This is a genomic window from Bradyrhizobium sp. RD5-C2 (genome assembly GCF_019972155.1).
Taxonomy (GTDB): Bacteria; Pseudomonadota; Alphaproteobacteria; order Rhizobiales; family Xanthobacteraceae; genus Bradyrhizobium.
In genome coordinates, this window is record NZ_BOVL01000019.1 from 649176 (window position 1) to 706846 (window position 57671).

The window sequence follows — 57671 nt, forward strand, 5'->3', positions numbered from 1 at the left end:
CGCGATGATCGCCGACAAGGCCGACGCGGTCGTCGTCCCGGTCCGCATCGAGGGCGCGCAGCGCTCGCATCTCAGTTATCTCAAGAATGGCGAGATCAAGCGGTCCTGGTTCCCCAAGGTGACGATCTCGATCCTGCCGCCGGTGAAGCTGCCGATCAACCAGTCGCTCAGGGGCAAGGCGCGTCGCAATGCCGCCGGCGCCGCGCTCCAGGACGTCATGATCGACGCCATGGTGCAGAACGCGATGCTCGACCAGACGCTGTTCGAGGGCCTCGGCCATGCCTATCGCGACCGCGACACCGGCAAGCCGATCATCGAGGACGCGCTCGGCACGAAGCTGACCTATCGCAAGCTGATCCTCGGTGCGCAGGTGCTGAGCCGCAAGCTCGAGCAGGGCACCGCCGTCGGCGAGAATGTCGGCGTGCTGCTGCCGAACTCGGCGGGCGTCGCTGTCGTGTTCATGGCGCTGCAGACCATCGGCCGCGTGCCGGCGATGCTCAACTTCTCGGCAGGTCCAGTCAACGTGCTGGCCGCGATGAAGGCGGCGCAGGTAAAGACCGTGCTGACTTCGCAGGCTTTCATCGAGAAGGGCAAGCTCGACAAGCTGATCACGGCGATGGCGGGCCAGGCGCGCGTCATCTATCTCGAGGATGTCAGGGCCGGCATCGGCCTCGGCGACAAGATCGCAGGCTTCCGCGCCGGCATCGCGCCGCGCGTCGCCCGTGAGGCCAACGATCCCGCGGTCATCCTGTTCACCTCGGGTTCGGAAGGCACTCCGAAGGGTGTCGTGCTGTCCCACCGCAACATCCTCGCCAACGCGGCGCAGGCGCTGGCGCGGGTCGATGCCAATGCCAACGACAAGGTGTTCAACGTCCTGCCGGTGTTCCATTCGTTCGGTTTGACCGGCGGCATGATGATGCCGCTGCTCGGCGGCATCCCGATCTTCATGTATCCGTCGCCGCTGCACTACCGGATCGTGCCCGAGCTGATCTACCAGACCGGCGCGACCATCCTGTTCGGCACCGACACCTTCCTCACCGGTTACGCCCGCTCGGCGCATGCCTATGATTTCCGCACGCTGCGGCTCGTCATCGCCGGTGCGGAAGCAGTGAAGGAGCGCACGCGGCAGATCTATATGGAGCGCTACGGCATCCGCATTCTCGAGGGCTACGGCGTCACCGAGACCGCGCCGGTGCTGGCGATGAACACGCCGATGGCAAACCGCCAGGGCACCGTCGGCCGCATCTCGCCGCTGATGCAGTACCGCCTCGATCCGGTCCCCGGCATCGAGGAAGGCGGCCGCCTGTCGGTGAAAGGTCCGAACGTGATGCTCGGCTACCTGCGCGCCGAAAACCCCGGAGTGCTCGAGCCGCTGCCCGAGGGCTGGCACGACACCGGCGATATCGTCACGGTCGACGCGCAGGGCTTCATCGCGATCAAGGGCCGCGCCAAGCGCTTTGCCAAGATCGCGGGCGAGATGGTCTCGCTCTCCGCGGTGGAGACGATGGCATCGGCGCTGTGGCCGCAGGCGATGTCGGTTGCGGTCTCGATCCCCGATGCGCGCAAGGGCGAACGCATCGTGCTGCTCACCACCGAGAGGAACGCCGACCGCGCCGCGATGCAGCGCCAGGCCAAGAGCGTCGGCGCGTCCGAGCTCGCGGTGCCTGCCGACATCCGCGTCGTCGACAAGGTGCCGCTGCTCGGCACCGGCAAGACCGACTATGTCGGCGCCACGGCGCTTGCGAAGGAACTCGCCGCAGCGCCTGCGGTGCAGGCCGAGCCCGCTGCCGAGGAGGGCGGGCCGGAGCAGCTCGAGCAACACGTCGCATGATGGTTGTGCTTTTCGGGAGCATGTTGTCAGATAGTCGGCAACTGCTCCCGAGAAAGCACGATCATGCTGGACAAACTGAACCCGGCTACCGAGGACGCGCCTGAACTGATAGCCGAGCGCTGGATCGGTGCGCTGGATGCGGCGCTCGCGAACCGCTCCGCGAATGCTCTTTCCGCGCTGTTCGCGCCTGAGAGCCACTGGCGCAACATCTTCGGCATCTCCTGGCATTTTGCGACGTTCAGCGGGCGGCAGCGCGTCGTTGCCGAGCTGCTCGCGCGTGCTGCCGCGGCGAACGCGCGTGAATTTCGTCTCGATGACCGTGCCTTGATACCGCGGCGCGCCGTAATGGCCGGATGCGAGGTGATCGAGGCGGTCTTCACCTTCGACACATCGAACGGCCCCGGCATCGGCGCTGTCCGCCTGCTGAGCGGTGCGGATGGAAATTCCGCGGCGTGGACGTTCTCCACGATGCCTGACTTCGATCGCATCTGCGACATCAGCGCCAAACACGCCATGGAGGAATCCCACGCGCGCGATTTCGCCGCCCCCGACTGGCTGGAGCAGAGGCAGGCCTCGCGCGCCTATGCCGACCGCGAGCCTGATGTGCTTGTTGTCGGCGGCGGCCACGCCGGCATCGCGGCTGCCGTCGAGTGCAAGCGGATCGGGCTCGATGCCCTGATCGTCGATCGCGAGCGGCGTGTCGGTGACAATTGGCGGCTGCGCTATCGCGGCCTCAAGCTGCACAACAAGACGCCGGTCAATCTGTTTCGTTACCTGCCGTTCCCACTGAGCTTTCCGGACTACATCCCGAAGGACAAGATCGCGAACTGGCTGGAAAGCTATGTCGACATCATGGAGCTCGACTTCTGGACCGAAACCTCGTTCGAAGGCGCGCGCTATGACGATGCGACGCAACGCTGGACGGTGACGCTGCGACGAGCCGATGGTCCGCGCACGCTGCACCCGAAGCACATCGTGCTCGCGACCAGCGTCAGCGGCACGCCGAACATCCCCGTCATCCCGGGCATCGAGCGGTTCGCTGGCCGTGTGCTACATTCCAGCGCGTTCGCGGCAGGACGCGAATGGGCCGGGCGCTCGGTGATCGTGTTCGGTACCGGCACCAGCGCGCATGACATCTGCCAAGAGCTGCACGCCGCGGGCGCCAATGTCACGATGGTTCAGCGCAGCCCGACCATGGTGGTCAATGTCGAGCCGGCGCAACTCTACGACAAGACCTATCTCGGCGACGGTCCGACGATCGAGGTGCGCGACATCCTCAATTCCGGCGTGCCGCTGCCGGTCATGAAGATCGCGCACAAGATCATCACCGACGAGGTGAAGCGGCTCGATGCACCGTTGCTGTCGCGGCTTGAGCGCGCCGGCTTCCGGCTCGAATTTGGTGAAGACGGCACCGGCTGGCCGCTGAAATTCCGCTCCCGCGGCGGCGGCTACTACTTCAACGTCGGCTGTTCCGAATTGATCGCCGACGGCAAGATCCGCCTGATTCAGGCCGCCGACATCACAGGCTTCACCGCCGATGGCCTCGCGCTGAACGACGGCACGTTGCTCGCCGCCGAGCTGTTCGTGCTCGCCACCGGCTACAAGGGCCACGATCATCTGCTCGCAAAACTGTTCGGCGAGGACGTCGCAGCGCGCGTCGGCCGCGTCTGGGGCTTTGACGACGCGACGCAGGAGCTGCGCAACATGTGGACGCGCACGCCGCAGCCCGGCCTCTGGTTCACCGGCGGCGCCTTCTCGCAGGCCCGCATCTACAGCCGCTTCATCGCGCTGCAGATCGCCGCGATCGAGGCCGGCGGCCTTTCCAAGCATCTGACCTGAACTTGAACTAAAGGATTCCCATGCCGCTTCCGCTCGACCCCGTCATTGAGAATATCATCCCGCTGCTGCCGCTGCGCGATCCCACAACCATGACGCCGCAGAGCTGCCGCGATTCGCTCCGTGCGCTGGCCGAGGCGCGCAAGGCGGTGCCGCCGCCGCCGGTCGATGTGGCGCGTGATATCGAGATCGCTGGCGCGGCGGGAAAGCTCGGCGCGCGGCTCTATCGCAACGGCAGCGGCACGGCGCCGACCGTGATCTTCTTCCACGGCGGCGGCTGGGTCGCCGGCGATCTCGAGACCCATGACCGACAGGCCCGCAACCTCGTGATCGAGACCGGTGCGGTGGTGATCTCGGTCGACTACCGCCGCCCGCCGGAGACGCGCTTCCCCGGCGCGTTCGAGGATGCCTTCGCCGCGATCCGCGACGTGATCGCGCGGCTCGGTGAATTCGGCGGCGATCTCTCCCGCGTCGGTGTCGCCGGCGATTCCGCGGGCGGCAATCTCGCTGCCACCACCGCGCTCGCCTGCCGCGACGCCGGCATCAGGCTCGCCGGGCAATTGCTGGTCTATCCCGTCACCGACGTGGTCGGTAGTTTTTCTGATCCTGCCGAGAACGCGAATTTTCCATCGCGTGCCGAGAATGCCGAGGGCTACTTCCTGACGCGGGCGACGATGCAGTGGTTCGCCGGGCATTATCTCGCGAATCCCGCGCAGGGTTCTGACTGGCGCGTCTCGCCGCTGCGCGCGAAGTCTCTCGCCGGTGTCGCGCCGGCTGTCGTCACGACAGCCTGGTTCGACCCGCTGCGCGACGAGGGCCATGCCTACGCCAAAGCGTTGCAGGCGGCCGGCGTGCCGGTGACGTATCACTCCGGCGAGGGCCTGATTCACGGCTACTTTGGCCTCGGCGATGCGTCCGAGGCCGCGCGCGCCGAGGCGCAGCGTGCGCGGGCGGATTTTCGGGTGTTGTTGGAGAGGGGTGTGTAACCTCCGCGTTGTTGGAGGAGGAAGTCCAACCTCCTCGTCGTCCCGGCGAAGGCCGGGACCCATAACCACCGCAGCCTGTTGTTGCAGCGGGCTGCGGCCCCGGCTTCGCCCGACACGAGCATTCGGGGTAATGGGTCCCGGCCTTCGCCGGGACGACGCTGGGGATATTTTCAGCCTTGAATCACATCCCTCAATCATTCCCGATCGTGTCGCCGAACAGCTGCCAGGTCTCGCCGTTGAACTTTTGCAGCCGCATCGCCTCGACCGGGAAATAGTCGGTCGGTGAGGTCTTCACCTTGATGCCGGGCAGGAACATCGGCAACGCGATGTCGAGGTTGGCGGCCTGCTTCATGATGTTCTCGTGGGTGAGGTCGTCGCCGCATTGCTTGAGCACCTGCACCGTCGCCTCCGCCACCACGTAGCCGTAGACGATCAGCTGGTCCTGCAGATTGCCGTCCGGGAAGTACTTCTTCATGAAGTCCTGCCAGGCGATCACGTCCGGATCCGTCTTCCATTGCGGGTCGTTCGGATCCTTCAGCGAGTAGGACGAGATGATGTCCTTCGAGTATTCGAAGCCGGCGGGCTTCAGCACCGAGGATACCGAGGTCGAGGTCGCCGCGAGGAAGAACATGTCGGGCTTCCAGCCGATCTCACCGATCTTCTTGATCGCCTGCGCCGCCTGCTTGGGGATCGCGTGCATGAACAGCACGTTGGCGCCGGAGGCTTTCAGCTTCACGATCTGGCTGTCGACCGTGGGGTCCGTCGATTCATAGGTCGTCTCTGCCACCACCATCTTGGCGGTGTTCTCCGGCCCCAACCCCTTCTTGAAGCCGTTGCCGTAATCCTTGCCGGCGTCGTCGTTCTGGTAGAACAGCGCGATCTTCGCGTCCGGCTTGTTGGTCAGCACATATTTGGCGTAGACCGCGGTCTCGGCCTGGTACGACGGCTGGAAGCCGATCGACCACGGATAATGCGCATAGTCGCCCCACAGCGTGGCGCCGGCTCCGACGAACAGCTGCGGCACCTTCTTGTCATTGAGATATTTGCGCACGGCAAGGCCGGTCGGCGTGCCCAGCGGATTGAGGATCGCGGCGACTTCCTCCTGCTCGACCAGCTTACGGGTCTGCTCCACCGTCTTCGGTGGCGAGTAGCCATCGTCGAGCGTGATCAGGTTGATCTTGCGCCCGTTCACGCCGCCCTGGTCGTTGATCATCTTGAAGTATGCGGCCTGCACCTTCGCAATCACGCTGTAGGCCGACGCCGCGCCCGAGAATGGCGAGGTCTGTCCGAGCTTGATCTCGGTGTCGCTGGTACCCGCGCCATATTTCTTCTCGGCGGCGTGCGCCTGTGTCGCGAGCGCAAGCGCGAGTGCTGCCGTGATGGCCTTCCAGATCATCGTGAGCCTCCCTGTGGCTTTTTTGTTTTGTTCGCGAGGGAGAGCTTACGCAGGTCGAGGGAGGCAGGCTTGCGATGAGACGCCGGGGCAGGGATGCGAAAATGCGGCGGGGCTGACTATTATTGCCGTCGTCCCGGCGAAGGCCGGGACCCATTACCCCAACTGCTTATGTGGTGCGACGCTGGGGCGACATTCGGCGGGTAACGGCAAAGACTAGTGGTAATGGGCCCCGGCTTTCGCCGGGACGACGATGATGAGAGAGCGACGCCCCTCAGCGATACCGCACGCTGCCGGTGGTGACCGGATCGGTCGGCAGCACGGTGGCGCCGGCTCTACTGGCGGCGGCGGAGGTGATCATGCCGGGCTCGGCCGCGGCCTGCACATCGCGGGGCGGGGTGAATTCGAGGATGACGAGGACTGCCGTGGCCAGCACCGCCACGGCGGCGGTTGCGAGCGCAGGCACCAGTCTTCCGCGCGTTTCGGCTGCGCGAACTTGCATTGACCAATTCCTTTATTGGGGTCGTTCTTTGGACGTGATGTAAGAACGGCCAGGCTTCTTCCCAAGAGTGCGGCGCACATGCCTCACAATCAGTTGTGCCGGCCGTGATGTCCCTCACGGTGTTCGAGACGATGCGGGCTTGGCCTGCGTCGAATCGCATTCGTGTCGGACGGCTTGTTTGCACACCATGAGTTGGAAGAGATCGTGGCGTTTTGCATGCGCCTCATGCGCTCGTGATCGATCGCGTGAGGTTGTGATTAATGGCGCAGCGACACGCCGTTTTTGCCGTGATTTAGAGGCTTTCTTCGTTGTGCGAGGCGCGCGCGTTAAGGCTTTCTTCACGCGCTCTCGCCGCATCAAGCAGAGATTCGTGTGATGTGCGCGTGGTGGAAGCAATGACACCGCTGTCATTGGCAACAGCTGTCAGCGGGCCTGTCGCAAGCATCGCGGCGCCGTCATTGCGAGAAGCGAAGCGACGAAGCAATCCATCTCTCCCCGCGCGATGCGATGGACGATTTTACTTCACGCGTCATTGCGCAAAGAAGAATCCACTCACGTGCCGCACATGCACGTCGTGGTCGGATCGATTCACCTATCAGACAGCGGGAGAGAGCGTGCGCGCGTCATCTCGCGGCGCGATCGGCCCAGGCCTTGCGGCAGCTTGACCCTCGCTGATGGAGCAGGGAGCGCTAGATGCCAGCACGCACCCGTGGGTCCCGAGCAACAATTGGGGTGTCGGGAAAGAGGAATATTTTCTCTGCAAGGACTGGGTAGGCTGTGTCGCGTGGAAATTGTTGGTGAGATTCGCTTTCTGGCGCGTCGCGCGGCACCCTGGAACAAGCGCTGCGGCTCCGACTTGATGCAGCGGGCTGGTTACCGGCCTGCACGGCCCTGCAATTTCCTGCCCCCAAAGCCAGGGCCGTGCACTCCGGGGCGGGCAAATCCCTTCAGTCGATTTCCTTCGCTGTGTTCACTAGTGCACCGTCCGGCCACGCCCCGCAGGCGTACTGTGGGTGATCACCGCGCGCATATCCGGCACTGCCGGTGACCGAGAACGCCAGTCGCGCTCCCGCCTTCGGATGGAATGGAGCAGCGTGATGCAGAACAGCCTTCCCAACCCGCGCCGATCCCCGGAGCAACGCCAAGCGGATGAATCGATCCGCCTCCGCGGCGAAGCCCGCGTCATGCCCCCCGGCGTCGCACGCGACCGCCTGATCCGCATGGCCCGTCAGGCCGAGACCGCCTCGCACATCAACGCGTGGGTGATGTCGCCGGGGCTGCGGTCGCCGAAGTGAGACGGGCGATGGCGCGATCCGGCCTGTCCTCGCGACGCGTTACAATCTGGAGCGCGTGATCCGGCGGCGGCTGCGCGATCGGTGAATTCGACGGGGCTGGTCGTGATCGCGCAAGCACTCCGTCGCTCGATGCAGATTTAGGATTGCGAGACGACCGCGTGCATTTGCGCGGCGCGACCGGCCGAGGTGGTGCGGCAGCTTGATCCTCGCTCGTGATGCAGAGCGCGCAGGGAGCGCCGGCGAGGCCGGACATGCTTGTCGCCGCGCGCGCAACAACTTTCATGTTTTGCAAAGTGGACACCAGCCGCAAGGGCGTTTCAATGCTCAAGCGCTATCGCCAAGGGGATCGGGTAAGATCACTTTGAGGTCTTGTCGGCCGATTATCACACCCACTGCTTTTGGGTGGTTCCGACTGACGAGACTATCGATCGATTTTCATTACAGAGCGTGCATCGGTCCTTACAGCAAGGACTAGAGCTTTTCTCGCCGCTGTACCCGGTGCATGCCAAAACAAAAACGGCCGGGTCATCGACCCGGCCGTTCAAAACTCTCTCCGCGTATTCCGCTTTCGCGGCTTCGCTCAGCTCGCCTTCTTCACGAACACCGGCTTGCCGACCTTCTTCTCGATCGCGCGCTTGAGATCCAGCGCACGGGGCGACAGCACTTCAGCCTTGGCCTTGATCAGGTAGGCGTCGAGGCCGCCATTGTGGTCGACGCTCTTCAGCGCGTTGGTCGAGACGCGCAGGCGCACGTTGCGGCCGAGCGCATCCGAGATGAAGGTCACGTTGGCCAGGTTCGGCAGGAAGCGCCGCTTGGTCTTGATGTTGGAGTGGCTCACCTTGTGGCCCGTCTGGGGGCCCTTGGCCGTCAGTTCGCAGCGCCGGGACATCTTACAAAATCCTTATTGCATCCCCGCTTCCGGCGGCACGTGCGATCACGCGGCCCGCGCGGGGGTTTTGAATTCGCGTCCATTTTCCAGGAACCGCGGGTGTATAGGGGGAGAATACCCAAGCGTCAAGATTATATCGCCGCATAACCGTACCGGGAAATGGCGGTTCATAAGCGCTACCAGCCACTTAACGGCGGATATGGCAACCATATAAAGGGCGTATTCGGCTGCAAGTCTTGGTTCCATAACAGATGCGCGTGTTGTCCGGCCGAATTGAAGGACCAAATGGACAACGAACAGAGCGCCGATAGCAGGACCGTCAGGTAGGTTAAGTGACGACCGCCATTGCCCTTTTGCCCCCGCTCGGCCGGCTCATCGGCCTGTGCGCCGGTGCCCTCTTGCTGTTTTGCGCCGAGCGCGCGAGCGCGCAGGGGCGGCTCGACGCCCAGTATGAGGCGACGCTGGCCGGTATCCCGGTCGGCAAGGGCAGCTGGACCATTGAAATCGGCGACGACAGCTTCTCGGCCTCGGCCCAGGGCGGCACCGCGGGCCTCTTGAAGGCGTTCTCCGGCGGCAGCGGCGGGGGCGCCTCGCAGGGCCGCGTCGTCAACGGCGCGCTGGTTGCCTCCTCCTACACTGCGACCACCACCACATCGAAGAAATCCGAGACGATCCGGATGGTGCTGGCCAATGGCGGCATCAAGGAATCCACGATCGAACCGGAGCCGCCGGTTGATGCCGACCGGCTTCCCGTGAGCGACGCGCAAAAGAAGAACGTGTTCGATCCGATGACCGGCTCGTTCCTGCGCGCGCCCGGCAATGCCGAATTGATGAGCCCGGATGTCTGCCGCACCGGCGCCGGCGTGTTCGACGGCCGCATGCGCTACGACCTCAAGCTGGATTTCAAGCGGGTCGAGATCGTGAAGGCCGAGCGCGGCTATCACGGTCCGGCGCTGGTCTGCGCGCTCTATTTCGTGCCGATCGCGGGCTATATCCCGGATCGTCCTGTCATCAAATATCTCGCCGCCCAGCGCAACATCGAGATCGCCTTCGTGCCGATCGCGGGCACCCGCCTGCTGGTGCCGTTCCGCATGACGATCCCGACCCCGCTCGGCCAGGCCATGCTGGAAGCCACCTCGTTCGTCACCACAGCCGCGCCGCCGCGCGTGGCGAAGACGCAGTAGGGATTTCGTTCGCTGGTATGCTGCCCGACCGTCACCCTGAGGAGCGCGTAGCGCGTCTCGAAGGGTCGACGGCCACCGGCCGGGCCGTGCATCCTTCGAGACGCCGCTTCGCGGCTCCTCAGGATGACGGGTCTGAAGGGGTGATAGCCGGCGGAATGCAACAAACGTCACCGGAATCCAGTTGACTCTTGCCGGCTTCTGATTCGACTCGTCCGCCTCTGGAATTTAAGGAATTCAGTCCGCATATCCTGTGCTTGTGGAGGCCTTTCAAACTTGATCTAGTGCCGCCGCCGTCAGCCTGCCCGAGATGTTGCGGTGAACGTTTCAGGTCTGGAATGGAGTCACCGATTCGGCCGCGATTCGTTCTAGACTCGTTCCGAAGCTTAAGGGCGGCGCAGAAAGCGTCGCATTGTGAGACAGATTCGCCTCAGATGATGCCCATGATCGATCAGTTTCCGGATTTCCGCGTCATTGCGAGGAGCGCAGCGACGAAGCAATCCATCGTGCCGATGCGCACGCGAAATGGATTGCTTCGCTTCGCTCGCAATGACGGCTGACAGCCGCCGGACAATAAAAGAAACACCTGCAAAATATGGCTTTCTCAACTTCGTTCGGAAATGACCGCGTGCCCGGCGCAGGCGTCACTGCGGTGCTGGGGCCGACCAACACCGGCAAGACGCATCTCGCCATCGAGCGCATGCTGGCGCATTCGTCGGGCCTGATCGGGCTGCCGCTGCGGCTGCTCGCGCGCGAGGTCTACAACAAGGTCGCGGCTCGCGCCGGCGTCGACAATGTCGCGCTGATCACCGGCGAGGAGAAGATCAAGCCGAAGGCGCCGCGCTTCTGGGTCTCGACTGTCGAGGCGATGCCGCGCGATCTCGATGTCTCGTTCCTCGCCGTTGACGAGATCCAGATCGCGGCCGATCTCGAACGTGGTCACGTCTTCACCGATCGCATGCTCAACCGCCGCGGCCGCGACGAGACGCTGCTGCTGGGTGCAGCCACAATGCGGCCGATCATCGAGCGGCTGTTGCCGGGCGCTTCGATCGTCACGCGGCCACGGCTGTCGCAGCTCGAATTCGCAGGCGATCGCAAGATCACGCGGCAGCCACGTAGAACAGCAATCGTCGCGTTCTCCGCCGATGAGGTCTATGCGATCGCCGAACTGATCCGCCGCCAGCATGGCGGCGCGGCCGTGGTGCTGGGCTCGCTCTCGCCCCGCACGCGCAATGCGCAGGTCGAGATGTTCCAGAATGGCGACGTCGATTATCTCGTCGCCACCGACGCGGTCGGCATGGGGCTCAATCTCGACGTCGATCACGTCGCCTTCGCCTCCGACCGTAAATATGACGGCTATCAGTTCCGCCGGCTGACGCCGGCCGAATTCGCGCAGATCGCGGGCCGCGCCGGCCGCGCCACGCGCAACGGCACCTTCGGCACGACGGGCCGCTGCGCGCCGTTCGAGCCGGAGCTGGTCAATGCGCTGCAGAACCACACCTTCGACAGCGTCAAGATGCTGCAATGGCGCAACGCCAAGTTGGACTTCTCCTCGCTCGGCGCCTTGCAGGTGTCGCTGGCGCTGTCGCCCAATCATGAGGCACTGACGCGGGCCCCGGTGGCCGAGGACCTGCGGGTGCTCGAACATGTCGCACGCGACGCCGAGGTGCGCGAATTCGCGCATGGGGCGGCCGCGGTGGAGCGGCTGTGGGAGGCCTGCCAGGTTCCGGACTACCGAAAGCTGGCGCCGGCCGCCCATGCCGAACTCGTGACCACGCTGTATGGCTTCCTGATGCAAAAGGGTCGTATCCCTGACGCATGGTTTGCCGCCCAGGTCGACCAGGCCAACCGGACCGACGGCGATATCGACACGCTATCGGGCCGGATCGCGCAAATCCGGACCTGGACCTTCGTTGCCAACCGGCCCGACTGGCTCTACGACCCGGACCACTGGCAGGGGATCACGCGCGATCTCGAAAATAAATTATCCGATGCGCTGCATGAACGGCTCACGGAGCGTTTCGTTGACAGGCGGACCAGTGTATTGATGCGCCGCCTGCGGGAGAACTCAGTTTTGAATACGGAAATTGGCAAGACCGGTGAAGTGATCGTGGAAGGCCACGTGATCGGCCGGCTCGATGGTTTCACCTTCGCACCTGATGCGGCCGAGGCCGGCAGCGACGCCAAGGCGCTGCAAGCCGCTGCCCAGCAGGTGCTGGCGCGCGAGATCGATACGCGTGCCGAGAAACTGGGCGCCGCCCCCGACGAGCAGTTCGTGCTGACCTCCGACGGCACCATCCGCTGGACCGGCGATGCGGTGGCCAAGCTGGTGGCCGCCGATGACGCGCTGCATCCGCGGCTGCGCATCATTTCCGACGAGCGGCTGACCGGCGCCTCGCGCGAAGCCGTGCAGACCCGGCTCGATCTCTGGCTCAAGACGCATATCGAAAAGCTGCTTGGGCCGTTGTTCGAACTATCCAAGGCCGAGGATATCCAGGGCATCGCCCGCGGCATCGCCTTCCAGCTTGTCGAGGCGCTCGGCGTGCTCGAGCGCAGCAAGATCGCGGCCGAGATGAAGGATCTCGACCAGCCCTCGCGCGCCGCGCTGCGCAAATACGGCGTGCGCTTCGGCGCCTATCACATCTATTTCCCGCAGCTCCTGAAGCCTGCGGCACGCTCGCTGGCGTCGCTGCTATGGGCCGAGAAGCAGAGCAATGTCGACATGGGCGCGCTGTCGAATGTGCAGCATCTCGCCTCCAGCGGCCGCACCTCGTTCCCGGTCGACAAGGCCCTGCCGCGCGACGGCTATCGCGTGCTCGGCTATCGCCAGTGCGGCGAGCGCGCGGTGCGCGTCGATATCCTTGAGCGGCTCGCTGATCTGATCCGTCCGGCGCTGGCCTGGCGCGAGACCTCGCCGGGCGAGAAGCCCGCTGGTGCGTTCGATGGCCGCGGCTTTGTCGTCACCCAGGCGATGACCTCGCTGACCGGCTCCGCTGGCGAGGACTTTGCCTCGATCCTGCGCGCGCTGGGCTACCGCATGGACCGCCGTCCGCCGCTGCCGCCGAAGGCTGTCGAGGTTGCGCCGGCTGAGAGTGCCGAGACCATCGCCGCCGAGACGCCGCCGGTCGAGACGACGTCCGACGCCGCCGCAGACGCGCCGGTCGATGCCGCCGCCGAGGTGGTGGCCGATGCGCCGGAGGCCGCCGCTGCGCCCGAGGCCGAAGCCGCCGTCGACCAGCCGGTGTCCGGCGATCCCGCGCCGTCCGCTGCGCTGCTGCCCGACGTCGGCTTTGCCGAGGTGGCCGCCAGCGAGGCGACGCCGGTTGTCATCGAGGCCCAGCCCGAGCCCGTGGCAGAGGTTGCCGCAGAGCCCGCTGTCGCCGAAGAACCCGCGCCTGAAGCGCCCGCTGCCGAAGTTGCAGCCCAGCCCGCGCCTGCCGTGGAAGCCACCGCGGAGACGCCGCCCGAGGCTGCTGAGGCACCGTCAGAGCCCGCCGCCGACGCGCCTGCGGAGGCCGCGAGCGCTGACGCAGCAAGCGCCGAGGCCGCGCCTGCTGCTGCAGAGACGCCGGCCGAGCCGCAAATGGTCGAAGTCTGGCGTCCCGGCGGCCGCTCCGACGAGCGCCGTCCGCATCATCGCGGCCACGATCGCAATCGCGGCCGTCATCAGAACAAGCCCGCCGAGGGCGCACAGGCCACGGAAGGCGGTGGCGAGGGCGAGAAGCGCGAGCATCATCGCCGGCCGCGCCGCCACCAGGATTTCCGCGTGCCGCGTCCAGCCGCGCCCGCTGACGGCGCTGCGCCGGTTGCTGCCGCGCCGGCCGATGGCGCGCCGCGCGAGGACAAGGGCCAGCGCCGCGAGCGCTTCGAGGGCAAGGGGCGCGATCGCGACAATGAGCGTCGCCGCGACAACAAGTTCGGCGGTGGTGGTGATCGCAAGGGCGGTGATCGTGATCGCGGCGGCCGTGATTTCGGCAAGGGCGGCCGCGACAAGCGCGAGGGCGGCCCGTCGCATCGGCCCTACGCGTCGAGCGCGCCGCGCGAGCGCGACCGTCCGATCGATCCGAACTCGCCATTCGCCAAGCTCGCTGCCCTGAAAGAGCAGCTCGCCGGCCGGAAGGAATAATCCAACCCCTTGGTCTGACGCTTGGACAGACAGCGGCTCGACAAATGGCTGTGGCACGCGCGGGTGGTGAAGGCCCGCACCAGCGCGGCTGAACTCGTTGCATCAGGTCATGTCCGCATCAACGGCACGCGCGAGAAATCGCCGGGCCATGCGGTGAAGGCGGGCGACGTCGTCACCATAGCGCTCGACAACAGCGTCCGCGTGCTGAAGGTGACGGGCTTTGCCGAGCGGCGCGGCGATGCCAGTGCGGCACGCGTGCTGTATGAGGATTTGCAGGCCGGCAATTTGCAGGCCGGCAAGGAGTAGTTATCTAGCGCTTGCTATCTCAATTGAGCATGATCCGGAAAAGTGGGGTCCGGTTTTCCGATCAGGATCATGCTCCCGATAAAATTGGTGGCAGGGGCGTGAGAATACTGGCGTTTTTCGGAGGCGGCTTCCCTTGCGGCCCCGGTATTCCTGCGCTACGCAACCCCAGAAAAATCGATCGTTCCGGAGTTTTGGATGACCTACGTCGTCACTGAAGCCTGCATCAAGTGCAAATATACCGACTGCGTCGAGGTCTGCCCCGTCGATTGCTTCTACGAGGGCGAGAACATGCTGGTCATCCATCCTGACGAATGCATCGATTGCGGCGTGTGCGAGCCGGAATGCCCGGCTGACGCCATCAAGCCGGACACCGAGCCGGGGCTGGAGAAGTGGCTCGAGGTGAACACCGAGTATGCCAAGAGCTGGCCGAACATCACCCAGAAGAAGGACTCGCCTGAGGACGCCAAGGAGTGGGAAGGCAAGGAAGGCAAGTTCGAAAAATATTTTTCTCCGAATCCGGGCAGCGGCGACTGATTCGCTGACGTTTCCCTACAGCCGTCGGGACTACCCCGATAAGGGCGGGCCTGGACTGCGGCGGCCCACCGTTCGGCCGCCGATTTAACCCTAATGACGGACATATGACCTGAGGATGCCCTGTTATGCCCGGAATCGGGCGTAAACCATTGATTTTTGCGGAAAATGTGCTATATCTGCACCATTACAGGCCAAGAACCCCTTGCCATGCGTACCTTGTGGCTTCGAGGTTCCCGCAAACATCGAACAGGGGCGTGGCAGTTTCCGCGCGCAGGCTGTGTCACAGAAAACGCGTAAAAAGAGTGCTTCAAAGACGACGAAGAAAGCCGCTGTCGTTGCTCGCAGCGCAACCAAGGGCCGTGCCAAGGCGCCCGTGAAGGGGGCCAAGAAGGCGGCGGCTGCAAAGTCCTCAAAGAACAAAAGAAGCGTGATGCCAGAAAAGACTGCCAAGACTGCCGCGAAAGCGGCAGCTGCGAAGCCCGCTGCTGCGAAGGTCGCCCCCAAGACTGCTGCTGTTGCGCCGAAGCCGGCCGCCCCGAAGGCTGCCGTCCCCGCCGCTGCTCCGAAGGTTGCTGCCAAGCCGGCCGCCGCGCCGCGCGTCGAGGAGCCGAAGAAGGTCGTGACCCAGCGCCAGGGCTTCAAGGCCAATGAATTCGTCGTCTATCCCGCTCACGGCGTCGGCCAGATCCTGGCGATCGAGGAGCAGGAGATCGCGGGCGCCAAGCTCGAGCTGTTCGTGATCAATTTCATGAAGGACAAGATGACGCTGCGCGTCCCGACGGCGAAGGTCGCCAATGTCGGCATGCGCAAGCTGTCGGAGCCGGCGCTGGTCAAGAAGGCGCTGGAGACGCTGAAGGGCCGCGCCCGCGTCAAGCGCACCATGTGGTCGCGCCGCGCCCAGGAATACGAAGCGAAGATCAATTCGGGCGACATCGTCGCGATCGCCGAGGTGGTCCGCGACCTCTATCGTTCGGAATCGCAGCCCGAGCAGTCCTACTCCGAACGCCAGCTCTATGAAGCGGCGCTTGACCGTCTGTCGCGCGAAATTGCCGTCGTCCAGCACTCGACCGAGACCGAGGCGATCAAGGAGATCGAAGGCCAGCTCGCCAAGAGCCCGCGCCGCGGCGCCAAGGCGGAAGCCGAGGGTGAAGGCGAGGGCGATGCCGACGGTGAGGATGCCGACACCGATGGCGACGATACCGCCGTCGAAGACGAAGCCGCCTAAGCAGCGTTGCAGGATTTCGAAAAGCCCGGTCGAGAGACCGGGCTTTTTTGTCTCCGCACTTCTGTCAGCGTCTGCGCTGGCCGCGCCGAATAGCGCCTTGCGAGGAATTTCGATGAGCGCCTATGTGATCGAACTCGTGACGTTGATGACGATCTTTTCCCTTGTGATCGTCTCGCCTGGCGCCGATCTCGCCATGGTCCTGCGTCAGTCGATGGTTCACGGCCGCAGGGCGGCCATCGTCACATCATTCGGCCTGGGCGTTTCTCTGCTGTTTCACATCAGCTATACGATCCTTGGTCTTGGGGCGATCATCTCGAAATCGGTCGCGCTGTTCAACATCGTCAAATGGTGCGGTGTTGCCTATCTCGTCTACATCGGGATCAAGGCGTTGCGTGCCGGCGCGCTCACGGTGGAGAACACCTCGCCGCCGGACCGCACGCTTGCTCTCTCGCAAAAGCCCGTTGCCGAACAGGGGTTGATCAAGGCCTTTGTCCTTGGCTTCGCCACCAACGCCCTCAATCCCAAGCCGGTGTTCTTTTTCCTTTCAATCTTCGCGACCGTCGTCAGCGTCCACACGCCGGCCATGGTCCGGTTTGGCTACGGCCTGGTGATGGCGAGTTGCCTGATCCTCTGGTTTGTCGGCGTCAGCTACTTCATGACGACGCCCCGGATGCGGGCGGCGTTTTCCCGCGTCAGCAAATGGATCGACCGCGTCAGCGGCGTCGTCTTCATTGGCCTGGGGCTGAAGCTCGTTACCGAAAAAGCGAGCTAGCGCGCGACCAGTTCGAGCCCGGCATGCACAAATCGCCCCTTGGCTGATCGCCGCGACTCATGACCTGCTGCGCCGCGCTGGCGGCGAGATATTAGGACCAGCGAGGGGCGCGGCATGCTTGCAGGACGGTCGCTGGGGCGCGGTTACGACTGGCTGTGGACCGCGTTTGCGGTCTCGACCTTCGGGACCTGGGTCGCCTTCGACGCGTTCGCGCTGCTTGCCATCCTCGTGCTGCATGCAAGGCCGGAGGAGGTCTCGGCGCTCGCAGCGGTCGGCCTGCTGGCAGGGGCGGCGGTCGCGGTGCCGCTCGGGCCCTGGATCGAGTTCCGTCGCAAGCGACCGGTGATGATCGCGATGGACCTGCTTCGTTTCGCCGCCACGATCAGCGTTCCCTTCGCGTTCGTGCTGGGGCGGCTGACCTTCGTCCAGCTCGTTGTCGTCGCCGTCATCATGGCGGCCTCGGACATCGCGTTCCGTGCCGCGAGCGGCGTCTGCCTGAAGGCGCTGGTCAGGCCGGACGATTTGGTGATCGCGAACGGGCGGCTCGAAGCCACGACCTGGACCGCGACCGCGATCGGCCCGCCGCTCGGCGGCGCTGCGATCGGCGTGCTCGGCCCGGTGGTGACCGTGATCGCCAACGCGATCGGCTTCCTGCTCTCGGCGCTGGCGATCCGGCGGATCGGCGGGAGCGAGCCCGCGCCCGCCCAACGCCAGGCGCAGGGATTTCGCGCGGCCGAACTGATCGAGGGATGGCGGGCCATCCTCGCGCATCCGGTGCTCCGCCTGCTGTTCTTCAACACCGTGCTGGTCAATGGCCTGATCATGGCGACGGCGCCGCTGCTTGCGGTCTTGATGCTGCGCGATCTCGGCTTTGCCCCCTGGCAGTACGGGCTCGCATTCGGGGCGCCTTGTATCGGTGGCCTGATCGGCGCACGGCTCGCGCCTTCGCTCGCTGCGCGCTTCGGGCAGCACAATGTGTTGCTCGCGGCCGGTACGCTGCGCGCCTGCTGGTCGCTCGGCCTCGCCTTCATGCCGAACGGTACTGTGGGCATCGCCGTCGTCTTTGCGCTCCAGTTCGGTCTCGTCACCTGCGCCGGCATCTTCAACCCGGTGTTTGCTGCGTATCGTCTGGCCCAGATCGAGATGGAGCGGACCGCACGCGTGCTCTCGGCCTGGACGATCACCAGCAGCGCAACCATCGCGGTGCTGACGGCGCTCTGGGGCGTGCTGGCGGGCTTCGCCGGTGTCCGGACAGCGATCGCGCTGAGCGGGCTGGTTCTGCTGGCGACGCCGCTGCTGCTGCCGCGGCGCGCCCTCAGTACGAGCGCTGCTTGATGCCCCAGCGGCCGTTCTCCGACGTCACAATCCACAGATTGCGGTGACGGCTGGCAATCGATCCGTCGGCGCGGTCGCGACTGTATTCGACCACCAAATGCACCTTGCGCGGACTGACCAGCACCGGCTCCTTGCGCTGATAGGTGCTCTTCGCCCATCCCGTGGTGCGCGCCAGATCGTCGAAGAACGACGCTGGCAATTGGCCCGGCCGTTCCCAGATCACGAGCTGCTCGCCGGACAGGATCACGTGCGGGAAGTGCAGAAGTGCGTCCACGCCGGCGAGGTCGCGGGCGTTGAACCTATCGGTGAAATCGTCGATGCAGCGGATCGCGGCCGCGATCATGCTGGCGTCGTCGAGGCCATCTGCGTGCGGCCGGAACAGATTGTCGGCGTTGCTCATGCTGTCGCTATACACCGGCACTGGAGTGAGCGGCAACGGCGTGTGCACGCGGCTCTCCAATCGTAGCCCGCATGAAGCGAAACCTCCTGATCGAGGTGAGGCGTGGCTCCGGGTACCGAACGGCCTGAAGGCCACGTAAGCAATCCTGACCAGAATCGTCTTCACGGATGACGACGGCAATCGGAGCGCGGCATGTTATGCTGGCCGCCCAGCCGCCATTTGATCGACATTGAAGTGACCCATCAATTTGCAGCGAGGAGAAATCCGATGACATCCAATGTTGAGGCAACCAGGAAGGGTTATGAGGCCTTTCAACGTGGTGACATTCCAGCGCTCATGAGAGATCTGATCGATGACGACTGTACGTGGATAACGCCAGGTCCCCAGGATAAATTGCCTTGGGCTGGGACCTTCAAGGGAAAGCAGCAGATTGCAAACTTCTTCGTCCAGGTCGGCGAGAATCTCGAATTCAGCGAGTTTGCACCGCGTGAGATGATTGAGCAGGGCGACACCGTCGTGGTCTTGGGTACGCTCACGGCACGGGCAAAGAAGACAGGCAAGACCGTCAAGAACGAATGGGCCCACGTTTTCAAGTACCGCGAAGGAAAAGCGGTCCGCTTTCAGGAATACATCGACACTGCGGCGGATGTCGCCGCGATGACGTGACGGAGCGGGAGGCGGCCGGCTGAATCAGCCGCGCATTCGCGTGTGTCGCCGGCGTCATCCGCCTCTTCCTGCTACTTCACCCGCTGCTTCTCGAGCTTGCGCGCCAGCGTCCGGCGGTGCATGCCGAGGCGGCGGGCGGCCTCGGAGATGTTGAAATCGGTCTCCATCAGGGTCTGGTGGATGCGCTCCCATTCTAGCGTCTTGATCGAGGTCGGCCGCGCGCCGACCTCGATGGCGGCGTTGCCTTGCGCCTTCAGGAACGCGGCCTCGATGTCGTCGGTGTTCGACGGCTTGGCCAGATAATGACAGGCGCCGAGCTTGATCGCCTCGACCGCGGTCGCGATGCTGGCAAACCCGGTCAGCACCACGATCAGCATGTCAGGATCATGCGCGTGCAGCGCTTCGACGCAGGCAAGGCCCGATGCGCCGCCGGCGAGCTTCAGGTCGACGACGGCATAGCCGGGCGATTGCTGCTCGAGCAATTCGCGGACCTCGTCGAGCGAGGCCGACACCGCGACGCCGTAACCGCGGCGCTCGAACGAGCGCTTCAGCGTGCGGGCAAAGCCCGCATCGTCCTCGACGATCAGGAGCTGGCGTTCATCCGTCAAGAGGGTCTCCGATCGCAAGCGTCGAGAGCGGCAGCTCGAGCTTGACCGCGGCGCCGATATCCGGCCGGTTGCGCGCCGTCACCACGCCGCCCAGCTTGCGCACCACGTTGACGACCAGGAACAGGCCGAGGCCGCTGCCGGGACTACCCTTGGTCGATTGATACGGCTTGCCGACATGCGCGAGCATCTCGCGCGAGAAGCCCGGGCCGCGATCGGTCACCGACAGCACGAGCTTGTCGGCATTGCGTTCGGCCATCAGCTCGATCCAGTCGCGCGAGACCTCGGCGGCATTGTCGAGCACGTTGAAGATCGCCTGCTTGAGCGCGACGTCGGACACGATCGCGAGATCCGTGCCGAAGGCGTTGCGAAAATACAGCGTGGCCGACGGCCGCGTCGTCCGCCATTCCTCCACCAGCGCCGTCAGGAACGCCGCGACCGTGGTCGGCGAGGAGCCTTCGCCGCGAGCTTCGCCGGCCGACAGCAGAATGCCCGTGACGATCGACTTGCAGCGCCGCACCGATATTTCCATCTCGCCGAGGTCTTGCGACAGCTCGGGATCGGAGGCGAGCGCCGGCATCCGGCGCCAATCGCCCAGGATGACCGAGAGCGAGGCGAGCGGCGTGCCGAGCTCGTGCGCGGCGCCGGAGGCCAGCAGGCCGATCCGGACGATGTGGTCCTGCTCGGTGGCGTGCTGGCGCAGCGCCGCGAGGCGGAGGTCGCGATCGCGCAGATTGCGGTTGATCCGGGTCATGAACACCACGAGCAGCACGGCGTCGAGCACGAGGCCGATGAAGGTGCCGGCGATATAGAGATTGAAAGCTTCGGCAAAGCCCTGCTGCGGTAGCTCCAGCGGCCGGTAGTAGCTGGTCAGCCAGGCGAAGTTCATGCAGACCAGCGCCACCAGCGACCAGGTCGAGGGGGCATCGAGCAGCACCGCGCCAAGCGTCACCTGCAGCAGGTAGAGCGACGTGAAGGGATTGGTGGCGCCGCCGGCGAGATAGAGCAGGACGGTCAGCGCCGCGACGTCGAGCGCCAGCGCGACCAGCAGTTCGCGGTTGTTGATGTCGGCGCGGTAGCGCAGCCACAGCAGGCTGACGAGGTTGAGCGCGACCAGCCCGAAGATCACGGCCGCCATCGGCAGCAGCGGCAGCGCGACGCCCATCCAGAATTGCACGAAGCCGATGGTGGCGATCTGGCCGATCACGGCGATCCAGCGCAGCTGGACCAGCAGGGCCATGTTCTTGCGATTGGTCGCGAGGTCGGTGGGCGCTGAGAGGTCGAATGGCATGCCGGCAGCCGCGCTCACGGCGGATGGCATCACTGCGATGCCGGTCGCGGTGTTTTCGTCATGCAGATCCGATGTGCGCTCGAGCATCTGGGCCTGTGTCGCGAGACAGATTGCGGGCTGCGCCGATCAGGCGGCGCACGGCGGCGCGCCTTGAACTCCACCTTGGATCGGAGGCGCCGGCGCGGCCCCTGCCGCTGATGACGCGCAGGAGTGCGCCGGCCAGCATAAAGGCCAGCGCGAACCATGTCAGCGCGTAAATCAGGTGGTTGTTCGGAAACCGCACAATCGTGAGCCCGCCCACCGGAAAGCCACCCGGATTGGGCGTCGCATCGGCGTCGACGAAGAAGGGGGCTACTTGCGGCAATCCGTGCGTGGCGGCGATTGCGGCGACGTCGCGGGAATACCAGCGGCCTGCCGCGGGATCGTTGCTACGCAGGAAGCCGCCCTTGGGCTCTGACATCCGCAGCAGCCCGGTGACGCTGACGGCGCTCTGCGGGACGCTGTCGCGCCGTGTCGCGGGATCGCGCCGGTCGGGCGGGACGAAGCCGCGATTGACCAGCACCGTGGTTCCGTCAGCCGTTTGCAGCGGGGTCAGCACCCAGAAGCCGGGACCGTCTGTCGTGACGGCCTGCACCAGCGTCTCGTCGGCGTTGAGGAAGGTGCCGCGCAAGGTGACGCGGCGATATTCGTCGCTCGCGGCCGTGACCGCCGGCCATGACGAGGGGGGCGGCGGTGCCGTCGGCGCCGCATGCATGCGCTGCTCGACCCGCTCGATCAGCGCCAGCTTCCAGGTCCTGCGTTCGATCTGCCAGATACCGAGCGCACTCAGCAGCACCACGCCCAGCATGCCGAGCGTGAGCAGCACAAGCGATGGTCTGGCAGACCGCATTGTCACGGCATCTGGCTCATGTCGTGGATCGGCATCATGTTGACGTTGAGATGATGCATGACCCAGAGCGATCCGGTCAGCGCGATCACCACCATGATCACGGTGAAGATCATCGCCATCATGGTCCAGCCGTTCTCGGACCGCGTGTTCATGTGCAGGAAGTAGATCATGTGCACGACGATCTGCACCGCGGCGAGCACCAGCACGATCAGCGCGGTGACCTGCTTGTCGGCGATCGCGCCGGTCATCACCAGCCAGAACGGCACTGCGGTGAGGACGACGGAGAGGCCGAAGCCGATCAGATAGGTCTTCAGCGAGCCGTGGGCCGCGCCGCCATGGTCATCATGGCCGTGGCCGCCGGCATTGGCTTCGAGAGTGCGGGCTTCTGTTGTCATCGCAGCATTCCCAGGAGGTAGACGAAGGTGAAGACGCCGATCCAGACCACGTCGAGGAAGTGCCAGAACATGGAAAGGCACATCAGGCGGCGCCGGTTGGCTTCGGTGAGGCCGAAGCGCGCAGTCTGCACCATCAGCGTCACCAGCCAGACCAGACCGAAGGTGACGTGCAGGCCGTGGGTGCCGACTAGCGTGAAGAACGACGACAGGAAGGCGCTGCGCTGCGGCGTCGCGCCCTCGTGGATCATGTGGGCGAACTCGGTGAGCTCGATGCCGAGGAAGGCGAGGCCAAACAGCCCGGTGATGGCGAGCCAGAGCTGCGTCTGTCCGATCTTCGACTTCTCCATCGTCAGCATGGCGAAACCATAGGTGATCGAGGAGAGCAGCAGCATTGTGGTGTTGAGCGCGACCAGCTTGAGGTCGAACAGGTCCTTCGGCGCCGGGCCCGCGGCGTAGTTGCCGCCGAGCACGCCATAGGTCGCAAACAGCATCGCGAAGATGAGGCAGTCGCTCATCAGGTAGATCCAGAAGCCCAGCATGGTGCTGGCGCCTTCCGGATGCGCGTGCTCGTCGATGACGTGGAAGACCGGTTCGGAGCCTTGTGTGGAGACGGTAGCAACGGTCATGTCTGGGCTCCCGCGACGAGAACGCGTGTCCGCGCCTCTTCAGCCCGCACTACCTCATCCGCCGGGATGTGGAAGTCGCGGTGATAGTTGAAGGTGTGGCCGATCGCGACTGCGAGCAGCGCAACGAAGCTGACGGCGGCAAGCCACCAGATGTACCAGATCAGGGCGAATCCCATCACCGTCGCGAAGCCGGCGAGGATGATGCCGGTGCCGGTGTTGGACGGCATGTGGATCGGCTTGAAGCCGGTGAGCGGTCGCCTGTAGCCGCGGCGCTTCATGTCCCACCAGGCGTCGTTGTCGTAGACCACGGGCGTGAACGCGAAGTTGTAATCCGGCGGCGGCGACGAGGTGGCCCATTCCAGCGTGCGCGCGTCCCAGGGATCGCCGGTGGTGTCCTTCAGCGCTTCGCGGCGCAGGATGCTCACCGCGAACTGCACCAGCATCGCGCCGATGCCGAGCAGGATCAGGAAGGCGCCGAAGGCCGCGATGACGAACCAGATCTGCAAGCTAGGGTCGTCGAACACGCGGAGCCGGCGGGTCACGCCCATCAGGCCGAGCACATAGAGCGGCATGAAGGCGAAGTAGAAACCCGAGACCCAGAACCAGAACGACAACTTGCCCCAGAACGGATCGAGCCTGAAGCCGAACGCCTTCGGGAACCAATAGTTGATCCCGGCGAACAGGCCGAACAGCACGCCGCCGATGATCACGTTGTGGAAATGCGCGATCAGGAACAGGCTGTTATGCAGCACGAAATCGGCCGGCGGCACGGCGAGCAGCACGCCGGTCATGCCGCCGATCACGAAGGTCAGCATGAATGCCACCGTCCACATCATCGGCAGCTCGAAGCGGATGCGGCCGCGATACATCGTGAATAGCCAGTTGAACATCTTCGCGCCCGTCGGGATCGAGATGATCATGGTGGTGATGCCGAAGAACGAGTTGACGCTGGCGCCGGAGCCCATCGTGAAGAAGTGATGCAGCCAGACCAGGTAGGACAGGATGGTGATGACGACGGTGGCGTAGACCATCGAGGTGTAGCCGAACAGCCGCTTGCCGGAGAACGTCGCGGTCACCTCCGAGAAGATTCCGAACGCCGGCAGCACCAGGATGTAGACCTCGGGGTGGCCCCAGATCCAGATCAGGTTCACGTACATCATCGGGTTGCCGCCGAAGTCGTTCGTGAAGAAGTTGGTGCCGACGTAGCGGTCGAGCGACAGCAGCGCCAGCACTGCGGTCAGGACCGGGAAGGAGGCGACGATCAGGACGTTGGTGCAGAGCGAGGTCCAGGTGAACACCGGCATCTTCATCATCGTCATGCCGGGCGCGCGCAGCTTGACGATGGTGCAGACCAGGTTGATGCCCGACAGCGTCGTGCCGACGCCGGCGACCTGCAGTCCCCATATGTAATAGTCGACGCCGACGTCGGGACTGTAGCCGATATTGGACAGCGGCGGGTAGGCGAGCCAGCCGGTGCGGGCGAATTCGCCGACGAACAGCGACATCATCACCAGCACGGCACCGCCGACCGTCATCCAGAAGCTGAAATTGTTGAGGAAGGGGAAGGAGACGTCGCGGGCGCCGATCTGCAGCGGCACCACGTAGTTCATCAGGCCGGTCACCAGCGGCATCGCCACGAAGAAGATCATGATCACGCCATGCGCGGTGAAGACCTGGTCGTAGTGATGGGCCGGGAGGTAGCCGTCGGAGCCGTTGAAGGCGATGGCCTGCTGCAGGCGCATCATCAGCGCGTCCGCGAAGCCGCGCAGCAGCATCACGATGCCGAGGATCATGTACATGATGCCGATGCGCTTGTGGTCGACGGTGGTGAACCACTCGCGCCACAGATAGGTCCAGAGCCGGAAGTAGGTGACGATCGCGAACAGCGCGAGGCCGCCGGTCGCCACCACCGCGAAGGTGCCGACCAGGATCGGCTCGTGCAGCGGCAGCGCGTCCAGGTTGAGGCGGCCGAAGATCATCTTGATGAGATCGGGATTCATGCGGCGCTCCTCAGGAGTCTGATTTCGGGCGCTGGCCGAGCAGCAAGGATGTCGATGACGGATGGGCGGGAGAGAACGGCGGGCGCTTCAGCCCGACGCCACGCAGCGGCGTCAGGTCGAGCGGCGCGAGAACGTCGCGCGACGGCGCGTCCTTGATCTCGTCCATCGAGCAGATGCCGGCGACGAAGGTCGGCTCGGTGCCGAGCGGCGCGCCGCGGCGGGCGTATTTGTCGTAAGTCAGCGGCAGCGTGTTGTTGAGGCCTTCGCGGCCGAGGCCGCCCTTGGCGTCGATCGCCATCATCTCGCTCATGCACATCTTGCCGGGCTCGACGCACATGTTGAGGATCGCCTTGTAGAGATCGCGGTCGACCGAGCGATAGAGCCGCACCGGATCGTTCTGGCTCGGACGCTCGAGCTGAAGATAGTCGGTGCGGCCGAGCATGTTGCCGCTCGCCCTCGCGGTGCCGATCCACTTGTCGAAATCGGCGCTTGAGAGGCTCTTGAACTCGAAGTGCATGCCGGAGAAGCCGGCGCCGCTGTAATTGGCGGAGAAGCCGCGATAGGTGCCTTCCTTGTTGGCGACCGCGTGCAGCTTGGTCTCCATGCCGGGCATCGCGTAGATCTGGCCGGCAAGCGCAGGGATGTAGAACGAGTTCATTACGGAGGACGCCGTGATGCGGAAGCGGATCGGGCGATCGACCGGAGCTGCGAGCTCATTGACGGCGGCTACGCCGTAATCCGGGTAGATGAACAGCCACTTCCAGTCGAGCGCGACCACCTCGACATTGAGCGGGGCGTCCTTGCTCTCGATCGGCTTGTCGGCGGCGATGCGGCCGAGCGAGCGGTAGGGATCGAGCAGATGGGTGCCCATCCAGGTCAGCGCGCCGAGGCAGATGATGATCAGAAGCGGCGCCGACCAGATCACAAGCTCGAGCTGGGTGGAGTGATCCCACTCCGGCTCGTAGGGGGCCGCGGTGTTGGACTGGCGATAGCGCCAGGCGAAGAAGATGGTCAGCGCCATCACCGGAAGCACGATGATGAGCATCAGCACGGTGGAGATCACGACGAGGTCGCGCTGCTGGATGGCGACATCGCCGGCAGGGGCCAGGACGACGAAATCGCACCCGCCAAGGAGCGCCGCGAACGGCAATAAGGCCAATAATTTCAAGGCGCGCACGGCTCACCCCACTTGAATTTTATGAGTTCTGCCAAGGGGTAGCTGCGATGCAGCAAAGTTGACATTGGACAATTTGTCCAATGTTGCACTGCGGGATAGGAGATCAGAAGGTGAGGTGGACCGCGTGGCAAAGGCTGCCCGTGGCCTCATCTAGCTTGAGCATGATCGGTTCGGAAAACCGGTTTCCACTTTTCCGGATCACGCTCCAAAGGACGGTTCTCCGGCGATGGCACAGGCCCCAGCAATGGCTCACGGCACCCCGACCGCGTCAGGTCACGGGCAGGCGAAACCCGGCGAAATCGCCATCGGCGTCATCATCGGGCGAACGTCGGAGTTCTTCGACTTCTTCGTCTACGCGATCGCCTCGGTGATCGTTTTTCCGAAGCTGGTGTTCCCGTTCGTCAACGAGCTGACCGGCACGCTCTATTCATTCGGGATCTTCGCGCTCGCCTTCGCCGCCCGCCCGCTCGGCACGGTCATCTTCATGGCGGTCGACCGCCGCCACGGCAAGGGCGCCAAGCTTGTCATCGCGCTGTTCCTGCTCGGCACCGCCACGGTCGCGCTCGCGTTCCTTCCTGGCTACGACACGATCGGCGTCGCGGCGATCTGGCTGCTCGCCGCCGCGCGCGTCGTGCAGGGCCTCGCCTGGGGCGGCGCCTGGGACGGCCTCGCCTCGCTGCTTGCGATGAACGCGCCGGTCAATCGCCGCGGCTGGTACGCGATGGTGCCGCAGCTCGGCGCACCGCTCGGGCTGATCGTGGCGAGCGCGCTGTTTGCGTTCTTCGCCGGCAACCTCTCGGCGGATGATTTCTTCGATTGGGGCTGGCGCTATCCGTTCTTCGTCGCCTTCGCCATCAACGTGGTAGCGCTGTTCGCGCGGCTGCGCATGGTCGCGACGGACGAATATTCCGAGCTGTTCGAAAGCCGCGACCTCGAGCCGGCGCGGGTCGGCGAGACCGTGGCGCAAGAGGGCCGCAACATCCTGCTCGGCGCCTTCGCGCCGCTGGCGAGCTTTGCGCTGTTCCACATGGTCACGGTGTTTCCGCTGTCCTGGGTGTTCCTGTTCACCAGGGAAAGCCCGGTGCGCTTCCTGATCATCGAGATGATCGGCGCCATGGTCGGGGTCGTCGCGATCATCGCCTCGGGCATGATCGCCGACCGCGTCGGGCGTAAGCCGCTGCTGCTGGGGTCCGCGGTCGCGATCGCGGTCTATAGCGGCTTTGCCCCGCAGCTGCTCGATGCCGGGGCGTTCGGTGAAACCGTCTACATGGTGCTCGGCTTCGTGCTGCTCGGCCTGTCGTTCGGCCAATCATCCGGCGCGATCGCCTCGAACTTCGCGCGGACCTATCGCTACACCGCCTCGGCGCTGACCTCGGATTTCGCCTGGCTGTTCGGCGCCGGCTTCGCGCCGCTCGCCGCGCTGCTGCTGGCGACGCATTTCGGCCTGATCTCGGCCGGTGCGTATCTGTTGTCGGGCGCGGTGTGGACGCTGCTCGCGCTGTGGCTGAGCGGCCTGCGCGAGGCGGAAGTCAATTAGTCACGCGGCCCGTCTCCTTCTGCTTGTAGCCCGGATGCAGCGAAGCGGAAATCCGGGGCCGCTCTCACTGCGGATGGATCTGCCCCGGATTGCGCTGTGCTGCATCCGGGCTGCGGAGCTTCGTTTAACGGAATAGCCCGTCGACGCGGAATGAATAGCCGAGGCCGACGATGTAGTTCGGCGAGTTGCGGTTGAGCCCGAACGCGACGTGGAGGTCGAGCTGCTGGGTCGGCGTGAGCCGGTACAGGCCGCCGGAATTGATCAGCTGGATCGGCCGTGTGCCGTCGGGATAGTCGCCGACATATTCGGTGAACACGCTGATCCGCTCGGTCAATTTCTTCTCGATCACGAAGGTCGTTTCCGACATGTGCTGGCCGGTCAGCTCGGCGGGTCGGAAGAATTCCGTGAACATGCCGCTGACGCCCCAGCTGTCATGCAGCTCCCATGACCATGGCAGCTGGATGTAGGGCTGCGCGCCGCGCCCGGCGATGGCGACTGCGCCGGTCGGCAGCGCGACACCCGCGGTGATCGAAAGGTCGATCCTTCCCGGCACCGGGCTGATCTGCCATTTGATCCCCGGCGCGACGTCGGAAAAGCCCGCAGCGCCCGGCGATCTCATCGTGCCGGTATAGCTCGGCAGGTCGATCAGGATTTCGAGGCAGGGCGCGATGCCGAGCCGCCAGCGGCTGTTGCTGCCGTCGATGCTGCGGCCAGTGTTGCGGCCGGTCAGGTTGACGCCGTTTTCGCTCTGCAGGCTCCCGACCGGCACGACGATACTCGAATTGGTGACGTCGGGCCGGTCGGTCGCAATTTCGTCGCTCGGCTTGGGACAACCGTCCGCGCGCGCGGCGGTGGCTGCTGCGAGGGTGATCGCAGCAACCACGCACCCGAGTTCGGCAAGTCGAGCGACGGCGCCGAACCGATTGTGAAACACTGGGGATGCTCCAAAAACCCGGCGCCGCTGCGGAGGTGGCAGCTAGGATAGTGATCGGCTGATGACGCGGATATTCCTCGTCGGCGGCAAAAAACTTCAACAACAAGTGCCATTCTCGGCGATCGATGCGGCTGGTGTCCAGCGGGTGGGCGAAATTTCAGGGAATAGAATGGCGACCTGGCTGCTCCTGTTGTGGTGGCAAAACAGGAGACCCCGGAATGACCATTCGTTCGATCGCAGGCGCGCTGGCGCCGCGGCACGCCAAGATCGCCGCGATGGTGGCCATCGCGATCCTGCTCGCGTTGAACAGCGCCCGTGCGGCGGGCGATGCGTCGCGCGGGGCCACGCTCTACCAGGGCTGCGGCGATTGCCATTCGATCGAGAAGAACGACGTCGGTCCGATGCACAAGGGGGTGGTGGGCCGCGTTGCCGGTTCGGTCGCGGGCTACAATTACTCGCCGGCGCTGAAGAACTCGAAGATCGTCTGGACCGAGGCCAATCTCGACAAATGGCTGACCGGTCCCGACGCGATGGTGCCGGGCACCAAGATGTTTTACGAGGTTCAGGATCCGAAGGATCGCGCCGACATCATCGCCTTCCTCAAGGAGAAGGCGAAGTAGGGGCTACCGCAATCGCACCAAACTCTCCACCCGTCGTCCCGGCGAAGGCCGGGACCCATAACCACAGGGCTGCGTTGTTCGAGCGCGCTGTGGCCCCAGCTTCTTCCAACAATGAATGACAGTGATTATGGGTTCCGGCCTTCGCCGGGACGACAGCGGTCGCGTGACGCGAGCGCGACGCTCGCAGCCTCAATCCACCACGATCTTGACGCGGTCGCGCGGCTTCACCTGGGCGTGGGCGTCGAGGCCGTTGAGCACGCGGAAGCGCTCGGCCGGGTGATCGATGCCGGCCATGCGGTGCGACAGCGATTCCACGGTGTCGCCGGGCTGCACGTTGATGACCTTGATGCGCAGCGGGCGCGCGGCCTGGATCTCGTCAAGGGTCAGGCGACGGAATGAATTGACGGTCTCGCGCGCGTTGCGCTCGCTCTCGGTGGATTTCTGCTTGGCGGCGAAGATGAAACGATAGACGTCGCTGCCGAAGCGCAGCGCGTAGACCTTGAACTGCCACTGGTCGCCATGCGCGGTGGCCGATGCCGCCGGAAAGCCGTTGATGTTGAGATCCTCGGTCGAGGACTTCTCGACGCCTTCCATCCAGCCGGAATTCAGATAGTCGCCGAGGGACTGCTCGGCCGGCACCCGCACCACGTCGAAGCGCATCGCCTGGCTGCCGCCCTCGCGGACGCCGATCACCGCCTGCGCGGTGTTGTCGAGCGTGAAATTCTCCGGCGCGGTGAAGGTGAAGCCGAGCTTGGGATGCAGGAAGCGGCGGCCGCGCACAAAACCTTCGCTGGGATCCTCGCCATAGACGATGTTGTCGATCGCGGCGAGATAGGTCTCGCGGTCACGCTCGTTGCTCTCGGGCGATGAGTATTGCCGCGCGGTGGTCTGCGCATTGGAGATTCGCTCCGGCGTTGCCGGATGCGACGAGGTGAAATCCTGCGCACGCGGATCGAGCGCGGTCTTGCCGATCTTGAGCGCGGCATTGCGCTCCATCGCGGTCAGGAAGCGTGACGCGCCGTAGGGATCGAAATGCGCGCGCGCGGCGATCCCGACGCCGATGCCGTCGGCCTCGAACTCCTGCTGCCGCGAGAAGCTCGCCATCGTCAGCTTGGTCTTGGCGAGCGCCAGCGCCGTCAGATCGGGATCGGTGCTCATGTCGGTGACGACGCGCGTCACCACCGCCGCCTGGCGCGCCTGGTCCTCGCGCATCGCGGCATGCTTGGCCAAGACATGCGCCATCTCGTGGCTCAGCACCGAGGAGAGTTCGGAGGTGTCGCTGGCGAGCGCGATGAGACCGCGCGTGACGTAGAGCTGACCGGTCGGCAGCGCGAAGGCATTCACCGCGCCGGAGTTGAGGATCGTGACCTTGTAGGCCTGGTCGGGCCGTTCGGACGCGGCGACCAGCCGGTCGACGGTCTTGCCGATCAGGGCCTCGAGCTTCGGGTCGTCATAGGCGCCGCCATAGGACGACAGGATGCGCTCGTGCTCGCGCTCGCTGTTGGGCGTCTGCTGCACCACCCGGTTCGGCTTCACCGGCGCCGCCGCTGCGGTCGGCGCGACCTGCTCGAACCGGCCGACATTGCCGCACGCCGACAGTGTCAGGGCCGCGCAGACGAGCGCCGGCGCAGCCGAAAGCCGGCGGCCAGTTCCATCTTCACGCGGTCCAGCGCGCACAATCACGTCAAAAACCCACAACTTGTCCCGTGACTCGGCCGAGCCGTGGCCTGTGGGCCCCTAGTTCCCGCCGAGCACTTCAATCTGCCCCACCCGGAGCAATTCGATTCGCGGCCCACGTCGTGCTTCCACCCAACCTCGGACACGAATCCTACGATTTTCTAGAGACTTGGGCGCAAGGCCAGCCGCCTCAAACGCAGGGACTATGCGCCTTGAAATAGTCAGAGCAAAGTCCCGTGTCCAGTTTCGGCCGAAATTCAGGTAGGTCGTCGCCCCCGCCTGGCGCACGGACAAAACCCGGCCCTCGACCACGGTAAAGCGCCCAATCCCGGCCAAAATATCGTCCGGACTTTCGGCGTTTTTTATGACGGCGGACTCGGCCCAGGTTCCCGATCGGGCGGCCCGTGCCTCGGCCTCCGCCGCCATTAGCGCCGTGGCGCAGTCCTTGTCGGCGATCTCGGACGACACCAGCGCGAGGCCCTGGCGCAGCAGTTCACTCTGCACGGGGAGTTCGCGGCCTTCGAGGAATGCGTAGGCCGGCTGGCGGCCGTAGCGGTCCGGCGTGTCGTCCTGCCCGCGCAGCGTCACCTCGCGGCCGACCAGCAGCGCCGACAGCACTGTGGTGGTCTTCGCCCGGTCCGCCACCTCGATGCCGGCGAGTTTGACCTCGCGGCCGTCGTCGAGCCGCAGGCTGCGCGCATCGACCACAGCCGCGACGCGACCTTCGCCCTGAATCTCGAAATTGCATCCGGCCGCTTCGGCGCGTCCGATGCAGGCGACGATCGCAAGCGCGTACGCTGTCATCGCCACTGCACGCGGACGGTGTTGCCATGCTCTATCGCGTGGAGGCGTCATGCTGCTCTCGTCACTCCGGCACGCTCCATTCGGATCGTGGTCGCCAGCGAGGACAGTTTGACGGAAACATCGTCGCCGAGCCACAGGCGAAGCGAGACGACATCGGGCGGGGCCGACCGTGATTCGGGGACGCATTGCCGATCAATTTCTTGCAGCGCTTCTCATCGCGCGCAGGCATGGGGCCTCAGTTTCACATCAACGCATGGCCGCTGCGGGACGAATGCGTCTCGTATGTCCCCTGTCGTGAAGAAGATCGGCGTTTGAGCCTGCGCAACGCGGTCCTCGCGCGCGTCAACCTTACCCATTGACCATCTCAACTCCGTGCGCGGAATGAGAATTCGTTATTGTTGCCAATGGCTTGCGGCGCAAGATAACTATTCAGAAATTTTTGGAAACAGCGACCGATCGCGGTCGTTCGCGCATATTGCCGAGGTCCTTGTGTCGAACCCAGTTGTTCTCACGCTGACGACCAGCGATCCCGTCCACGATTACACCCAGCTCTACGCCGCAATCTCCGCGATCAGCGTCGGCGGCGGTCTCGCCGCGACCAACACCGATTACGTCATCAACTTCTCGCTCTCGTCCGGCGCGCGCACGCTGCAATTGCTGGACGATCTGCCGGCCATCAATCTGATGAACGGCTCGACGCTCACCTTCGACGGCAACTCCGACTACAACAACCAGCTCGGCGGTCAGGACTACAGCGACGTCATCGACGCGCGCGGCTACCAAGGCTTCGTCGTCACATCAGGCACGGTGACGTTCAAGAACCTCTCCATCATCAACGCCGTGGCAAGCGGCGGCAATGGCGGGGTCGGCGGCGGCGGCGGTGGTGCGGGCCTCGGCGGCGGCCTGTTCGTCGGGCAGAACGCCAACGTCACGCTGAACAACGTCAATTTCGGCAGCAATACCGCCAAGGGCGGTAACGGCGGCGCGGTCGATCCGGCTGGCGGCGGCGGTGGTGGCGGCGGCATCGGTGCCGACGGCGGCAGCGGCAATGGCGGCGGCGGTGGGGGCGGCGGCTTCGGCGGCCAAGACTACTACGGCTATCACGGCAATGGCGGCAATGGTTATAGCGAGGCTGGCTCCGACACCCAGCACCCCTCGACCGGCGCGAGCGGCGCGGGCGGCACGCCCGCGACGATCGAAGGCGCGGCGGGCGGTGGACAGGGCGCCGACAATTACGGCGGCATCGGCTATGGCGCGCATGCTGGTGGCGGTGCGAGCGGTGGCGGTGGTGGCGGCGGCGTCGGTGGTGGCGGCGGCGGCATCGGCGGTGGCAACTCGGTCGGCGGCGGCCCCTCGGGCAACATCATCGGCTATGGCGGCGCCGGCGGCGTGGGTGGCGGTGGCGGCGGCGGCATCTATGCCGGCGGCAATGGTGGTTTCGCCGGCGGTGGCGGCGGCTCGGGCAACGGCAGCGGATATGCGCATACCGGCGGCAATGGCGGCTTTGGCGGCGGCGGCGGCGGTTCGAACGGCACACCGGGCAGCGGCGGCTTCGGCGCGGGCGATGGCTCGCTCGGCGGCGGCGGTGGCGGCGGATTGGGTGCCGGCGGTAACATCTTCGTTCAGCAGGGCGGCAAGCTCACCATCATCGGCGGCACGTTGTCGGGCGCGACCGAGACCGGTGGCACCGGCGCCAACGGCGCGGGCAACGGCTCCGCCCATGGCGATATCTTCATCCAGGGTACGATGGTCGTCACCCCGACGCACACCGTCCCCACCTTCTCGCAGGGCCTGCAAACCGTCACGACGCTCACGATCGCCGACTCGATCGCTGACGAGCGTGGCATCAGCGGCAACGGCACGACCGGAAAGGTGCTCGTCTCCGGCGGCGGCACGCTGACGCTGACGGGTGCGAGCAGCTATGTCGGCGGCACCCAGATCGACGGTGGCAACACCCTCTCTATCACCACCGACAACAACATCGGCGGCTCGGCCGGCGCGTTGATCCTCAACGGCGGCACGCTGACCACGACCGGCGGCTATACTTTCACGCACGACATTCAGGTCACCGCCAATGGCGGCACTTTCGACATCTCGTCCGGCACCATCGCCGACACCGGCTCGATCAGCGGCGCCGGCACGTTCATCCTATCGGGCGCCGGGACATTGCAGCTCGGGATGGGTCAGCTCGCAGGGTTGACCGGCACGTTCGGCCTGAGCGGCGCGCATCTCTCGCTGACATCGAGCGGCACTTTCGACGACACGCTCTCGATCAGCGGCAATTCGATACTGGCGATTGCGAATGGGTCAACCGTCACCGACACTGCCCTCGTCACCGGCAGCGGCAATCTCGGCATCGACGGCGGCGGCACGTTGGTGCTTGGCCATGCCGCCAACAGCTACGGCAACACGACGATCTATTCCGGCACGGTGTGGCTCACCGCGGCCGGCGCCGCCGGGACCGGCAACATCGCGTTTACCTCAGGAATCGTCGGGACGCTGAAGATCGACAACGCCGCGCTGACCGGCAATGCGTTCGCCAACACGATTGCGAACTTCAATCCCGGCCAGTTCATCGACCTGACCGGGTTGCAGTACAACACCCAGAATCCGTCGCTCAATACGGTTAGTCTGTCCGGCAATACGCTCTCGATCTCGAACGGCACCACGACCGATACGCTGACCCTTGCCGGGGTCGGCTCCGGCACCAGCTTCCAGCTCTCGCAGGATGCGAACGGTGGAACGATCGTGCAGGTCGTGTCGACCCGCGTCTTCAATGCCTCCAATGTCGCCGAACTCAACGCCGCCATCCTGCAGATGGATTCCAGCGGGGTTAACGCCGCGGCGAATGCCAGTTATACGATCAACATCACCGCCAACTTCAGTTTGACGTCGGAACTGTACGCGCTGAATCTGCTGAGCGGATCGAGCGTCACGATCAACGGCAGCGATGGCCACGGAGGCACGCACACGATCGACGGCCTCAATGCACAGCGCGGCTTCTTCGTCTATGCCGGCAATGTCAATCTCGAGAACCTGACCATCCAGAACACGGTGGCTGCCGGCGGCGGCGTCATCCAGGGCGGCGGCGGCGGTGGTGCCGGGCTCGGCGGCGCGCTGTTCGTCTCGTCAAACGGCAGCGTCACGATCGACAATGTCGTGTTTCACAACAGTGCCGCGATCGGCGGTAACGGCGGAACCGGAAGTACCGCGAGCAACGTCAACATCGACGGCTTCGGCGGCGGTGGCGGCATGGGGGGCCAAGGCGGAAACAGCAGCGGTGGCGGCATCGGTCTTCACGCCCAGGGTGCGAACTCCGCTGCGTTTCAGAACGGGTCCGCTGGCATCGTCCCCGGCGCCCCAGGGGGTGGCAAGGGAGTCGACGGCTACCTGATCCCATACGGAAGCGGGACCCTTCTTTACTGGTATGGCGGAACGGGCGGCGCCAATGGCGGCGGCGGCGGCGCGGGTGGCTTCTTCGGCAACAATAATCGCGCACACGGCACCGGCGGCGGCGTCGGCGGCGGCAACGCAATCGACGGCGGCAATGGTGGCTACGGCGGTGGCGGCGGGGCGTTCGGCAATGGCGGTTTCGGTGGTGGCGGCGGCTATGGCGGCAATGGCGGCTTCGGCGGCGGTGGTGGCGTCAGCGGGCTCGGCGGCTTCGGCGGCGGTGATGGCACGGCGGGTGGCGGTGGCGGCCTTGGCGCTGGCGGCACGGTCTTCGTTCAGCAAGGCGGCTCACTGACCGTCAAGGGCGGCTCGCTCTCGAACGATTCGAGTTTCAACGCCGTTGCCGGCGGCGCCAATGGCAGTGGCCAGACCAGCGGCTCGGGCATTGGCTCCGGCATCTTCATCCAGGGGAACAGCAATCTCAGCTTCGCACCTGGCAGCGGCCAGACGCTGACTATCGCCAACGACATCGCGGACCAGAGCGGCAATGGCGGCACCGGCGCCAATACCGGCGTCGGCGGCCTCCTCATCAGCGGTGGCGGCACCGTCATTCTCGGCGGCAACAACAGCTATACGGGCAACACCGCTCTCAGCGGCGCCGGCACAAGGGTATCGATCTCCGCTAACGTCAATCTCGGCGCGGTCACCAACATGCTGACGCTAGGTGACGGCACCGGCATCAGCTTCACGGACGGCTTCACGCACACCCGCAACATCACGGTCGCGGGCGATCCGGTCTTCAATGTCGCAGCCGGCGAGACCGTCACCCAGAGCGGCGTCATCTCCGATGGCGCGAGCCCGGGCGATGTCGAGGTAACCGGCGGCGGCCGGCTGGTGCTGTCGGCGCACAACACCTATTCGGGCGGCACGGTTATCAAGGGCTCGATCCTCGAGCTCGCGGCGAGCGGCGCGGCGGGAACGGGCGCGATCGCCTTCACCGACGGCAGCACCGAGAAGCTCGTGCTCGATGCCGCTGCATTCTCCGGGGCGTCGTTCGGTACATCGATCACAGGCTTTTCCGGCGGCGATACGATCGACTTCGGCAACATCGCCTATGATGCGACGGCCACGCTGTCCTATGCGAACGGCGTACTCGTGGTGAAGAGCAGCGGCGGGGTGACGCTCGCATCGCTGCATCTGACCTTTGGCGCAGGCGCCACCGCCAACTCGTTGAGCCTCGGCTACGACGGCTCGGCCTCGCCGCATCTCGAGCTCAGGTCACAGGCGAGCATCGCCTCTGTCACATCGGACACCACCGGTCACCTCGCGACACTGAACACCGGCAAGGTCGTCACCATCACGGTCAATTTCAGCAACACGGTGAGCGTGACGGGTGTACCGGAGCTGCTGCTCAATGACGGCAAGGCCGCGATCTATGTCAGCGGCAGCGGCTCACAGGCGCTGGTGTTCAGCTACACCGTACAGGCCGGCGACAGCACGTCGGACCTTCAAGTGCAGAGCCTCTCGCTCAATGGCGGCTCGATCAAGGATCCCGGCGGCCAGGACGCCGACGTCACCCATGCAGCGGCCGATCTGCATCTGGTGATCGACGGGGTCGCGCCGACCGTGTCGGTTGCCGCGACGCCGAGCTCGCTGCTGGCCGGACAGACCTCGACCGTCACCTTCACCTTCTCCGAGGCGGTCGCCGGCTTCGTGCTGACTGATACCACCGTGAGCGGCGGCGCGCTGAGCAACCTCGTCCATGTCGGCCTCAATGCCTCGCACCAGGACATCTACACGGCGACATTCACGCCCGATGTGACCAACTCCGAGGCAGGCTCGGTGCAGCTCAACGTATCGAGCTATACCGACATCGCCGGCAATGCCGGCGCGGCAAGCAGCGCTATCACCTTCGCAGGTGACACCAAGGCGCCGACGGTGCAGGTCGTCGCCGACCACAGCACGCTCACCGCCGGCGATCACGCGCTCGTCACCTTCACCTTTTCCGAGGCCGTCGCCGGCTTCGGGCGGGGCGATGTCAGCGTCAGCGGCGGCGCGTTGGGTAACCTTGTCCATGTCGGCGTCGATGGGGCCGGCCATGACGTCTATACCGCGACCTTCACACCCGATGTGAGCAACACTGAAGCGGGTTCGGTCCAGGTCAACGCGCCGAGCTATACCGACGTCGCCGGCAATTCCGGCTCGTCGAGCAACACGATCAACTTCACCGGCGACACCAAGGCGCCAACGGTGGCGGTTTCGGCTGACCACGGCACGCTGCTCGCAGGTCAGACGTCCACCGTCACCTTCACTTTCTCCGAGACTGTCGCGAGCTTCGCGCTGGGCGATGTCAGCGTCAGCGGCGGCACGCTGGGCAGCCTTGTCCATGTCGGCGTCAACGGCGCCGGCCAGGATATCTACACCGCGACCTTCACACCTGATGTCACCAATGCCGAAGCAGGCTCGGTGCAGGTCAACGCGTCAGGTTATAGCGATACGGCCGGCAATGCGGGCGCGGTCAGCAATACGGTGACCTTCGCCGGCGATACGCTGGCGCCGACCGTCTCCGTCACGCTCAATCCGGACGCGGTGCTGGCCGGCGACCTCTCGGTTGCGACCTTCACCTTCTCGGAGGCCGTCGCGAACTTCACCCTCGGCGGCACCACCGTCCATGGCGGCGCGCTGAGCCATCTCGTGCATGTCGGGCTCAACAGCTCCGGTCACGATGTCTACACCGCGACCTTCACGCCTGACGTCAGCGACACCGAAACCGGCTCGGTGAAAGTCAATGCGTCCAGCTACAGCGATCTGGCCGGCAATGCCGGCGCGGCGAGCAACACCGCCACGATCGGCGGCGATACGCTGGCGCCGACGGTGTCGATCGCGGCGGACCGCAACGCGTTGCTGGCGGGGCAGACCGCGGTGGTGACGTTCACTTTCTCCGAACAGATTGCGAGCTTCGCACTCGCTGACGTGGCCGTGCATGGCGGGGCGCTGGGCCATCTGGTCCATGTCGGCGTCAACGCGTCAGGCCAGGACGTCTACACCGCGACTTTCACGCCGGACGAGAGCAACGCCGAAGCGGGCTCGGTGCAGGTCACGGCATGGAGCTACACCGACGTCGCCGGCAACGCCGGCGCGGCCAGCAACACCGTCAGTTTCACCGGCGATACCAAGGCGCCGACGGTGTCGGTTGCGGCGAGCCCGAGCACGCTGCTGGCCGGCCAGAACTCGGTTGTCACCTTCACCTTCTCCGAGCATGTCGCCGGCTTCACGCTCGGCGATACCGTCGTCGCCGGCGGCGTGCTGACCAATCTGGTCCATGTCGGGCTCAACGTGTCAGGCCAGGACGTCTACACCGCGACCTTCGCGCCCGATATCAACGATGTCCTGGCGGGTTCGATCCGGGTCACGGGTTCGAGCTATACCGACGACGCCGGCAATGCCGGCGCGGCGAGCAATACCGCTGCGATCGGTGGCGACACGCATTCGCCGACGGTGTCGGTCGCAGCCGACCATACCGTGCTGCACGCGGGCGACGCGGCGCTGATGACATTCACCTTCTCCGAGGCGGTCGCGGGCTTCGGGCTCGGCGATATCGCCGTCCATGGCGGACTGCTCGGCAGCCTCGTCCATGTCGGCGTCAACGGCGCAGGCCATGATATCTACACCGCGGTCTTCACCGCCGAAATCACCGACCATCTGTCGGCCGATCTGTCCGTCACCGCGTCGAGTTACACTGACATCGCCGGCAATGCCGGTGGTGCGAGCAACGCGGTCAACTTCACCGGCGACACCAAGCCGCCGGCGGCACCGCTGCTTTCGTTGCACCAGGACACCGGCTTCTCGGGTGCCGACCACATCACCAACAATCCGCTGATCGACTATGCCATGTCGGATGCGGCCGACACGCTGCGCTTCAAGGCCGACGGCGCGTCGAGTTTTTCGGCGATGGCGCCGGTCTTCACAACTGATGGCGTGCACACCGTGACGGTGCAGGAGGTCGACGCCGCCGGCAATGTCAGCACGTCGTCGAGCCTGACCTTTACCCTCGATACCGTTGCGCCCCATCTCACCGGAATCACGGCAACCCCGTCCGGCGGCGTTGCGGCGACGGGCTCGCTGGTGCAGCTGACCGTCGGCTTCAACGAGGCGGTTCACGTCGTCAACGGCACGCCGCTCCTGACGCTGAACGACGGCGGCAGCGCGATCTACGATGCTGCGGCAACCGCGCTGCTCGGCGATCCCTCGAAGCTGGTGTTCGATCACATCGTGTCGTCGACGAATCGTGCCGCATCGCTCTCCGTGACCGGCTTCGCCGCCAATGGCTCAAGCGTCGTCGACCTGGCCGGCAATGCGGCCTCGCTGTCGGCGGTGTCCGCCGCCTTCGACGCGCTGCACATCAACGAAACCATCGCGCCGGCCTACACGCTCGGGCCGATCACCCGCCCGGAACTGCATCTGGATCTGGGCGGTCACGTCATCATGGACACTGTGGCGTCGGCGTTCGCCGGACAATATGGCATGCAGTACCTGTTTCTCGGGCTGCCGGCAGGGACGCCCTATCAGACCGTTTCCGACTTCCATCTCTGATCGCGTCACGCTGAGAAATGGTCGGCGCGGCGCATCATTCCGCTTAGCGGAAAACAGATTGCTGTCGCTGCGGCTTGCTGCAGTGCGGGCCATGCGGCATGATCCGGCCATCGACACGGACCTGATGGAATGAGGTCCGTTCTTCAAGGGAGGATCTGAATGAGACGGGTTTTGGCCGGCGTGTTGGCCTGTGTGTTTGCGATCTCGGCGAATGCGTCGCTGGCGCAGGACAAGCCTCCGCTGAAGCTCGGCGGCATCCTCGATATGTCGAGCCTCTATGCCGACATCACCGGTTCGGGCAGCGAAACCGCCGCCAAGATGGCGGTAGAGGATTTCGGCGGCACGGTGCTCGGCCGCAAGGTCGAGATCGTGGTCGGCGACCACCTCAACAAGGCCGACCTTGCCGCCAACATCGCCCGCGACATGATCGACAACCAGGGCGTCGAGATGATTTTTGACGTCGCGGCGTCCGCGACTGCGCTGGCTGCTGGCGAAATCGCCAAGGCCCGCGGCAAGATCATCATGTTCAACGGCCCGGGTTCGATCCGCCTCTCCAACGAGGCCTGCGGCCCCTATACCGTGCACTACGTGTTCGACACCTTCGCGCAGGCCAATGTGACCGGCCTTGCCGCGGTGAAATCCGGCCTCGACACCTGGTTCTTCCTGACCGCGGACTACGCGTTCGGCCAGGACCTCGAAAAAGATACCAGCAATGTCGTGGTGAAGTCGGGCGGCAAGGTGCTCGGCAGCGTGCGGCATCCGATCAACACCTCGGACTTCTCCTCCTTCTTGCTGCAGGCGCAGGCTTCGAAGGCCAAGGTGATCGGGCTCGCCAATGCCGGCGGCGACACCATCAACGCGATCAAGCAGGGTGCCGAGTTCGGCATCACCAAGGGTGGCCAGAAGATCTCGCCGCTTCTCGCTTTCGTGACCGACATCGACAGCGTCGGGCTCGAGACCGCGCAGGGGCTTCTGCTTGCGGAAGCCTTCTATTGGGACCTCAATGACGACACCCGCGCCTTCACCAAACGCTTCATGGAGCGCACCAAGCGGGTGCCGACCTCGGCGCAGGCCGGCGTCTACTCCTCCGTGACGCATTACCTGCAGGCGGTGAAAGCTGCCGGCACCACCGATGCAGCTGCCGTCATGAAGGCGATGAAGGAGACGCCGATCAACGACATGTTCGCCAAGAACGGCAAGATCCGTGAGGACGGCCGCATGGTGCACGACATGTATCTGTTCGAGGTCAAGAAGCCCTCGGAGTCGAGGGGCCGCTGGGATGATTACAAGCTGCTCGCGACCGTGCCGGGCGACCAGGCGTTCCAGCCGCTGTCGGAGTCGCGCTGCCCGCTGGTGAAGAAGTGACGCGAAGCGTCATTCCGGGATGGTCCGAAGGACCAGACCCGGAATCTCGAGATTCCGGGTTCGATGCTGCGCATCGCCCCGGAATGACGCTGAGACAACCAACAACAACGAAAGGCAAAACGCCATGAGCGATAATCAGATGGTTCTCCAATCCCTCGACCAGGGCCTGCTCACCATCACCATGAACCGTCCGGATCGGCGCAATGCGCTCAATCCCGACATGACACGCGGCCTTGTCGAGGCGGCGCGGCGGGCACAGGACGATACCGAGGTGCGTGCGGTGCTGATCCGCGGCGCCGGCGGCACCTTCTGCGTCGGCGGTGACGTCAAGTCGATGGCCGAAGGCCGCGCGCCGCTGCCGTTCGAGGCCAAGATGGCCAATCTGCGCCGCGGCATGGAGGTCTCGCGCATCCTGCACACGATGCCGAAGCCCGTAGTGGCGCAGCTCGACGGTGCGGCGGCCGGTGCTGGGCTCTCGATCGCACTGTCGTGCGATCTGCGCGTCGCTAGCGCCTCCTGCAAGATCACCACCGCCTTTGCCAAGGTCGGTTTCTCCGGCGACTACGGCGGAACGTATTTTCTGACCAAGATGCTCGGCAGCGCCAAGGCGCGCGAACTCTACATGATGTCGCCGGTGCTGTCGGCGCAGGAAGCCTATAACCTCGGCATGGTCTCCAAGGTGGTGCCCGATGCCGACGTCGAGGCCGAGACGCTGGAGCTGGCGCGGTCGCTTGCGCAGGGGCCGTCGGTGGCGCTCGGCTACATCAAGCGCAACATCAACAATGCCGAGACGATGACGCTGGAAGCCTGCTTCGACGGCGAGGCGATCCATCACACCCGAGCCGGCGAGACCACCGACCACAAGGAAGCGGCCAAGGCCTTCGTCGAGAAGCGCAAGCCCACTTTCCAGGGGCAGTAAACCATGGCCGAATATATGCGGCTACGGCAGATCTGCCTGGTGGCACCACAGCTTGCGCCCGTGATCGCGGATATCTCCGCGATCATGGGCCTCGATGTCTGCTACCGCGACGGCAACGTCGCGAAATACGGCCTCGAGAACGCACTGCTGCCGGTCGATACCATCCTGCTGGAAGTGGTATCGCCGTTCCAGCCGGGACCGGGCACCGCGGCCGGACGCTTCATCGAGAAGACCGGCGGCCGCGGCGGCTACATGGCGATCTTCTGCTGCGAGGATCCCGACACGCGGGGCGCCAAGGCCAATGCGATGGGGGTGCGGACCGCGAACGTGATCACGCACGCGCCCTACCACGGCGTGCAGCTGCACCCGCGCGACTGCCGCGCTGCCTTCATCGAGTTCAACCACACCGACGGCAGCGATGATATTCTTGGGCCATATCCGCCGGCCGGCCCGGACTGGCAGAAGTCGATCCGCAAGGACACGACTTTGGCGCTGACCGAGGTCAAGATGCAGAGCCCCGAGCCGCAAGCGCTGGCGGCGCATTGGGGCAGCATCGTCGGCATTCCCGCTAATGGCGCCGTGGTGAAGCTGCCGAACGCGACCTTCCGCTTCATCAAGGGCGAGAGCGAGATCATGAGCGGCTTGACGTTCAAGGTTGCCGACAAGGCCAAGGTGCTGGATGCCGCGAAAGCCAGAGGCTGTGCCGTGAAGGGCGATGAGTTCCAGCTTTGCGGCGTGACGCTCAAGTTGACGGCCTGAGCCCGGATGCAGCGAAGCGAAATCCGGGGCCACTCCGTCCGTGGATGGACCGCCCCGGATTGCGCTGCGCTCCATCCGGGCTACGCGTTCGCTATTCCGTCATCCTGAGGAGCGCGTAGCGCGTCTCGAAGGATGCATGGCCACCGACCGGGCCGATTCATCCTGCGAGACGGCCGCGATGCGGCCTCCTCAGGATGACGGGGAAAGATTGAGCGAGCGGCCGCCATCCAATATCGTGGCTGATAACAACAACAACCGGAACGCCCCCATGCCGCATCCGCTCGATTCCTTCTTCGCCCCAAAGAGCATCGCGCTGATCGGCGCCTCGCGCGATCACGAGAAGATTCCCGGGCGGCTGCTCGCGATGCTGCGCAAAAACGGCTATCCGGGCGGGCTCTATCCGATCAATCCGAACTATGACGAGATCGACGGCTTGAAATGCTTCAAGTCGATCGCCGAGATCGGCGCGCCGATCGATCTCGCGGTCATCGTCATTCCCGCGCGTGCTGTGCTGCCGGCGCTGGAGCAATGCGCGGCCGTCGGCGTCAGGAACGCCGTCATCATCTCGTCGGGCTTTGCCGAGGAGGGCGGCGACAGCGCAGCGATGCAGGACGCGATCGTGGCGCTGGCGAAGCGGACCGGGATGCGGATCAGTGGTCCGAATGCGGAAGGATTCTACAGCCAGGTGCAGAAGGTCGCCGCGACCTTCAGCCCGACCGTCGACGTCAAGCCGGACGCGCCGGCGCTGGTCGCGACCAAGCGGCGGATTGGCATCGTCGCGCAGAGCGGCGGCATCGGCTTTGCGATCTATCATCGCGCCAAGGCGCTCGGTGTCGCGCTCAGCTACGTCGTCAGCGCCGGCAATGAGAGCGATCTCGGCGCCGGCGAATTCCTCGACTACATGGTGCAGGATCCCGCGACCGACGTGATCCTGCTGTTCATCGAGGGCATCCGCGACGTCGACAAGTTTTTGGCAGCGGCGAAGCGCGCGGCAGAGCTCAGGAAGCCCATCATCGTCACTAAAGTGGGCCGTTCCGGCGCCGGAGAACGCGCGGCGGCCTCGCACACCGCGAGCATGGCCGGCTGGTCGGCGGCCTATGACGCGGTGTTCGCGAAATATGGCTTCATCGTCTCCAACGACCTCGACGAGGCGGTGACGATTGCGGCCGTGTTGACCACCAATCCGCTGCCGAAGGGCGACCGCGTCGCGGTGCTGACGGTGTCCGGCGGTGCCGGCATCTGGGGCGCCGATACGGTGTCGATGCAAGGCCTGCGTGTGCCGGAGCTCTCGGCCACGATTCAGAGCCAGATCAAGCAATGGATGCCGTCCTATGGCGCGGCGGGCAATCCGGTCGACGTCACCGCGCAGGGCGTCTCCTCCGGCGGCTTGCAGAAGAGCATCGAGCTGTTCGACGCGTCAGATGAAGTGGATGCGACCCTGGTCGTGCTGTCGCTGTCGAGCGAGACGCGGATGCCGTTCAAGGAAGCCGAGCTGAAGCCTCTGATCGCGGCGCAGAACAAGCCGGTGGTGTTCTATTCCTATACGCTGCCGTCGCCATTCGCGCGGCAGGAGCTCGCGAACTCGGGCGTGGTGGTGCTCTCGGGATTGACCCATGTCGGCGTCGCGATGCGGCGGTTGGCGGATTATGCCGCCTTCAAGCCCGCCCCCGAGATGGCGGCATCGGCCTCGCGGACGCACGATCTCTCCGCGCATCTCACGGCGAAGACGTTGTCCGAACATGACAGCAAGGCGCTGCTGCGCGCGGCCGGCATCGCATTGCCGAACGAGGTGCTGGTGACCGACCGCGACGGGCTCGACGCGGCGATCGAGCGGGCCGGATTTCCGCTGGTCATGAAGATTCAGTCGCCTGACATCGCGCACAAGAGTGAGGTCGGCGGCGTCCGCGTCAACATCGCCGCCAAGGGCGCGGCGTTCACCGCCTATCGCGACGTGCTGGAGAGCGTGCAGCAGCAGCGACCTGAAGCAAAAATCCAAGGCGTGCTGGTCGGGCCGATGGCCAAGAAGGGCGTCGAGATCATCGTCGGCACCATGACGGACGCGACCTTCGGGCCGATGGTGATGGTGGGGCTCGGCGGCATTACGACCGAGCTGTTCAAGGACGTGATCTATCGTCCGGCGCCGGTGAGTCCGCCTGAGGCGACCGCGATGCTGGAGACCCTGAAAGCCGCGCCGCTGCTGCACGGCTTCCGCGGCGCGCCGAAAGCCGATGTCGTGGCGCTGGCGCAGCTGATTTCGCAGATTTCAGTGCTGGCAGCGCAGCACCGCAGCGAAATCGCCGAGATCGAGGTCAATCCCGTGCTGGTGCACCCGGAGGGGCAGGGCGTGACGATCGTCGATGCGCTGGTGGTGCCGAAATAACTAGGTGTCGTCCCGGCGAAGGCCGGGACCCATACGCCGCGGCCGAAGAAAGAGGCACAAGCGGCGTCGGCTTCTCTTACAACTCAGTTCGGTGGTTATGGGTCCCAGCTTTCGCCGGGACGACCGTGTTGAGAGAGCGGCGCACACGAGGGGTCTGATTTCCGCGGATGCAAACCCCTCATCCGGCGCTGCGCGCCACCTTCTCCCACAAGGGGAGAAGGGAGGAGTTCGCCGCTCCGTGAAGTCGCGGTTTGGTCGACGACGTAAATATCAAGGCCGCCGCGCAGGGGGACGCGGCGGCTATAGGATGACGAACGGGCTTACCCGGCCCCCGAAGCTATTTTCCGAGAGCGATCCGGACGAGGTCCTTCAGCGCGAAATTGGGGCCGGATCCGGGGAACCAGTTCTTGTTCATGTTGAGGATCGAGCTGTTGTCACCGAACATCAGCCCGACGAAGACTTCCGCGACGATCCGCCCGCCGACCGGTCCGAGCCGCGGCGTCGTCACCTCGACGTCCGATTTGACCGGAATTTTCACTTTCACCGCGTGATGCATCGCCTCGGCGAGTATGTAGGTCCACAACGGACAATTCTTGCGGAAGACCGGATCCACCGAGAGGATGTTCGGCAGTGGGGTGTCGGGCTTGTCCACGCCCTGACCGATCAGAATCTCCTCGTCGTTGAGCGGCTGAACGCCCATCGCGTAGGCGATGTCCTGGCCCGACGGCAGGCCCAGCCGCCAGCCACGCAGCAGGTTGCGCTCCGCAAGCACCGACGGGTTGGAAGCGACCGCGGGTGGTAGATTCGCCAGCGGATTGACCAGCGCAGTATCGATGCGATAGGCGAACTGCAGCCGCTTGGCCTTGACCGCGTCGTCGCCGTCATAGTCGCGCGTGTCGATGTCGATGAAGCGGCCCCAGTCGATGGCCCAGGCCGGGTTCATCTCGCGGAAGCCGGTCAAGCCTTCCTTGTTCTGGCCGCTCGGAAAGATCGGAAGCAGGACGCCGTCGTTCAAACGGTATCCCGGCCGGATCATCGAATGACCGAGCCGATAGCCCGCAACCGAGAACTCCACGGGCATGAAGGGCTCGTTCTTCCAGTGGAAGTATTTCAGCTTCGACTGGTCATATCGTCCGCCGGTCTTGAGCTGGTCGAGCACGCCGTGATCGACGATCCGCGGCAGGAAGTCGTACAGCACGATATACTGGTAGTAGTGTCGCACGATCCGTTGCAGGTCGGAGAATTCGGCGTCGGGGTGCCGCTTCAGCATCGCATTGTGAAAGCGATGAAACAGGCCCTGCAACTGCGAGACGATCGTGTTTTCGTCGTTGCGCGGATCGCCGATCAGGGCGCGTTTCACCGGCGCTCCGTTCCTCGGGAGGTCGTGGGCGTCCGGGTCGTTGGCGCCATGTATCGGGTTGCCGAGCAGGAAGCCGTTGCTGCCGTCATACAGATAGGGCTGGTCGTCCGGGCCGCGGCCGTAGATGCAGTCAAGATCGAATGCAGGCGTCCGGTAGTCGGTCAACGCATCCGGATCGTTGCGCTTCTGCAGTGAGCTGTTCGGGTCGAATGTCAGGTCGTGGTCGATGAACTGGCCGAAATACGTATAGAGCGCGGGGATCCCGCTCTCCTCGTCGTCGCGTCCGTCCTTCGGATCGTCGGGGGACGACGTCATCGCCTTCGCAAGCTTGGCAAGCGCGTTCTGCGCGTCGGTGTCGGTCTTTCCAAATGTCGCTGGCTCCATGCGGAACATGCGACCGAACCGACCCTGAAAAAGCGGCGAACTGGCCGTTGTGGACAGCCCGCGAACGGGAACGGAATGCTTGGCAGTCATTGCGTTGCTCCATGCTGTGATGAATACGGAGCGCCCAATGTCGGACTGTACGGCCGGTAGCGGACTTCAAATGTGAATTATCTCTCAGGAGTCGCATGAATATATAATACCACTCATGATCGTGTGAATGGATTGGCCGACGATCACGCGTGTGCATGCATCGCCGAGATTGAGGTTAATCCCGTGCTGATGCCATCCGGAGGGGCAGGGCGTGACGATGGTCGATGCGCTGGTGGTGCCGAGGGGTTAGTCAACTTTCGTCATTCCGGGACATCGCAAAGCGATGGGGCCGGAATCCATGCTCACGATCGTGGTTATGGATTCTCTGATGTGCAATTGCACATCAAAGCTCGCGACTTTGTCGCGCCCCGGAATGACGAGTGGAAAAAGGCGTGCCCTTTCCGCGGGCCGCGGCGTATGGGTCCCGGCTTTCGCCGGGACGACGCATTGAGAGAGCAGCGCTTGCGGCCTTACCGTCCCTTGAAGTTCGCGACGCGGCGCTCGGCGGTGGCCTTGACGCCTTCCTTGAAGTCTTCGGTCGCGCGCAGCTTGGTCTGCTCTTCCAGCTCGTGGTTGGTCGCGGCGAGCACGCGGTCGGCGAGGCCGGCGCGCATGGTGGCGCGGGTCGAGACCAGGCCGAGCGGCGAGCATTCGGCGATCTCCTGCGCGAGCTTCATCGCCTCGGCGCGCACCTGGCCCTGCGGCACCAGCACGTTGGCAAGGCCCCAGCGATAGGCCTCTTCGCCGGTGACGCGGCGGCTGGTGTAGAACATCAGCTCGGCGTTGTTCTTGCCGATCAGCTCCGGCAGCGTCGTGGTCAGGCCGAAGCCCGGATGGAAGCCGAGCTTGGTGAAGTTCGCCGCGAAGCGCGCCTCGGGGCAGGCGACGCGGAAGTCGGCCGAGACCGCAAGGCCGAGGCCGCCGCCGATCGCGGCGCCATGGATCGCCGCGACGATCGGCTTCTTGTTGCGGAAGATGCGCACCGCTTGAACATAGAGATGGTTGATCGGCAGGTTCGAGGCCGGATCGCTCTTGGCGCGCTCCTCCTGCTCCTGGCGGACCGGATCGCCGAAATTGGCACCGGCGCAGAACGCCTTGCCCTGGGCGGCGAGCACCGAGGCGCGGATCTCGATGTTGTTGTCGAACTCCTCCAGCGCGTCGGCGATCTGGTTGATCAGCGCGACGTCGAAGAAATTCAGCGGCGGTTTGCGGATTTCGATCAGGCCGACATGGCCATGAGTCTCGACGCCGATATCAGTATATTTGGTCATGATCTGTCCTCGTTGAATTAACGCAAGCCCAAACCGCGGGCGATGATGCCGCGCAGCACTTCCGTGGTGCCGCCCTGGATCGTCAGCTTGGGCGCGGTCTTGATGGCGAAATCGAGCTGCTTTTCCAGCGTCTCGCGGTTGGTCGCGGTCTCCTCGACGAACGCCGCGAGATCGCGGACGCGATGCGGCAGCTGCTGCTCCCAAACCGTGCCGATGTCCTTGACGATCGAGGCCTCCACCACCGGCTCCTTGCCGGCCTGCAGCATGCCCGCCACTGACACCGACATGCGGCGCATGGTGTGAACTTGCGCGACCAGCCGTCCGATGCCCTCGGCGCTGCGGGTGTCCGGATTCTTGCCGACCGCGCGTACGAGCTCGGTGAGCACGTAATAGGTTTCGAGAAAGCGCTCGGGGCCGGAGCGTTCATAGGCAAGCTCCGACGTCGCCTGCTTCCAGGCGCCGTCGACTTCGCCCAGCACGTGATCGTCGGGCACGAAGTAATCGGTGAACACCACCTCGTTGAATTCGAACTGGCCGGTGATCTGGCCGATCGGATTCACCTGGATGCCCGGCTGCTTCATCTTGACCAGGAACTGGGTCAGGCCGTGGCGGCGGTTTTCCTTGGTCGGCTGCGAGGTACGGAAGATCGCGATCATGTAGTCGGCGATGTGCGCCGACGAGGTCCAGATCTTGGTGCCGTTGATCAGATAGCCGCCGTCCGTCTTGGTGGCGCGGGTCTTCGCCGCGAACAGGTCGGAGCCTGAGTTCGGCTCGCTCATGCCGATGGCGAAGCAGACCTCGCCGCGGCAGATCCGCGGCAGGATATCCATCTTGATGTGCTCGGGCGCGTATTTCAAAAGCACCGGGCCGCTCTGGCGATCGGCGACGAAGAAGCGCCGGGTCGGCGCGTTCGCCACCCGCATCTCCTCGGTCACGACGTAACGTTCGAGGAACGAGCGCTCCTGCCCGCCGTATTTCTTCGGCCAGGTCATGCCGAGCCAGCCCTTGGCGCCGACGCGGCGGGAGAATTCCGGCGCGTCATTGTCCTCGCGGTTCGGCGCGTAGGGATCGAAGGTGCCGGCGGCGATTTCCTCGGCGAGGAATGCGCGCACTTCCTTGCGGAGCTGCTCGCACTTTTCCGGCAGGCGGATCGGATCGAAACGAAGGGCTGCAGTCATGATGTCCAGTCCTGATCTTTCTGCCTGATCTCAGCGCGAAGCCACCAGAGGCCACAATTCATCGGCGCCACGGTCGGCGACGAGCTTGCCGAGCTCGACCGCCCAGTAGCTCTCCGAGCCGAAATCGTCGCGCCACGCCAGCGCGCGCAGCGAATAACGATGCAGGATGTGCTCGTTGGTGAAGCCGATCGCGCCATGCACCTGGTGCGCAATGCCACTGCCTTTCTCGGCCGCTTCCGAACAGCGAATCTTGGCCGCCGCGGCTTCGAGGAACACCGCGTCATTGTCGAACGACGCAGCGTTCGCGATGGTGTCGGCCGCCGAAGTCGCGGCGGCCAGCGCCGCGGCGGACTCGCCGGCGAGGCGGGCGAGGTTGTGCTGCACCGCCTGGAACTTGGAGATCTTCTTCTCGAACGCGACGCGTTCGTTGGAGTAGCGCACGGAGATGTCGAGCATCGATTCCAGGGAGCCAGCGATCTGGAGTGACCGCACCACGCCGCCCATCAGCATCAGCGTGGTCTGGTCAAAACCCTTCGGCGCCGATTTGGTCGTGACCGGCTGCACCTTGTCGAGCGTGACGGTGTCGTTGTGATCGCCGCCGAGTCCAATGCCGGATTCGATCCGGCACTTCGCGGCATCGACCAGCGCGATCGAGATGCCGCCATTGCCGGTTGCCAGCACCGCGAAATGTTTCGCGTCTTTCGCGAACGGCACGCCGCGGGCACGGCCGGAGAGCGAGCCGTCGGCGCCAACAGTGATGCGGTCCTTCGGGCTTGCCGGCAGCACGGTCATCTCGCCTTCCGCGGAGGTGATCTTGCCTTGCGTCAGCAGCCAGCCGGCCAGCATTGTTTCGGCCAGCGGAACAGCGATCGCATGCCGCCCGGCGACGTTGAGGACGCTGAAACCTTCCGCGAGACTGGCGCCGGAACCACCGAGATCGTCGGGCACCCAGGACAGCGGCAAGCCGGCTTCGGTCAGCGCCTGCCACAGCGGCGCCTTCCATGCGCCCTGCTTGTCGTGATTGATGGTTTGGGCATCCGCGAGATCGGCGAAAATCTTTTCCGCGGTCTCGGCGACGATGTTCTCACTCTCCGCCACAGCGTTCCTCGTGTTGATTGGCTTGGGGCTCGCCATTCGGCTGGCCCTGTTTGCGATGTTGTCTTGCGCTCAATGATGCGGAAAAGCCATAGCCGTGACAAGCGTTGCCCGCAGGGCCACTTGCGCGGATGGCATGAAGCCGGATCAGGCGCATGAATTCCGCATTGTGAACTTTCGACCGCCTCCGTTTGTATGCCACGCGCAAGAGCAAATTGGCCGGTGACATCAATTCAGTCCGCCAGATGAAACTCGATCGCCTTCCGCGATCGGCGGCAGGTTCGGGCCGACGACGCCCGCGCCGGGCGTGACCGGGCCGAGCGATAAGCATATGAGTTCTGATGAACTCATGCTTAGCTTGAGGCCGGGATCGGAGGTGGCTTGGATGAAGATGCATATGCTGTCGGGCGGGCGTCTGCGGATGTCGAGGCGAACCTACCTGCCTGATGCTGAGCGCGGCGAGATGATCGATCTGCCGGTCGCCTGCGTGCTGTTGCGGCACGCGCAGGGAAATGTGCTGTTCGACACCGGATGCCATCCCGATGTCGCGACCGATCCCGAAGGACGGCTCGGCGCGCTTGCCAAATACATGCAGCCGATCATGCCGGCGGACGATCATGTGCTGACGAGCCTGAAGGCGGTCGGCCTCGGCCCCGACGATATCGACGTGGTGATCTGCTCCCACCTGCACACCGATCATTGCGGCTGCAATGCCTTCTTCAAGAAGGCGACGATGTTCGTCCATGCGCTCGAGATCGAGGCCGCGAATGCCGACAACGCGTTCGATCGCGGATACATCAAGGCGGACTGGGATCATCCGCTGAAGATGGAGATCTTCGACCGGCAGATGGATGTGTTCGGTGACGGCAGACTGACACTGGTGCCGCTGCCGGGACATTCCAAGGGAACGACCGGCGCGCTGGTCAAGCTCGACAACAGCGGCGAATACCTGCTGGCGTCCGACTCGCTCAGCGTGCGCGCCAATCTCGATCAGCGGACCTCGCCGCGCAACAGCCTCGATGTCGACCAGTTCCTGAACTCGCTCGACGAGATCGCCAAGCTGGAGGCCGCCGGCGTCAAGATCATCTGCGGCCATGACGAAGCGCAGTGGGCCGGCCTGCAAAAGGGCGTGAACGCATATACGTGAGGACCTGCGCCTGAGGCTTTGGCGCGGTTTGCAGATGGCATCCCGCGCGATATGGTATGCCGCCGCCGGAGTTCATCTGGCTCACAACAACAAGGAAAATGCAGATGTCCAAGGATGGTTTGTGCGCGATCGTGACGGGATCGGCATCGGGCCTCGGCGCCGCCACCGCGCAAATCCTCGCCACGCAGGGCGCGCGCCTCATCATCAACTATTCCAACAGCAAGGCGGAAGCCGAAGCGACCGCGGAAGCCTGCCGCAAGCAGGGCGCCGAGGTGCTGGTGGTGCAGGGCGACGTCTCGCGCGATGAGGACTGCAAGAAGATCGCGGCTGCCGCGCAGGGCTGGGGTCGCCTCGACGTGCTGGTCAACAATGCCGGCACCACCAAGCATGTGCCGCATCACGATCTCGACGGCCTGACCGCGGAGGATTTCCAGCGCATCTATGCCGTCAACACCATCGGCCCGTTTCAGATGGTCCGCGCCGCGCGGGCACTGCTCGAGGCCGGGGCGAAGGCATCGGGCCGTCCGTCGGCGGTGGTGAACGTCTCCTCGATCGCCGGCATTTCCGGCGGCGGTTCGTCGGTCGCCTATGCCGCGAGCAAGGGCGCGCTCAACACCATGACGCAGTCGCTGGCGCGCGCGCTGGCGCCGTTGATCCGTGTCAACACGGTGTGCCCGGGCTATATCGATACGCCCTGGTTCACCAAGGGCCGCGGCGAGGACGGCGCCAAGCAGGTGCGCGATGCCGTGGTCGCGCGCGTGCCGCTGAAGGTCGCGTCAACGGCCGAAGATATCGCCAATCTCGTCTGCTTCCTAGCAAGCCCGGCGTCGAGCAACATGACCGGCGAATTCGTCCGCATGGACGCCGGCATGCATCTGATTCAGTGACGTAGTCATCCACGTCTTGAGAGTGATTGCAGAAACGAAAGATGCCCGGGCGTGCCCGGGCATCTTCATGTTGAAGCGGTCTTCGGCTTGTTGTCCCGTCATTCCGGGATGGTGCGTTAGCACCAGACCTCAGGTGCGCAATTGCGCACCGGGGAATCTCGAGATCCCGGGTTCGATGCTACGCATCGCCCCGGGATGACGGCTTTGCCGTCACTTGTTTCCCAAATCCGGGATCACGCGCACCGCGACCAGCCGGTTCCAGATGAAAAGCACCACCAGCGCGCCGATCGTGGCGGTGATGAAGCCGGCGCCCTGTTCAGGGCCGTAGTGGCCGATGGCCTGGCCGATGAAGGTCGCGAGAAACGCGCCGACTATGCCGAGCACGGTGGTGAGAATGAAGCCGCTTGGATTATTCGGTCCCGGCGAGAGGAGCCGCGCGATGATCCCCGCGACAAAGCCGACGATGATGACCCAGATGATGCCGCCCATGACTGTCGTCCTCCTCAGATGGAATCAACGCTGCCGCTAAAGCCTGCCGTGCAACTCGTCGCCGCTCGGCAGCCGGCCGTCCGGCGTCAGATGGTTGACCGCGTCGGGCAGATACTGGCTCAGGCCCTGCAGCAATTGGTCGCGCGACATGCCGCTCTGCGACGCCAGCGAGTCGATCTGGTCGGCGCCGAGCGCGTTGGCGAGATCGCCGGGCGCGATCTGCTTGTTGGGGCCGTTGCTGACCCAGGAATTGGCCGCGTCGCCGTGGCCCTTCTGCTGCAACTGGTTGAGCAGATCGCCGAGGCCGCCGCTGAGCACGGTGCCGGCCGCGCCGCCCGCGAGCAGGCCACCGAGGCCGCCCTTGAGCAGATCACCGAGCCCGCCGCCACCAGCGCCGCCGGGCAGGCTCGCGGTGACGTTGCCGGGAAGTGACGGCGCCTGCGCTGGCGTCGGCGTCGGTTGAGGCGCGGTCGCGCCCGGCTGGCCGCCGGAAAAATGCTTGACCGCCTTCCAGGCCAGCAACGCCAGGATGGCCATCGTCATCGGCGACATTCCGCTGCCGCCACCGCTTGAGCTGTCGGATGGGGTGCTTGGCGCGCTTGGACCGCGGGGGCCGTTCTGCATGCCGTTGAGTACGTCGAGTAAACCCATGATCGTCTCCTGCCGCAACCGTGCCCCGAGCCGGAAACATAGCTTCGGGCCATGACGGTTACAAGGCGGGCACTGGGGCTGCGGCGCGTGGAAATAGGCAGGCAACTCAAGGTCTGCTATCGAGCCATAATGAACGGACGTTTAGCCAGATGAACGCGGACCGGCCGATCGGCATCGCGGGCGCCGGAAGCATCGGTTGCTTCGTCGGCGGCATGCTGGCTGCGTCCGGCCGCCGCGTCGCGCTGCTGGCGCGGCCGCGGCTGATCCAGGAGATCGCAGGCAACGGCTTGCGGGTCAGCAGTTTCGACGGCTCGGAGCGGGTTGTATCCGCGGACCGGCTCGTTCTGTCCGACGATCCGTCGATCCTGCGCGACGTCCAGACGGTGCTGGTGACGGTGAAGAGCGCCGATACAGCCGAGATCGCCGAACTGATCGCACGCCACGCGGCTACTGACGCCACGGTGATCAGCCTGCAGAACGGCGTCGGCAATGTGCCATTGCTGCGCGACCGCCTGCCGGGCCGCAAGGTGCTCGGCGGCATGGTGCCGTTCAATGTGGTCGCGCTCGGCGACGGCCGTTTCCATCGCTCGACCTCGGGCGACATCGTGATCGCGCAGGACGATGCCGGCACCGCGGCACGGCTCTCGATGCCGGGCCTTGCGATGAAGGCGACATCCAACATCGACGGCGTGCAGTGGGGCAAGCTGATCGTCAATCTCAACAACGCGCTCAACGCGCTGTCTAACATCCCGCTGCGGCAGCAGCTCGCGCAGCGCGGCTGGCGACAATTATTCGCCGACCAGATGGCCGAGGGTTTGGTCGCGATTCGCGCCGAAGGGATCGTGCCGGTGTCGCCGACGCCGCTGCCTTCGAGCTGGATGCCGGCATTGTTGCGGTTGCCGGACGCGCTGTTCGACATGCTGCTCGGCCGCACTATGAAGATCGATCCCGAAGCGCGCTCCTCGATGTGGGAGGATCTGCAGCGTGGCCGCCGCACCGAGATCGACTATCTGCAGGGCGTGATCACCGCGATCGCGGATCGCCGCGGGCTGGAGGCGCCGCTGTCGAGACGTATCATCGCGCTGATCCGGAAGGCGGAGGCCGACGGCAAGGGTTCGCCGGGGCTGACGCCGGGGCAGATACGCGATGACCGCTAACCGTGAGCGCCGACGATCGTCTGTCATGGCGTTCGGAAAACCGAGGAGGTGACATCATGAAACGATCCTGCATCATGCTGCTCACGCTTGCTGCGCTTGGCACCGTCCCGGTCCGCGCTGCACCGCCGACCGTGACACCTTCGCCGGGCTATGATGCGCGCTTGCAGGAGCAGCGCGCGGCGGCCGCGGCATCGAGCCGATCGGCCACGGCAGCACGCAAGTCGGTCACCCACCGACACCACAAGCGCGGTCGCGCGCACTGATCCAATGCAGAGAAGACCTCAGATGAAGCTGCTGTTCCTCGCGCTCACCTTCGTGCTCGGCATCACGACGGCGGCACACGCCGCCGACTATGCCGGTTCGATCAGTGCGTACCGGCGCGCCAACGGCATGCCCGCGGTGAAGCTCGACGCGAAGCTGAACGCGATGGCGTTAAAGCAGGCGCAGGCGATGTCAGCCACCGGGTCGGTCAGCCACTCCGCGGGCGGCAGCTTCTTCACCCGCATCGCGCCGCTGAAGAAGCAGCGCGCCGCCGAAAATATCGGCGCCGGTTTCATCGCCTTCGCCGAGATGCTGAAGCAGTGGGAGAACTCGGCGGGGCATCGCGAGAATCTCTTGATGCCGGGCGCGAAGCGCGTCGGTGTGGCCTTCGTCGACAATCCGAAGTCGCCGTACCGCAGGTTCTGGGCGATGGTGATTACCGATTGACCATAGCGTTTTCGAGCGAAGTGGACGCCGGTTCGCGTGAAGAAAACGCGTCAAAATAAGAATCTAGAGCACTTCGGTTCTGATTCAATCAGAACCGAAGTGCTCTAGCGTCAGTTGCGCTTCGCAACCTTGGTCGGCGGCGGAGATGCCGGCGTGAACAGTTTCTTCAGGCCGTCCAATCCTTCGGAAAGCCGCGGCCATTCGCAGGAGAACGTACCCTTCACGCAACTCGCTGCCTGCGGCCGTACCCTGGGAAGAGGGGCCGCAGCAACCCGCGGCTTGACCGGGCGTGCGATCGGGGCCGGGACTTTCGCCGGCTCGCTGTGCACTGGCTCGCTGTTCAGAGACGCCTGCTGAAGCTGCGGCGGCCGCACCTGCTGCTTTTCCTGCCGCTCGAGCTGCTTGGCATTGAACGCCGCGACGATGCTCGAGCGGCGCTCCTTCTCGAGATAGCCGGTATATTCCTGGTCGATCTTCTTCTGCTCGTCCGGCGTCGGATTGGGGCCGGCGATGTCGAAGCTGCGGTCCTGCATGAAGTCGTAATAGGTGTAGCCACCGCCGGACTTGCGGCGTCCGGCAAACTTGGCATTGCAGTCGGCGAGTTGCGCGGTCTTGTCTTCCCTGGACTTCGCCTTCTCGGCGAGGTCGGCGCAATCCTCAAAGTCCTTCGGTGCGCTGCGCCACCATTGCGCGCGCGCAGTCATCGGCGCCAGCGCGAACGCGGCGACAAAAACGGCAACAGCCAACGTCGATGATCGTGACAGCATCACGGACATTGCAAGCAAACCCGAACGACACAGAGTGAGCAGATTGTCGCCATTTTAGTGACCCTTGTCACCCCGGAACCCGACGATTTCCCTGACCATTTAAGTCGCAGGCCGGTCGGTTGGCATGATCCAATAATCGCTGTACGCAATTGCAATATTTGAAGAATTCCTGCCGCATTGCCGCACCGGAAATTGGAACAATTCGTCTCGAAACGTTCACTTGACCCGATGCAGCAATGCGACGAGTTCCGCCTGCCGATGCGTGCCGGTCTTCTGGAAGATCGTTTTCAGCTGATTGCGCGCGGTGGCAAGGGCAATGCCGGCTTCCTGTGCGGCGGCCTCGACCGAATCGCCGCGCGCAAGTCGCGTGGCGAGGCGCGCCTGCGCCGGCGTCAGCTCGAACGCCGCTGCCAGCAGCGCCTGATCGAAGGCGGCGTTGCCCTCGAGATCGCGGATCAACAGGATCGCGCGCGCGCCCAGGAACGGTGAGCGTGCGGCGGGAGGCACCGGCTGCATCTGGATCACGATCGGCCGCTTGTCGATCCTGCGCACCACGATCGGCGATGTCGGGAGCGGGTGCAGGTCCGAGCTGTGGGCCAGCAGATCGATCAGCCTGGTCAGATCGGTATTGGCCTGCCGGTCGAGCAGGGTGAGGCGGTTGTTGCGGATCGCAAGGTCATGGCCGAGGCAGGCTTCCGCCTGGCCGTTCATGCCGATGACGGCGCCGAAGCGGCCGACGGCAATCGCCGCGATCTGGATCAGGTCGAGCGCACTGGTGATGCCCGAGATCGCGGAGCGTCCGACGACGGTGGACAGCGTCGCGGCTTCGGTCAGCCGCGCTGACACGCGCGAGAGTGCCTTGACCTCGTCGGCCTCGAACATGCCTTCCTTCGGCGTGCGCTGGATGCTCAGTGCCCACAACGCCGGTCCGGCGCGGAAGCCGATTCCCGCAAACCATTTCAGCCCGAACTCGCCGAGCGTGGCATAGAGCGGGTCGCGCAGCATCTCGGTTTCGCCGCCGAACAGGTCGGCGTCGGTGATGACGTTGGTGCCGGAGAGCATCAGCGGCACGCCGCGCGCGGCGCGAATGTCGGTGAGATGAAAATTCTGCGGGAAGTAGGTCTTGGTGAAATAGTCGGTGATCGATTGCGTGCGCGGAATGTCTTCGGTGCGGATATCGCTCTGAAGCATCGCGGCCCCGGTCGCGCCGACGGCCGCGCAGACCTCGTCCATAAAGGACGGCCAG

The 57671-nt window shown here is 64.8% G+C and carries 47 protein-coding genes (1 of these 47 only partly in view); 24 read left to right on the top strand and 23 right to left on the bottom strand.

The window, feature by feature from the left end; genetic code table 11:
* The 3 genes from BraRD5C2_RS24095 to BraRD5C2_RS24105 form a co-directional block, all read left to right on the top strand.
* Positions 1-1831: AMP-binding protein (locus tag BraRD5C2_RS24095; RefSeq protein WP_223972175.1), on the top strand; the 1831-nt coding region annotated here is incomplete at its 5' end.
* Between the two features lie 63 nt (positions 1832-1894).
* Positions 1895-3670: an NAD(P)-binding domain-containing protein gene (locus BraRD5C2_RS24100; RefSeq protein ID WP_223972177.1), complete on the top strand. Its 1776-nt coding sequence runs from the start codon at positions 1895-1897 to the stop codon at positions 3668-3670.
* Positions 3671-3690: 20 nt separating this feature from the next.
* On the top strand, positions 3691-4653 hold the full coding sequence (locus BraRD5C2_RS24105) for an alpha/beta hydrolase (RefSeq protein ID WP_223972179.1): 963 nt from the start codon (positions 3691-3693) through the stop codon (positions 4651-4653).
* A gap of 190 nt (positions 4654-4843) precedes the next feature.
* Here BraRD5C2_RS24105 and BraRD5C2_RS24110 read toward each other — a convergent pair whose 3' ends face one another.
* From BraRD5C2_RS24110 to BraRD5C2_RS24120, 3 genes are all read right to left on the bottom strand, one after another.
* Positions 4844-6049 carry an ABC transporter substrate-binding protein gene (locus BraRD5C2_RS24110; protein ID WP_223972180.1) on the bottom strand — a complete coding sequence of 402 codons (1206 nt, stop codon included), beginning with the start codon at positions 6047-6049 and terminating at the stop codon, positions 4844-4846.
* Between the two features lie 271 nt (positions 6050-6320).
* Positions 6321-6548: a hypothetical protein gene (locus tag BraRD5C2_RS24115; RefSeq protein WP_223972181.1), complete on the bottom strand. Its 228-nt coding sequence runs from the start codon at positions 6546-6548 to the stop codon at positions 6321-6323.
* A gap of 292 nt (positions 6549-6840) precedes the next feature.
* A complete protein-coding gene (locus BraRD5C2_RS24120; RefSeq protein WP_223972182.1) occupies positions 6841-7032 on the bottom strand; it encodes a hypothetical protein in 192 nt (63 codons plus the stop codon).
* 613 nt (positions 7033-7645) lie between these two features.
* Between BraRD5C2_RS24120 and BraRD5C2_RS24125 the strand changes: the two genes are divergently transcribed.
* Complete coding sequence (locus BraRD5C2_RS24125; RefSeq protein WP_223972183.1) at positions 7646-7843, top strand: hypothetical protein; 198 nt, start codon at positions 7646-7648, stop codon at positions 7841-7843.
* Between the two features lie 580 nt (positions 7844-8423).
* Here the strand turns inward: BraRD5C2_RS24125 and rpmB are convergent.
* Positions 8424-8732, bottom strand: a complete 309-nt coding sequence (gene rpmB, locus BraRD5C2_RS24130) for a 50S ribosomal protein L28 (RefSeq protein WP_092120029.1) — start codon at positions 8730-8732, stop codon at positions 8424-8426.
* A gap of 353 nt (positions 8733-9085) precedes the next feature.
* On the opposite strand from rpmB, the gene BraRD5C2_RS24135 reads away from it, so the two are divergent.
* From BraRD5C2_RS24135 to BraRD5C2_RS24165, 7 genes are all read left to right on the top strand, one after another.
* The gene (locus BraRD5C2_RS24135) at positions 9086-9916 is read left to right on the top strand and encodes a DUF3108 domain-containing protein (RefSeq protein ID WP_374708043.1); all 831 of its coding nucleotides are present in this window, start codon (positions 9086-9088) and stop codon (positions 9914-9916) included.
* A 592-nt stretch (positions 9917-10508) separates the two neighbouring features.
* On the top strand, positions 10509-14039 hold the full coding sequence (locus BraRD5C2_RS24140) for a helicase-related protein (protein WP_223972184.1): 3531 nt from the start codon (positions 10509-10511) through the stop codon (positions 14037-14039).
* Positions 14040-14060: 21 nt separating this feature from the next.
* Complete coding sequence (locus tag BraRD5C2_RS24145) at positions 14061-14345, top strand: RNA-binding S4 domain-containing protein (RefSeq protein ID WP_223972185.1); 285 nt, start codon at positions 14061-14063, stop codon at positions 14343-14345.
* 195 nt (positions 14346-14540) lie between these two features.
* The gene (gene fdxA, locus BraRD5C2_RS24150) at positions 14541-14879 is read left to right on the top strand and encodes a ferredoxin FdxA (RefSeq protein ID WP_092120017.1); all 339 of its coding nucleotides are present in this window, start codon (positions 14541-14543) and stop codon (positions 14877-14879) included.
* A gap of 430 nt (positions 14880-15309) precedes the next feature.
* Positions 15310-16104 (top strand): CarD family transcriptional regulator, encoded by a 795-nt coding sequence (locus BraRD5C2_RS24155; RefSeq protein ID WP_171947894.1) that lies wholly within the window; start codon positions 15310-15312, stop codon positions 16102-16104.
* A 112-nt stretch (positions 16105-16216) separates the two neighbouring features.
* Positions 16217-16876: a LysE family transporter gene (locus BraRD5C2_RS24160; protein ID WP_223972562.1), complete on the top strand. Its 660-nt coding sequence runs from the start codon at positions 16217-16219 to the stop codon at positions 16874-16876.
* Between the two features lie 114 nt (positions 16877-16990).
* Complete coding sequence (locus tag BraRD5C2_RS24165) at positions 16991-18211, top strand: MFS transporter (protein ID WP_223972189.1); 1221 nt, start codon at positions 16991-16993, stop codon at positions 18209-18211.
* Here BraRD5C2_RS24165 and BraRD5C2_RS24170 read toward each other — a convergent pair.
* Positions 18192-18659 carry a hypothetical protein gene (locus BraRD5C2_RS24170; protein ID WP_223972191.1) on the bottom strand — a complete coding sequence of 156 codons (468 nt, stop codon included), beginning with the start codon at positions 18657-18659 and terminating at the stop codon, positions 18192-18194. The two genes, BraRD5C2_RS24165 and BraRD5C2_RS24170, sit on opposite strands and share 20 nt — an antisense overlap.
* 219 nt (positions 18660-18878) lie before the next feature.
* Between BraRD5C2_RS24170 and BraRD5C2_RS24175 the strand changes: the two genes are divergently transcribed.
* Positions 18879-19277 carry a nuclear transport factor 2 family protein gene (locus BraRD5C2_RS24175; protein WP_223972193.1) on the top strand — a complete coding sequence of 133 codons (399 nt, stop codon included), beginning with the start codon at positions 18879-18881 and terminating at the stop codon, positions 19275-19277.
* A 71-nt stretch (positions 19278-19348) separates the two neighbouring features.
* On the opposite strand, the gene BraRD5C2_RS24180 is transcribed toward BraRD5C2_RS24175, so the two are convergent.
* Genes BraRD5C2_RS24180 through cyoA form a run of 7 tightly spaced genes read right to left on the bottom strand, consistent with a single transcriptional unit; the run spans position 19349 to position 26260 of the window.
* Entirely contained in the window at positions 19349-19885 is a 537-nt protein-coding gene (locus tag BraRD5C2_RS24180; protein ID WP_173640164.1) for a response regulator transcription factor, read from the bottom strand.
* Positions 19875-21260 (bottom strand): ATP-binding protein, encoded by a 1386-nt coding sequence (locus BraRD5C2_RS24185; protein WP_223972195.1) that lies wholly within the window; start codon positions 21258-21260, stop codon positions 19875-19877. Before BraRD5C2_RS24185 ends, BraRD5C2_RS24180 begins: the two co-directional genes overlap by 11 nt.
* Entirely contained in the window at positions 21232-22062 is an 831-nt protein-coding gene (locus BraRD5C2_RS24190) for an SURF1 family protein (protein ID WP_223972196.1), read from the bottom strand. The genes BraRD5C2_RS24185 and BraRD5C2_RS24190 overlap by 29 nt, the downstream gene beginning before the upstream one ends.
* Positions 22063-22064: 2 nt before the next feature.
* A complete protein-coding gene (cyoD, locus tag BraRD5C2_RS24195) occupies positions 22065-22457 on the bottom strand; it encodes a cytochrome o ubiquinol oxidase subunit IV (protein WP_223972197.1) in 393 nt (130 codons plus the stop codon).
* Positions 22454-23083 (bottom strand): cytochrome o ubiquinol oxidase subunit III, encoded by a 630-nt coding sequence (gene cyoC / locus BraRD5C2_RS24200; RefSeq protein WP_223972198.1) that lies wholly within the window; start codon positions 23081-23083, stop codon positions 22454-22456. The genes cyoD and cyoC overlap by 4 nt, the downstream gene beginning before the upstream one ends.
* Positions 23080-25083: a cytochrome o ubiquinol oxidase subunit I gene (gene cyoB, locus BraRD5C2_RS24205; protein ID WP_223972199.1), complete on the bottom strand. Its 2004-nt coding sequence runs from the start codon at positions 25081-25083 to the stop codon at positions 23080-23082. Before cyoB ends, cyoC begins: the two co-directional genes overlap by 4 nt.
* A gap of 10 nt (positions 25084-25093) precedes the next feature.
* Entirely contained in the window at positions 25094-26260 is a 1167-nt protein-coding gene (cyoA, locus tag BraRD5C2_RS24210; protein ID WP_223972200.1) for a ubiquinol oxidase subunit II, read from the bottom strand.
* 244 nt (positions 26261-26504) lie between these two features.
* Between cyoA and BraRD5C2_RS24215 the strand changes: the two genes are divergently transcribed.
* On the top strand, positions 26505-27797 hold the full coding sequence (locus tag BraRD5C2_RS24215) for an MFS transporter (protein WP_223972201.1): 1293 nt from the start codon (positions 26505-26507) through the stop codon (positions 27795-27797).
* Between the two features lie 124 nt (positions 27798-27921).
* On the opposite strand, the gene BraRD5C2_RS24220 is transcribed toward BraRD5C2_RS24215, so the two are convergent.
* Positions 27922-28731: a transporter gene (locus BraRD5C2_RS24220; protein ID WP_223972203.1), complete on the bottom strand. Its 810-nt coding sequence runs from the start codon at positions 28729-28731 to the stop codon at positions 27922-27924.
* A gap of 218 nt (positions 28732-28949) precedes the next feature.
* On the opposite strand from BraRD5C2_RS24220, the gene BraRD5C2_RS24225 reads away from it, so the two are divergent.
* The gene (locus BraRD5C2_RS24225; RefSeq protein ID WP_223972204.1) at positions 28950-29351 is read left to right on the top strand and encodes a c-type cytochrome; all 402 of its coding nucleotides are present in this window, start codon (positions 28950-28952) and stop codon (positions 29349-29351) included.
* Between the two features lie 189 nt (positions 29352-29540).
* On the opposite strand, the gene BraRD5C2_RS24230 is transcribed toward BraRD5C2_RS24225, so the two are convergent.
* Together BraRD5C2_RS24230 and BraRD5C2_RS24235 are read right to left on the bottom strand one after the other, a co-directional pair.
* A complete protein-coding gene (locus BraRD5C2_RS24230; RefSeq protein WP_223972206.1) occupies positions 29541-31034 on the bottom strand; it encodes a M48 family metalloprotease in 1494 nt (497 codons plus the stop codon).
* A 54-nt stretch (positions 31035-31088) separates the two neighbouring features.
* Positions 31089-31832 (bottom strand): thermonuclease family protein, encoded by a 744-nt coding sequence (locus BraRD5C2_RS24235; RefSeq protein WP_223972208.1) that lies wholly within the window; start codon positions 31830-31832, stop codon positions 31089-31091.
* A gap of 489 nt (positions 31833-32321) precedes the next feature.
* On the opposite strand from BraRD5C2_RS24235, the gene BraRD5C2_RS39430 reads away from it, so the two are divergent.
* The 5 genes from BraRD5C2_RS39430 to BraRD5C2_RS24275 all read left to right on the top strand — a co-directional run bounded on the left by BraRD5C2_RS39430 (position 32322) and on the right by BraRD5C2_RS24275 (position 45241).
* The gene (locus tag BraRD5C2_RS39430; protein ID WP_263009987.1) at positions 32322-39818 is read left to right on the top strand and encodes an Ig-like domain-containing protein; all 7497 of its coding nucleotides are present in this window, start codon (positions 32322-32324) and stop codon (positions 39816-39818) included.
* Between the two features lie 159 nt (positions 39819-39977).
* A complete protein-coding gene (locus BraRD5C2_RS24260) occupies positions 39978-41183 on the top strand; it encodes an ABC transporter substrate-binding protein (RefSeq protein WP_223972213.1) in 1206 nt (401 codons plus the stop codon).
* A gap of 124 nt (positions 41184-41307) precedes the next feature.
* Positions 41308-42102, top strand: coding sequence for an enoyl-CoA hydratase (locus BraRD5C2_RS24265; RefSeq protein ID WP_223972214.1), 795 nt, complete (start codon positions 41308-41310; stop codon positions 42100-42102).
* 3 nt (positions 42103-42105) lie between these two features.
* Positions 42106-42861, top strand: a complete 756-nt coding sequence (locus tag BraRD5C2_RS24270; protein ID WP_223972215.1) for a hypothetical protein — start codon at positions 42106-42108, stop codon at positions 42859-42861.
* 268 nt (positions 42862-43129) lie between these two features.
* A complete protein-coding gene (locus BraRD5C2_RS24275; protein WP_223972216.1) occupies positions 43130-45241 on the top strand; it encodes an acetate--CoA ligase family protein in 2112 nt (703 codons plus the stop codon).
* 337 nt (positions 45242-45578) lie between these two features.
* Here the strand turns inward: BraRD5C2_RS24275 and BraRD5C2_RS24280 are convergent, their stop codons facing one another.
* The 4 genes from BraRD5C2_RS24280 to BraRD5C2_RS24295 form a co-directional block, all read right to left on the bottom strand.
* Positions 45579-46985 carry a peroxidase family protein gene (locus BraRD5C2_RS24280; RefSeq protein WP_223972217.1) on the bottom strand — a complete coding sequence of 469 codons (1407 nt, stop codon included), beginning with the start codon at positions 46983-46985 and terminating at the stop codon, positions 45579-45581.
* A gap of 560 nt (positions 46986-47545) precedes the next feature.
* Positions 47546-48346 carry an enoyl-CoA hydratase/isomerase family protein gene (locus BraRD5C2_RS24285; protein ID WP_223972218.1) on the bottom strand — a complete coding sequence of 267 codons (801 nt, stop codon included), beginning with the start codon at positions 48344-48346 and terminating at the stop codon, positions 47546-47548.
* Between the two features lie 17 nt (positions 48347-48363).
* Complete coding sequence (locus tag BraRD5C2_RS24290) at positions 48364-49524, bottom strand: acyl-CoA dehydrogenase family protein (RefSeq protein WP_223972220.1); 1161 nt, start codon at positions 49522-49524, stop codon at positions 48364-48366.
* A gap of 30 nt (positions 49525-49554) precedes the next feature.
* Positions 49555-50622: an acyl-CoA dehydrogenase family protein gene (locus BraRD5C2_RS24295; RefSeq protein ID WP_223972222.1), complete on the bottom strand. Its 1068-nt coding sequence runs from the start codon at positions 50620-50622 to the stop codon at positions 49555-49557.
* Positions 50623-51004: 382 nt separating this feature from the next.
* On the opposite strand from BraRD5C2_RS24295, the gene BraRD5C2_RS24300 reads away from it, so the two are divergent.
* A complete protein-coding gene (locus BraRD5C2_RS24300; RefSeq protein WP_223972224.1) occupies positions 51005-51766 on the top strand; it encodes an N-acyl homoserine lactonase family protein in 762 nt (253 codons plus the stop codon).
* Positions 51767-51870: 104 nt separating this feature from the next.
* Entirely contained in the window at positions 51871-52653 is a 783-nt protein-coding gene (locus tag BraRD5C2_RS24305) for an SDR family NAD(P)-dependent oxidoreductase (RefSeq protein ID WP_223972226.1), read from the top strand.
* Positions 52654-52863: 210 nt separating this feature from the next.
* Here BraRD5C2_RS24305 and BraRD5C2_RS24310 read toward each other — a convergent pair whose 3' ends face one another.
* Positions 52864-53142: a GlsB/YeaQ/YmgE family stress response membrane protein gene (locus tag BraRD5C2_RS24310; protein ID WP_223972228.1), complete on the bottom strand. Its 279-nt coding sequence runs from the start codon at positions 53140-53142 to the stop codon at positions 52864-52866.
* Between the two features lie 36 nt (positions 53143-53178).
* Positions 53179-53793: a YidB family protein gene (locus BraRD5C2_RS24315; RefSeq protein ID WP_223972230.1), complete on the bottom strand. Its 615-nt coding sequence runs from the start codon at positions 53791-53793 to the stop codon at positions 53179-53181.
* A 149-nt stretch (positions 53794-53942) separates the two neighbouring features.
* On the opposite strand from BraRD5C2_RS24315, the gene BraRD5C2_RS24320 reads away from it, so the two are divergent.
* Genes BraRD5C2_RS24320 through BraRD5C2_RS24330 form a run of 3 tightly spaced genes read left to right on the top strand, consistent with a single transcriptional unit; the run spans position 53943 to position 55658 of the window.
* On the top strand, positions 53943-54950 hold the full coding sequence (locus BraRD5C2_RS24320) for a 2-dehydropantoate 2-reductase (protein ID WP_223972232.1): 1008 nt from the start codon (positions 53943-53945) through the stop codon (positions 54948-54950).
* Positions 54951-55006: 56 nt separating this feature from the next.
* On the top strand, positions 55007-55213 hold the full coding sequence (locus tag BraRD5C2_RS24325; RefSeq protein WP_223972234.1) for a hypothetical protein: 207 nt from the start codon (positions 55007-55009) through the stop codon (positions 55211-55213).
* A gap of 22 nt (positions 55214-55235) precedes the next feature.
* A complete protein-coding gene (locus BraRD5C2_RS24330; RefSeq protein WP_223972236.1) occupies positions 55236-55658 on the top strand; it encodes a CAP domain-containing protein in 423 nt (140 codons plus the stop codon).
* Between the two features lie 110 nt (positions 55659-55768).
* On the opposite strand, the gene BraRD5C2_RS24335 is transcribed toward BraRD5C2_RS24330, so the two are convergent.
* Together BraRD5C2_RS24335 and BraRD5C2_RS24340 are read right to left on the bottom strand one after the other, a co-directional pair.
* The gene (locus BraRD5C2_RS24335; RefSeq protein WP_223972238.1) at positions 55769-56425 is read right to left on the bottom strand and encodes a hypothetical protein; all 657 of its coding nucleotides are present in this window, start codon (positions 56423-56425) and stop codon (positions 55769-55771) included.
* 216 nt (positions 56426-56641) lie between these two features.
* Positions 56642-57671 carry the 3' portion of a helix-turn-helix transcriptional regulator gene (locus BraRD5C2_RS24340; RefSeq protein ID WP_223972239.1) on the bottom strand. 68 nt of this gene lie beyond the right edge of the window, so the window shows 1030 of its 1098 coding nt (coding positions 69-1098); its start codon lies beyond the right edge, outside the window; it ends in the stop codon at positions 56642-56644.

Excerpts from the sequence above, each read along its gene's own strand:
- cyoC (WP_223972198.1), bottom strand. The coding sequence starts at position 23,083 with ATGACCGTTGCTACCGTCTCCACACAAGGCTCCGAACCGGTCTTCCAC.
- BraRD5C2_RS24110 (WP_223972180.1), bottom strand. The coding sequence starts at position 6,049 with ATGATCTGGAAGGCCATCACGGCAGCACTCGCGCTTGCGCTCGCGACA.
- BraRD5C2_RS24105 (WP_223972179.1), top strand. The coding sequence starts at position 3,691 with ATGCCGCTTCCGCTCGACCCCGTCATTGAGAATATCATCCCGCTGCTG.
- BraRD5C2_RS24315 (WP_223972230.1), bottom strand. The coding sequence starts at position 53,793 with ATGGGTTTACTCGACGTACTCAACGGCATGCAGAACGGCCCCCGCGGT.
- cyoD (WP_223972197.1), bottom strand. The coding sequence starts at position 22,457 with ATGACAACAGAAGCCCGCACTCTCGAAGCCAATGCCGGCGGCCACGGC.
- BraRD5C2_RS24125 (WP_223972183.1), top strand. The coding sequence starts at position 7,646 with ATGCAGAACAGCCTTCCCAACCCGCGCCGATCCCCGGAGCAACGCCAA.
- cyoB (WP_223972199.1), bottom strand. The coding sequence starts at position 25,083 with ATGAATCCCGATCTCATCAAGATGATCTTCGGCCGCCTCAACCTGGAC.
- BraRD5C2_RS24325 (WP_223972234.1), top strand. The coding sequence starts at position 55,007 with ATGAAACGATCCTGCATCATGCTGCTCACGCTTGCTGCGCTTGGCACC.
- BraRD5C2_RS24280 (WP_223972217.1), bottom strand. The coding sequence starts at position 46,985 with ATGGAGCCAGCGACATTTGGAAAGACCGACACCGACGCGCAGAACGCG.
- rpmB (WP_092120029.1), bottom strand. The coding sequence starts at position 8,732 with ATGTCCCGGCGCTGCGAACTGACGGCCAAGGGCCCCCAGACGGGCCAC.
- BraRD5C2_RS24330 (WP_223972236.1), top strand. The coding sequence starts at position 55,236 with ATGAAGCTGCTGTTCCTCGCGCTCACCTTCGTGCTCGGCATCACGACG.
- BraRD5C2_RS24165 (WP_223972189.1), top strand. The coding sequence starts at position 16,991 with ATGCTTGCAGGACGGTCGCTGGGGCGCGGTTACGACTGGCTGTGGACC.
- fdxA (WP_092120017.1), top strand. The coding sequence starts at position 14,541 with ATGACCTACGTCGTCACTGAAGCCTGCATCAAGTGCAAATATACCGAC.
- BraRD5C2_RS24140 (WP_223972184.1), top strand. The coding sequence starts at position 10,509 with ATGGCTTTCTCAACTTCGTTCGGAAATGACCGCGTGCCCGGCGCAGGC.
- BraRD5C2_RS24290 (WP_223972220.1), bottom strand. The coding sequence starts at position 49,524 with ATGACTGCAGCCCTTCGTTTCGATCCGATCCGCCTGCCGGAAAAGTGC.
- BraRD5C2_RS24175 (WP_223972193.1), top strand. The coding sequence starts at position 18,879 with ATGACATCCAATGTTGAGGCAACCAGGAAGGGTTATGAGGCCTTTCAA.
- BraRD5C2_RS24190 (WP_223972196.1), bottom strand. The coding sequence starts at position 22,062 with ATGCGGTCTGCCAGACCATCGCTTGTGCTGCTCACGCTCGGCATGCTG.
- BraRD5C2_RS24160 (WP_223972562.1), top strand. The coding sequence starts at position 16,217 with ATGAGCGCCTATGTGATCGAACTCGTGACGTTGATGACGATCTTTTCC.
- BraRD5C2_RS24235 (WP_223972208.1), bottom strand. The coding sequence starts at position 31,832 with ATGACAGCGTACGCGCTTGCGATCGTCGCCTGCATCGGACGCGCCGAA.
- BraRD5C2_RS24305 (WP_223972226.1), top strand. The coding sequence starts at position 51,871 with ATGTCCAAGGATGGTTTGTGCGCGATCGTGACGGGATCGGCATCGGGC.
- BraRD5C2_RS24320 (WP_223972232.1), top strand. The coding sequence starts at position 53,943 with ATGAACGCGGACCGGCCGATCGGCATCGCGGGCGCCGGAAGCATCGGT.
- BraRD5C2_RS24185 (WP_223972195.1), bottom strand. The coding sequence starts at position 21,260 with ATGCTCGAGCGCACATCGGATCTGCATGACGAAAACACCGCGACCGGC.
- BraRD5C2_RS24260 (WP_223972213.1), top strand. The coding sequence starts at position 39,978 with ATGAGACGGGTTTTGGCCGGCGTGTTGGCCTGTGTGTTTGCGATCTCG.
- BraRD5C2_RS24285 (WP_223972218.1), bottom strand. The coding sequence starts at position 48,346 with ATGACCAAATATACTGATATCGGCGTCGAGACTCATGGCCATGTCGGC.
- BraRD5C2_RS24300 (WP_223972224.1), top strand. The coding sequence starts at position 51,005 with ATGAAGATGCATATGCTGTCGGGCGGGCGTCTGCGGATGTCGAGGCGA.
- BraRD5C2_RS24310 (WP_223972228.1), bottom strand. The coding sequence starts at position 53,142 with ATGGGCGGCATCATCTGGGTCATCATCGTCGGCTTTGTCGCGGGGATC.
- BraRD5C2_RS24335 (WP_223972238.1), bottom strand. The coding sequence starts at position 56,425 with ATGCTGTCACGATCATCGACGTTGGCTGTTGCCGTTTTTGTCGCCGCG.
- BraRD5C2_RS24275 (WP_223972216.1), top strand. The coding sequence starts at position 43,130 with ATGCCGCATCCGCTCGATTCCTTCTTCGCCCCAAAGAGCATCGCGCTG.
- BraRD5C2_RS24215 (WP_223972201.1), top strand. The coding sequence starts at position 26,505 with ATGGCTCACGGCACCCCGACCGCGTCAGGTCACGGGCAGGCGAAACCC.
- BraRD5C2_RS24100 (WP_223972177.1), top strand. The coding sequence starts at position 1,895 with ATGCTGGACAAACTGAACCCGGCTACCGAGGACGCGCCTGAACTGATA.
- BraRD5C2_RS24225 (WP_223972204.1), top strand. The coding sequence starts at position 28,950 with ATGACCATTCGTTCGATCGCAGGCGCGCTGGCGCCGCGGCACGCCAAG.
- BraRD5C2_RS24155 (WP_171947894.1), top strand. The coding sequence starts at position 15,310 with ATGCCAGAAAAGACTGCCAAGACTGCCGCGAAAGCGGCAGCTGCGAAG.
- BraRD5C2_RS24115 (WP_223972181.1), bottom strand. The coding sequence starts at position 6,548 with ATGCAAGTTCGCGCAGCCGAAACGCGCGGAAGACTGGTGCCTGCGCTC.
- BraRD5C2_RS24265 (WP_223972214.1), top strand. The coding sequence starts at position 41,308 with ATGAGCGATAATCAGATGGTTCTCCAATCCCTCGACCAGGGCCTGCTC.
- BraRD5C2_RS24270 (WP_223972215.1), top strand. The coding sequence starts at position 42,106 with ATGGCCGAATATATGCGGCTACGGCAGATCTGCCTGGTGGCACCACAG.